Source organism: Candidatus Zixiibacteriota bacterium (assembly GCA_019038695.1).
GTDB lineage: Bacteria > Zixibacteria > MSB-5A5 > GN15 > FEB-12 > B120-G9.
The window spans coordinates 1-40,845 of record JAHOYZ010000040.1 but is presented as its reverse complement, the minus strand read 5'-3'; the positions used below and the strand labels follow the sequence as shown (position 1 = coordinate 40,845).

Here is a 40,845-nt window from a genome sequence, read left to right as displayed (position 1 = left end):
TCGACAATACAACACGTAACAATGTGAGGAATGTCAAAAACGGGGTTTATCAACAAGCCCCTTGCTATGGGATTTGTGAACTTGTATACTGACTTCAATGACACAACTTCGACATTACGATAATCTGGGCACGGCCAGATTCGTTACTTTCAGTACCTACCGGCGACAGCCAACTCTGATTGATTGCCGGACCGTAACAGTTGTACTGAACTATCTCGATGCTGCCCGTTCGAAACACGGTTTCAGACTATTGGGTTATGTAGTCATGCCGGAACATATCCACCTGGTTTTGCATCCACCAGATGGTATGAAACTGGGTTTTGTGATTCGTGAAATCAAATCACGTTCAGCGAGGGACGTTTATAGCCATGAACCGAACGCACCGAAGGGCGTACGTCGTGTATTCTGGCAATTCCGATGTTACGACCATAACTGTAGGAGTCCTGAATCTGTCGTAGAAAAGATTCGTTACTGTCATAACAATCCTGTCAAGCGAGGAATGGTGGCTTCTCCGGATGAATGGCAGTGGTCGAGTTGGGTTTGTTATCATGGTGCCAAAGATGTTCCTTTGGTGGTGGATGTTGAGGAATGGTATGCATCGGTCCTATCGAACTAGACCCACAGCAAGCTGTGGGGCACCAGCGCTTTATTTTTTCTAACCAATATTTTCCATATATAGCAATAAGTTACTGATTTTCCCCTCTGCGCGTGGTTAGATTATTAATAGGTGCGAAGGGTAGAAACGAGAGCATCAAAATCACGAAACCTGATTACAGATTTACAATAACCTCTCAGAAGTAGATGACTGTCAAATCAAGTATCGTTCAGTACAGCTTAGATTTCAACTCCGGTTATCCGAATTGTATGAAGTGTACAAGTGATTCATTCCTACCCGGCTTTCCACTATTATTGAGCCAGAGACCTCATTTTTCATTTTCCTGCCACTCAAGTAACCTGTTTATTGAGTAGCTTGCAATTTCACCCGGTTCTTTAATCAAATGGGCTATCAACTCTTTTTGTTCGGGTTGAGTTTTGTCGATTTGAACTTCATAGTAACCAGTAGTACTGAGAAAGACCGATCGTTTCAGACTACTATCAGAAGGATACGCCGGCGACGCAAAACTCACTTCAGCCCAATCCCCGATTGTAGGCATAATGAAATAGTCGTTATCGGAAAACCCAAGTTGGCCAGTAATATCAGCACCCGTCATATCGTTACCGGCGACAATCCTCTCAATTTGTGGTGTGATAATCGTATTATCATCATATTCAACAGAGATATAATCAATTGTCCAGAAACTCTTAGGTGGATGCATTTTCAAGTTTAAATTGTTTCCAGGAATATCACTGACATCAATTTCAATAACTCTATCTTCAGACACATACGGTCCTCCCCCAAATATCATGCCGCGTTGAATCACCTCTTCACCTTTTTCAAGATGAAGTTTAAGAAGATACATTTCTTCACGAAGATTGAAGTGAGCCAATTCAATAATTTCCGGTTCCCAATTGTTCACCGCTTCGTACCAACGATCAACACCGTCACCTCGCATCTGAAGCATTTCTCGAATCATGTTTGATCCCCAGATTGCCGTTCCCGCATTTACAATTATACGTGCGGAGGTCGCATTCTCAGGTTTTTCAAACTCGAATGTTAAATGGTGTCTGGTGTCATGATTTGCATTGAGTTCCTGTTCTATCAGTCTTGTCTGCCATGCTGACTGGTCGTTGTTTATCACAAACGGGAGGATATCACGGTTTTGCTCGTCATAAGCTCTGTAGGGTGACACCGGTTCTGAAACAAGATGTAATTGTCCCGAAGTATCCGGCACTACGATCTTATCAGGGTCATGATCGATAATAAATAACTTCATCTCATCGAGGTATTGTGTTTCCTCTACTTCGTTCTGCAATCTTAAGCGGTAAGTGCCATCGACTGGCTTAACGTAGTCAAGCCGAGACAGCTCTGAACGCTGTAGTCCTTTACATATAGCTCCACCCAGAGGTTCAGCATCAAAAACATATTTGCTGCCATCCCAGGAATAAACAAAAGGACATGATTCCTTCAAAGCTACGGCGATAAGACCAACAATCAGGATAATACCTGCCGCCACAGCGATCACTGCCACGAACGATCCAAGAGGATCCGCGCGTTCCACCCACACCTGAGAAACTGAATCGACTGGAATGAGAATTTTCTGATACGTTGTTGTCGTAGCTTTCTTCCCTTGATATAAGGTTTGTTCTGTTTTTTGGGGTACAAGGCCGCTGATTTGTTTACTTTCCTTGAGTAATATTCCTCCTCGATCGGTGAACTTGACAATTTCGCCGTTGGCAAGTGTAACAGCGATTATCCGTTCTGTTGCCGGATTAACATTTTCGACTCCTACCTTGGCTGTTTTTGTACAGGCAATCATCAGGTTAATGAGCGCCACCATCAGCAACGCTACGATAATCTTGTTCCACATCTTACCACTCCCACCGAAACACTTTCGGTTTTTTTATGCTATAGCAGCGAGAAACCACCATCAGCAATTACAGTTTGTCCATGCATCCATCCGGCGCGATCCGCAACCAGCAAACTTACTACATCAGCTATATCTTCTGGCTGCCCGAGACGTCCAGCCGGGGTACTCTCGACAACTTTTGCTATCAGCTCCTCGTAGCCCGGAAAATGTTTGATAGAGTCTGTTTCAATGAATCCTCCCGCGACACCGTTTATTCTGATTCCTCTTGGAGCCAGCTCCATTGCCAACTGTCTGATAACTGCTTCCAATGCCGCCTTCGAGACGCCGATAGCACCATAGTTCGGAACCGCTCGTTTACTTCCGAGACTCGAAACCGCAACTACGACCCCTTTTTTCATTAGTTCCATTGAATGCTGCACACAGAGGAGAAATGCCCGCGTGTTGATATCCATCGACATATCCCACTGATTGGGTTTAATTTTATGAAGCGGTTTGAACGCACCAAAAGCGGCGCAGTGTACTAGAATATCAAGACAATCGTACGATTCCCGGATACGACTGAAAAGCTCAACAATTTCCTGCGGATATGCAAGATTAGCGCGTACTGTAAGACAACGGCCACCAATACTATGAATTTTATCAGTGGTAACTTTTGCGGCATCATCATCCTGAACGTAGTTTATTATTATGTTATTAATTCCATCATGAACCAGCCTAAGAGCAATAGCTCTGCCTATCCCGCGAGAACCTCCGGTCAGGAGTGCTACCTTATCGTTGTCTGGCTGTTCACTCATTTTTTTCCCTTTGATCAAGAAGCAAACGTACATAATCGATAATGAATTGCACCGTAAACAGGTTGTCGAATTTTACTGCGGTGAGATTTTTACCAAGGTAGTCAGTCATTGCTCCCTGATCTATCTTAGAACCTATTGCTTGTTCAATACGGAATCGGATATCAACAATATCAATCGATTCCGCTTCCAAATCTGAAAATAACCGAGCTGATGGAACTATTATATCCTGAGGTGCCAGTAACGCTTCCCTGATTGAAGTAGTTACTATTTCAGCAACGTCTATTTGACTCATTTCCCGGGTCATTTTGATTCCCCTATTATGAAAGCCATACTGTAGGCAGTGGATACACTAACGCTTCCTGTCAACCTCATGATCCCAATCTGGCTTATGAACTTTTTTATTTTCCCAGATGTCTCGACAGTAACGTTATCCTTGCCGCTCACAACAATATCAGACCAGTCGAAACCAACGTCGAATGGCAACCCGATAGCTTTTACTGCTGCCTCTTTGGCGGCAAACATTGAAGCAAGAGAACCGATCTGCTCATCTGTCAGTTCTCCATCAGATTCATCAATCCCGGCGTCCCGAAGTTCGTTTTCAGAAAAAAAATTGTCTTTAAGCAGAAATATATTCTTGCAACAAATGGACCTTATCTTATCCAGGCTCACGATATCAATTCCAATTCCATAAACCATGATTCACTCAAGACAGATCGTCATATTTTCTTAACGCCAGGCAGGCGTTCTGTCCTCCAAAACCAAACGAGTTGCTCATAACGCAATTCAAATTCATCTCGCGTGCTCTATTTGGTACACAATCCAGATCACACTTCTCATCCGGTTCTTCGAAATTAATCGTGGGAGGAATCACGCTGTTTTCAATCGATAACACTGAAGCGGCGAACTCAATCGCGCCCGCCGCCGCGACCAGATGTCCCACCATCGATTTTACCGAACTTATAGCAAGTTTGTGGGCGTGATCTCCGAATACTTGTTTGATTGCGAACGTCTCGGTTCTGTCGTTCATTTTTGTTCCGGTCCCATGAGTGTTGATATAATCTATCTCTTCCGGTCTTATCCGGGCATCCTCAAGGCAATTATTCATTGCCGTAATTGATCCCCAGGCCTCATCTGGTTCGTCGGTAAGGCGATACGCGTCGTTCGTACTGCTGTAACCACAGAGTTCGGCAAGTATTCTTCCCCCTCGACGACGACAATGTTCGAACTCTTCCAAGATAAGAACCGCAGCTCCCTCTCCGATCATAAATCCATCCCGTCGCCGGTCAAAAGGACGGGCCGCTGTTTGCCATTCTTCGTTATTTTTTGAAAGCACCCCCAGCATACTAAACGCGACCAGACCATATGGATTGACCATTGAATCCGCTCCACCCGCAATCACAACATCGGCCACTCCAGATCGAATCTGTCGCATCGCCTGTCCTATTGACTGGGCGGATGATGTACAGGCAGTGGTAGTTGTGTGACAATTCCCCCTGGCATTTGCCATAATCGCGATCTGCGCCGTAGGAACATTTGAAAGACCACACAGAGGGGTCAGAGGATGAATATTCTCAAGTATGTTAATCCAAACCTTACTGTAATCAATTTCTCTGCTATTATCAGTCTTCATTGATAATAATAGAGTATCGAGTAACTTTCGGGAATGCCCGGCATCCCACAATCCAACTCCCCCGGCTCCCATCGAAGTACCCACTCTGTAGGGATCAAGGCTAGAAAAATCCAGACCGGAATGTTCGATCGCTTCCTGAGCAGCGATAACAGCCATTCTACCGGGCCGTGACAGAGTCTTCAAAGATTTTTGGTTCTTGACGTATTGACCAAGTTCACTATCCCCCATCGGTATTTGAGCCGCGAAACGAGTCGGAAGGCTGGATACTTCCGGGGAATCCAGTAGAGTCACGCAACGTTGACCCGATGAAATGCCATCCCAGAAACTTGTGATACCCACACCATATGGTGAAACCACACCTATACCGGTAACCATTACCCGACGATCAGGCATCGTAATCCTCCGCCCATTCAACTCCTTCAAGTTTCGCTCCCCTGAGGAAATTTTGGTACATTACTTTTGTCATCGATTTCATCGATGGTGGATAAAAATTATCAATTGGTTGTAATGAGAAAGTAAGACGGCCGTTAGTGACAACTTTTCCTGATACTCGGATTATTCCGTCTAGTTGGACAATCGCATCGTCAGTAGAGATCTGAGTCATCTCTACTTCCATCTGGTCACCGGGTCGGACAATATTTCTGAATTTTACGTTGTTGACCAGGACCAATATCGCTTTGCGAGTTAATTTGGAAGACAGCTCTAGTAAAATCGTTGCTGCCTGAGCCATAGACTCAATTTGCATCGCACCGGGCATAACCGGATTGCCGTAAAAATGGTCTGCATAAATGTCTTCAGATAAAGTGGCACATTTGACCGCAGTCACACTTCTGTCAGCAATGACCTGTAAAACCCGATCAATCATTAAATAGCGCATACATATACACCTGTAGAGTTGCAAGCTATGGCTATTAGATAATTCATAATCCAAACTGTTTTGTAAATTATCAACAAACATTTAGAAGACGCCGGTAATCATTGTTGTATTAGTTTTGTCGAGAGTGAGCCCATCGGAACAACCGTGAACCACCCCTTTCCGCCTTCACTGAGCCATTGCAAATGGTGGGGACCCTTCCCGCTATGGATCGCTTACACTCCGAAGGTCGGCTACACCAAGGAGTTACACAAGAAGACAGCCGGGGGGTCGTCAATTCCCCATTAAAAAAAAGAGCCGATGCCCCCTTTGAAAAAAACCTCCGGCTTTCATTGACTGGGACGCAAAACCAACCTATGTTGGACGAGGTTTTACTGGAAAAGGAATTGCGGTTTGCCGACTATCAACGAACGTAAACGACAGATATACGAAGAATCATCAATGGCCCTCGGACGGGTCTGTGTCAAGCTGGGTTTTAAACCCAACGTCATCACAATCGTTTCATTCTTCTGCGGCATAGTGTCCGGCATATTCTTCTGGCAAGGCGAATGGCTTTGGGGTGTATTCTGGATGATCGTCACCTCGTTTACCGACATGCTCGACGGAGCAACAGCCCGAGCTGGTAAGCTGTACACCGTTTTCGGTGGTATATTTGACCATGTTTTTGACCGCTATGGTGAGTTCTTTATCCTGGCCGGGATCACGATGTCAGGTCGGGTTCATCCTGGCTGGGGACTGTTCGCTTTGTTTGGGATGATCATCGCCTCGTATACTCGTGCCGCCGCTGAATCGATGGGCAAAATCGAAAACTGTGCGGTGGGAATAATGGGCCGAATGGAGAAGTTCATCCTTATCATAGCCGGTTCCATCTTGGAGTGGTACATTCCGATAGGTGCCTGGCCGAACGGCGGATGGTTGGAAGTGGCTCTAATTATTGTCGGCGTGACATCGCATATTACCGCTTTCCAGCGACTCATCTACACCAAGAAAGTCCTGGGAGATAAACGCGAATTATGAGGGACGAAGTCCCCTTTTCTTAAGTATGGACGTGAACTGCAGACCTGCGATCCTACCCATGTTAGAATCTGAAACTTGAGGCCATCATAAGTGATAACAGCTATCGGTAATCCCGTTTACGATTATATCAAGACCAAAAAAGTCAACCCGGATGGTCGTGTGCTTTCCGGATGCTCCACCAACGCTGTGTTAGCCCTCTCCAAGATGGACGAGCCAACTCGTCTGGTGGGAGCCGTTGGCGACGACTACAAAGAGCAGTTCATAGCCGATCTGGCCGTGCATGGCATCGAGCATAAAATCGTCCCCTCACCTGAGACGGGCGGGTTCTCACTGATCTACTACGACGACTTTGGCAACCGTACGCTCGATCTGCTGGGTCGGGCAGCCGATATTGGCGAGATCAATTCTACCTGGTATACGGATTCCAAAGCGGTATTGATTGGCCCGATTCTTGGTGAAGTTTCGTTTGACAATATCCGTACCATTCGTAAGACATTCGATGGACTGTTTTTCTGTGACCCACAGGGATTGATTCGCGGCGCGGATAAAGACGGTCGGATCTATCACGAAAAAGTTGATGGTATCAATGAAGCTCTTGGGCAGTTTGACATCGTTAAACCGAATGAACTTGAAGGCCAGATTCTCACCGGGCTTGATTGCCGCGACAACCCCTACGAAGCGGCGAAGATAATCCACGCCTGGGGACCGAAAATCGTCATCGTTACTCTGGCGGAATTAGGCTCGATCATTTACGACGGCAAGCAATTTTATGACATCCCCCCGTATAGTATTGATCTGCTCGATTCCACCGGTGCGGGCGATACATACATGGCTGGGTTCACGTTTGAATATCTCAAAACCGGCGGTGACATCCATCGGGCAGGATGCTATGCCTCGTGTACTTCATCGGTGATGATAGAAAACACCGGCCCTGATTTTTCCATGACGGAAGCGATGATCCGCAAGCGGCAGGAAAAATTGCTGGCGATAAAGGATTATAAAGTCGTTGTGAAATGCAACGGCAATGGTTGATTGAGACCCTTAACGTAGACTTGTCTCCTGGGTGTCCGTCATCCTGACCGGAGTCGAATGGTGATGATACAAATCCCACAGCAAGCTGTGAACCACCATGCCCCTGAGCCCGTGAGCGTTTGACTTCTCGTCAGATTTGGTATATATTCCCAACGTAAGTATCCAACGACGGAAATTTCAAAGTGCTAATGAGTCCGTTGTCTTTGAATCGGTGTGTATGATGAATGACAATAGCCGAACAAAAGGGATGTTGCGTTTAGCGATCTTCATGTTTGTAGCATATCCCCTGGTGATCTCCGGCTGCGGTGATTCAACACCCACTGCGCCGTCTGATTCCCTGCCGGATGCGATAGGTTGGCAGATTCAGAATCCGACCCCGACGTCGCATAGTCTGTTCAGCATCACTTTCGTTGACGCCAATACGGGCTGGGCGGTGGGAGGGAATGGAACCATACTGCACACTCGGGATGGTGGCGTCAGTTGGAGCCATCAGAGTAGTCCGGTCGATTTCACACTGTGGAAAGTATTCTTTGTTAATCACCAGGAGGGTTGGATTATCAGCAGGGGAATGTATGAGAATGTCATTTTGCATACCGCCAACGGTGGTGACAAATGGGAGATACAGTCCTCCATCGCGACCGCCCGGCAGAGCGACGCCCATTTTGTAGATTCGCGACACGGTTGGGTGGTAGGCTGGGATAGCACAATCTATCACACTTCCGATGGTGGTGATACGTGGGTAACACAACAAACACCTCCGCTCGGTTACATCCAGACCTACTTTGAGGGGGTCTTTTTCATCGATTCACTGCGCGGCTGGGTCGTTGGTCATAACGGCCTGATGTTGAAGACAACCGATGGTGGCGGCAACTGGATTTCGAAAGGCGGAGAGGGTGGTGGTAACTTCAAGGACATTATTTTTGTAAATGATACCCTGGGGTTTGTATACACACTGGATGGGATGATTTTGCGCACCATTAATGCCGGCTGGAATTGGAGCTTGCTGGAGAATGTCCGAGGCTGGATGCGCGGTATCTCCTTCTCGGATGAAATGAACGGATGGGTGGTGGGCGAGTACGGACGAATTTACCACACGCATGATGGCGGTGACACCTGGACTCTTCAGGACAGTCTGCACACTCGGTATCTGTTTGATGTTTACTTTCACAATAGTGATACCGGTTGGGCGGTGGGTGAGAGAGGGGCAATCCTGCGAACTCTAAATGGTGGCGAGGACTGGCTGCCTATGAACCAAATTACTCTTGTTGATCTCAAAGAGACCGATTTTGTTGACAATCGTCGCGGTTGGGCGGTTGGCAAGGATGGGGTTATTGTGCACACCGCCAATGCCGGCCAGACCTGGACGCATCAGTCCAGTGGGTTCACGGGTCGGTTGTGGGGCGTTGACTTCTTGAATCAAGACGTCGGTTACGCCGTGGGGGATACCGGAACCATACTGAAAACCACAGACGGGGGGTTGAATTGGTCCCGCCAGTTCACCGGCAGTCCGGCACAGTTGATTGCAGTAGATTTCGTGGACGAAGACACCGGCTGGACGGTTGGTAGTGCCGCCACTATCTTCCACACGACGGATGGAGGAGCTAACTGGATCGCTCAGGAAAGCGGTGTTATTGGTCGGGGGAACCTCTGGAGTGTTGACTTCCTTGACAGCCAGCGTGGATTTGCTGTCGGACGCGAGAACCTCTTGCTCCGGACGTATGATGGTGGCGAATCCTGGCAGCACCTTGAGGGTCTCGTTGAAATGACCTGGCTAATAGACGTGCAGATGGTTGATGATACCACCATATGGACGGTCGGCGCGTGGGTGTTATTTGTGTCAACTGACGGAGGAGAAACCTGGATTGGCATTCCCGGTTGGGAGGTTGGGAAGACCTATCACTATTTGATCTCAGTGAACTTCGTAGATCTAGACCACGGCTGGATTGTGGGGGAACATATGATGGAAAGCTCTGGTTCAATCATCTACACCGACGATGGTGGTCAAACCTGGACCGACCAGTCACTGCCTGTCTCAAACGGATGTTACTCCGTGAAGTTCATCGACCAGTATACCGGCTGGGTCGTCGGTGCAAATGGATTGATTGTTCACACCACAACCGGCGGCATCCCGTAAGTCACCTCTCAGAATCGCTTAAAATCCAGATTGGACTGTGCCGTGCCCGGCAGACGCCCCCGTCTGCCGCGGATTCAATTCACACCCGACCCGACGCTCCGTGCTCCGCAATGACCATCAATATCTTGTCTGCCGCTTCGGTCAGCATCTCATCGGTATGAACCGTCGAGACAAAGGACACTTCGTATCCCGATGGGGGTAAATAGACACCGGTTTCTAGTAATGGGCCATGAATGGCGTTGAATCGCTCGATACCGGTCGTATCTACTTTGTGCGCCGCATGGGGGAGTTCATCCTGGAAAACCAGCCAGAATATCGAACCGATTGAAGCGACGTGAACTTGTTTGTCGAGCAAAGACGACCGTAGATAAGAAACCAGCTTGTTTGTCCTCAGTTCGAGGTCCATATAGAGCTGTCCGTCGGCCAGTTTCTCAAGAGTGGCCAGACCGGCGGCCATCGCGACCGGATTGCCCGAAAGCGTTCCTGCCTGGTAAACCGGCCCCTCAGGTGACAGCATGTTCATTATGTCAGCCCGTCCGCCGAAAGCGCCCACCGGCATGCCTCCGCCGATGATCTTGCCAAACGTTGTCAAGTCGGGAGTTATTTCGTAGAGTGCTGCCGCGCCCCCCATTTCCAACCGGAAACCGGTGATAACTTCATCGAGGATTAATAACGCTCCATGCTTTTCGCAAAGCGACCGCAACTTCCGCATAAAGCTCGGTCGCTGTATAAGCAGGCCATTATTGGCCGGGACGCCTTCGATGATAGCTGCCGCTAACCTATCGCCGTTGACCGCAAAGAACTCTTCGAGTTTCTCTTGATTGTCCAACGGCAGGATAGCGGTTAGGGAGGTAAACGCCTCAGGCACTCCCGCCGATGAAGGCTCCCCGAAAGTAGCTAGGCCCGATCCGGCTTGAACCAACAGGTAATCGCTGTGGCCGTGATAGCATCCCTCGAATTTGAGGATCAAGTCTCTTCTCGTGAAGCCGCGAGCCAGACGAACAGCTGACATCACCGCCTCGGTGCCGGAGGACACGAACCGTATCTTCTCCACATGCTCAACATGATCCACTATGAATTGAGCCAACTTGTACTCGACCTCGGTCGGGGCGCCATAAGTCATACCACGTTCGGCCTGATTCATAACCGCTTTGACCACATCGGCGTCGGCATGACCAAGGATCAACGGTCCCCACGAACAACAGAAATCGAGATACCGGTTGTCGTCGACATCTATGAAATATGGTCCATGTGCCCGCTCGATAAAACGCGGGACACCGCCCACGGATTTGAAAGCCCGGACTGGTGAATTGACCCCACCCGGAATAACTTGTTGTGCCTTCTCTATCAACGAAGCCGATTTCTCGGTACGATCAGACATACTCGATTTTCTCCTCAGTCCTGGTTCGCTTTGTAGTCATTGCTGGTAAGGTCGGCATAGACCGCATTAACGACTTCATCAACACTTTTACCATCCGCCTCTGCTTTGTCCAGACCTTTCCACGACGACCCGTCTCGCTTACCCAGAACGGCCGCCAGATGGAATCGATCTGATTCAACTTCGGAATAAACTCCCAATGGCAACGAACAGCCGGCATCAAATAGCGCCAACAGACCACGCTCCAACGCCACTTCGATACGTGCGGATTCGGAGTCCAGCGTAGCAATCACCTCCTCGATCTCCGCATCAGACGACCGGTTTTGTATGGCCAGAATACCCTGACCCGGTGCGGGCAAGAACAATTGTGGGGCGAGCCATACTGCTTCCAGGTCAGACAAATCGAGATTCAGTCGTGTCACGCCTGCCGCAGCAACAATGATAGCATCATAGTCACCTTGACGCACCTTCTCAACGCGCGTGGGCACATTGCCCCTGAGGTCTTTGATTCTGAGGTCCGGGTTATAAAACGCGATCTGACTCTGTCGCCGAGCTGAACTGGTCCCTATCACGGCTCCCGCAGGCAAAGGCAAGACACCCGATTCCTGGCGCAAACCGGGTCGCATGATAAGAAATTCCCGCCGGTCTTCCCGAAAGCCAACCGCCCCCACTGTTAGTCCATCCGGCATCGTGGTTCTGAGGTCTTTGAGGGAATGCACGGCCAGATCAATGCGTCTCGTCAGCAGAGCCTCTTCAATCTCTTTAGTAAAGAAGCCCTCACCTTCCATTTGATCGAACGATCGATCCGTGATCCGGTCACCAGTTGTCTTGATGACCTCGATCTCGACCGCAAGGCCGGTTTTGTCTTCGAGTTGATCTCGAACGAAACGGGACTGGGTCAGGGCCAGTTTTGAGCCGCGTGTGCCGAGTTTCAGAGTTCGCACAATTACCATTTCTCCAATTGGTTCAGCAATTATAGAATAAATACGGTTTCGGGCGATCAAAAGCAACCATTCGCACAGGTTAGGCTGACCAACTGCGACAAAATCATCATGGACTGGAGACAAATACTACACCTACAGGCTCGAAAATGATAAGGAATTGGAGCTATTTGCCATGTTTTTTCGGGCAAAAGTCTTTGCGAGATAGCACTTGCCAAAAATTGCGATAGGTGTATATTGAGTGGCTCTGCGGTCCGATACTTAGATTGGACCGGGATAGGAAGAGAAATAGTATCGTTTTTTAAGGAAGTTGAAGTGAAAGCCAAAATTCACCCAAAAGTTTTCGATGTCGAGGTGACCTGCGCTTGTGGCGCCAGTTACCCTACCCGATCAACTCGGAAAAAGATCAATGTGGAGATATGTGCTTCCTGCCATCCGTTTTTCACCGGTAAACAGAAACTGGTGGACACGGCTGGTCGTGTTGAGCGTTTCCGCAGGAAATACGCGAAGTTCCAAAAGAAAGACAATTAGCAGCCGTTTATTGGCCGCTATCCTGTTTTGCGGTGCCTATGAATCAGAAGCATAGGGCCGCTTTTCAGTTTGGCCAAGATTCTGGCGTCGGCCTGTCTTCCAGGTCGGAACTATTGTAGCCTGATATTATGCCGGACCTGAACATCGGTGGACAAGCTGTAATCGAGGGGGTTATGATGCGGTCGAAGGACCGGATCGCTACCGCCGTGCGCAAACCCGACGGCGAGATTCTGATCAAAACCGACCCCTATCGTGCCATTTCCAAGCGCCATAAGATTCTGGGACTGCCTATTGTTCGCGGGGCGGTGTCGTTTGTGGAGATGATGATAATAGGCATCAAGACACTCAATTTCTCGGCCGATGTCGCCATGAAGGAACTGGAGAAAGCCGAAGCTGAGGCCAAAGGTAAAGAGCAGGACGACAAACCTCCTCGATCGAATAATCTTATGCTCGGTCTGACGGCCGTTTTTGCGGTCGGAGCCGGGGTTTTCATTTTCTTCTTTATTCCGCTGGCTATCTCACAGTTTATGGGAGTTGATCGCGAAGCAGTTGGTTTCAATCTGGTGGCTGGCGGAATACGATTGACTATGTTTTTGATATACGTTTGGGTGCTTTCTCTTTTTGGTGAGTTCCGACGTATCTTTGAATATCATGGGGCTGAACACAAGTCCATCTACTGCTACGAAATGGGAGACGAACTGATCCCAGAGCGGGCTAAAAGTCATACACGGTTTCATCCGCGTTGTGGAACTTCGTTTATTCTCATCGTGGCCCTGTTTGCCATTGCCACTTACGCCATTTCCGACACGCTCTACGCAATATGGATGGGGCACGCACCATCCCTTCTAGCGCGCTTTGGCATCCATTTTTCGTTGCTGCCGCTGGTAGCTGGTGGATCATACGAGTTGCTGAAACTGTCCGGCAAAACACGCGATAACAAGGTTACTAAGATTCTGATACGCCCAGGACTCTGGCTACAGAAGATTACGACCAAGGAACCATCGACGGAGCAACTCGAAATTGGTATTGCGGCTCTTAAGGCAGCGCTTGGAATGGAGCAGGACAATGTCACCACTTATTCCGACGATACTACTCTGGTTCATAGTGACCCCCATCAATAGCCTTGCCGCAGATACTAAATTGACTTACAATTGATCTGGAGTGAAAACCTCACGGATATTCTATGTTAGAATTGGTCGACAAATTAGAAGAGAAACTGGACGCTATCGATAAGCAGATGGTGGCTCCTGAGAACTTGACGGATCAGAAGAAAATGATCGAGTTCAATAGGGAGAGGCGTCGAATTGAGAATATCCTCGAGTCTGGCCGCCGGTATCGAACCGTCAAAACTGGTCTGACTGATGCCCAGGAAATCATCGCGGCTAACGAAGATGAAGAACTGGTTGCCCTGGCTCGGGAGGAACTGGAGCTGTACCAAGCTCAGATTGAAGACGTTGAAAAAGATTTCCGTCTCAGATTACTTCCTCGCGACCCCAACGACGACAAAGCCGCAATTGTTGAGATCAGGGCCGGCACGGGTGGCGATGAAGCTGGGATTTTCTCTGGTGATGTCTTTCGGATGTATCAACGATTCGCCGACAATCAGAGGTGGAAGCTGGAATTGCTCGGGTCACACCCCGCATCTTCCGGTGGTTTCAAAGAAATCACCTTCTCCTTGACGGGCGATGAAGCTTATGGCAAGATGAAATACGAATCCGGGGTTCATCGGGTACAGCGAGTTCCATCGACAGAGACCCAGGGGCGAATTCACACTTCCGCCATATCAGTGGCCGTTCTGCCGGAAGCCGAGGAAGTAGACATTGAGATCAAAGAAAACGAGATCAAGGTTGATGTCTATCGTTCTTCAGGACCGGGGGGACAGTCGGTCAATACCACCGACTCGGCCGTGCGTATCACGCACCTGCCGACCGGGTTGGTAGTGACGTGTCAGGATGAAAAATCGCAGCTAAAGAACAAGACAAAAGCAATGAAAGTGCTGAGAACTCGCCTTTATGATATCAAGATGGCCGAGCATGATGCGAAAATTGCAGCTGAGCGACGTTCAATGGTTTTGACTGGTGACCGCTCCGCCAAGATTCGTACCTATAATTTCCCGCAGGGACGAGTCACCGATCATCGTATCCGCCTGACTCTATACAAACTGGATCAAATCATGCAAGGAGCAATAGACGAACTGATTGATGCTCTGCGTCATCACGATCAGGAGAATCGTATGAAACTGCAACAACAGGACGGAGTTACGCCGTGAACATTGCACGATGGGCAGTCGCCCTGCTACTGACAGTGATGCTATTATATGTCGCGAGGACAACCTCTCGTGGGCGACCGGAGTTCCAAACGCACACAGAGAACGGTTACACCTTCGAGTACACTACGGTGCCCAAGATAACTGAGAAGACAACCGACCGGTTGACTTTAAAAATCACCGGTCCATTTGAGCCCGGGGTGAACCCTGTTATCAGGCAGGTCAGATTCAGACAGGATAGTGATACTCCCATCAGTAAGTACGGTTCAGTCCCTCTGTTGGTCGAGGACTCAGCGACGGGGCTTTATTCGACCCCGATTACTGCCGGCGACAAGGGTGGTAAAACACGGTACTATTTTGAGGTTCGCGACAACATCGGCGGTCGAAGAGCCGTCTTTTTGAATCCGGACAATGAGCCGTTTGTGTTGAAGTACATCGGCGAAGTTCCCACTGTGGTAGTGGCCCTGCATATCTTTTTCATGTTTGCCACCGTCTACTTTGTTGTTCTTGGCATGTTACATGGTCTCAATCTTGTTCGCGGAGGGGTTGATATCTATGCTTTCGGACGGGCCTTTTTTCTGGCTACCGTTTGCGCCTTTGTCGGGGGATATCCGTTTGGATTTATGATGAACGCCTACGCCTTTGGAGTAATCTGGGAAGGAGTGCCATTCGGTACCGACGCCACCGACAACAAAACACAGTTGCTGTTTGTTTATCTTGTTCTCGTTGCTCTGGCTTCTATCGGTTCCTGGAGTCGCGGCAAATTGGGGCGGGATATCTTCTCACCCAAAACACTTGGTTGGCTTGGCACAGGGAGTTTTTTCCTTCTTCTGGGAATCTATCTGATTCCGCATTCGATCCAATTCGCACCGTTACTCACAAAGATTGTCTGCTGGAGTTGGATTTCACTCGTGGCGGTTCTATACCTGCTGGGACTGTATCTTAGCCAGAGGGATGCAAAATCAAAGGGCAAGGCACGATCGAGGATTTCCGGGGCGTGAACCTGAGACTACCGCTCCTTATTGCAAAACTAAGTGATCGCCTGGTAAAAGCCGGCATTGATCAGGGTTTGGCTGAAGTAGAAATAATTCTCTGCTACTTGCTGAATGTCGATCGGCTCAAGTTATACCTCGACGGAGAAAAACTGCTAACTGAAGAACTTCTCGCTCGGCTCGAGGAGATCGTCGCCCGCCGGATGACTCGTTATCCTCTTCAATTCATCCTCGGTGAGGCCTGGTTTTATGGCCGTCGATTCGTTGTGTCGCCAGCAGTGATGGTGCCTACCCCTGAGACAGAGATGTTGTGTCAGGCGGCTATGGGTTTTGTCCGCAGCCGCAAATACGAACAACCGAAGATTCTTGATATGGGAGTTGGCTCTGGGGTGGTTTCTGTGACGCTGGCCAACGAACTGGAAAATTGCTCAATCGTGGCGGCTGATATCTCAAACGAAGCTCTGGAAATAGCCCAGCAAAACACAAAAGAGCTGGGCGGAACCGACCGGATAAAGTTTCTCCAGTCCGACTTCTTCTCCAGCATTGATTCCACTGAACGATTCGACCTGATTCTTTCGAATCCACCTTATATATCGGAGGAAGAGTACCGCGATCTCCCGCCCGAAGTACTGGCCGATCCTAAGGTATCTTTGGTCGCCGACGATGACGGCCTCAGTGCGATCGCACATATCATTGAAGCCGCTCCGGCCTATCTTGCTCGTGGGGGACGGATAATGATGGAAATCGGCTACAATCAGGCCGACCGCGTAAGCCGCCTGACCGAAACTGATGATCGCTTTCAATCGATTGCAATCCTGAAAGACCTCAATGATATCGACCGAGTAGTGATTCTTTCCTGTGACGAATGACCATGCCACGAGAGAAACTCGCTGATAAGATTGCTCGTACCCGCAAGATCATCCGGCTTTTGAGTATGCACTATCCGGATGCCGATTGTACTCTCAATTTTAAAACAGCTCACCAACTCATGGTGGCCACAATCCTATCCGCCCAATGTACCGATAAGCGCGTGAACCGGGTGACGCCCGGTCTGTTTCGGAAATATCGTTCGGTGACTGATTTCGCCGAAGTTGAGTTGATCGATCTGGCCGTCGATATTCGGTCAACAGGCTTTTTCAACAGCAAAGCGCGATTCATCAAGACCTCGGCTCAGCAGTTACTCGCCCGGCATGGCGGTAAAATGCCAGAGACGTTACCAGAACTGATAAAACTGACCGGAATCGGTCGAAAAACGGCCTCTGTTATTCTTGGGGCTGCATATGGCCTGGCGGAGGGAATTGTTGTAGATACGCATGTAGGCCGTATCAGCCGTAGATTGAAGTTAACAGTTCGAAAAGACCCTGTTGGGGTAGAATGCGATTTGATGAAGATCATTCCCGAGAAAGACTGGATCGTTTTTTCGCACCTGTTGATCTACCACGGCCGGGAGATATGTTTGGCTCGGAGCCCGGCCTGTGAAAGTTGTTTCCTGGGAGGGCTTTGTCCCTCTTCCACTACATGATTTTCTGGACTTTGTACCATCAGTCGCAGGGTGCCATGCTCTAATTTGTTTGGGCATGATTGATAGTCAGATTTGTAGGTCAGTCCACCGCGGCGGATTGCGGTCCTGACTTCTGCATCAGGAGGACAAGCCTCCTGACCTACTGGTGGTTTCGCCGCAATCGGCTGCCCCAAGCCGAGGTTTCTGCCGATTGCCGTTGCCCGGGATGCTCCCCCGGACTATATTCTGAAAACAAATTTGGGAGCCAATTATGTCCGACAGAGTAAAAGAGTTTAGAGAGGAACGAGAGCGGCTTAATGAAGTCCTTCTCTCGCGCAGCAATCTTAATATCAAGCGGTTCTTTTCGCTCGACACCGCCGTTTATCGAGATGGCGCCCTGGATGCCAGGACTAAGGAACTGCTCGGATTGGTGGCGTCGCTGGTTTTGAGATGCGATGATTGTGTGACCTACCATACTATTCGATCTCGTGAGGCGGGCATCACCGATGAAGAGTTCGATGAAGTGATGTCCGTTGGTTTGATAGCTGGAGGATCAATTACGATTCCTCACATCCGTCGGGCCGTTAAATTGTGGAAGGAGATGGAAGACTGATGCGATTGATCTCATGGTGCCTATTATTACAGTTGGTTCTGGTCGCAGGGATACAGGCTCAATCTGATCCCGGAGAGCAGATGGCCGCCGCTTTCGCGGAAAAATACCCTTTCTTTACAATGAAAGATACCGCTTTTTCGTTTGAGGGGGAGTTTGACCTTCCGGATGGTTACAGTTGGCCAGACTCAGCCAAATTGACTCCATACCAGTCCTGGATTTCCGGCTTTCCGCTTTGGCATCGGCACAAACCGGTGGGCGTTTGGAAAGGGGGCAAGGAGTTCGAGTCAAAGGATATCTCCCGCGTTGTGCACCTCCCGTGGAAAGGACCCACTTTTTCTGACGTTGGTTTCCCATTATATATTCTGGCGGAGTATCTGGTACACACCCACCGTGAAGTTGATTTGGCAATTGCGCTAAAAGGCGGCGATACTTTCGACTATCCCACATGGCTTCACAGCAAAGAGACTCTTTCCGGACTGGGGAAAGTCATGTTTCGTCCAAGTGAACCCAGAGATTCCAGCGCCAATGAGTATTACCGGTTTCTAAACATGCTCCAGAGACATTCTACCTATAAGAGTCTGGCGACCAATTGCGACTCTGTCGCAATCAAAGATGTCGCCCCTGGGGACATCTTCATAGGCTACAATGAGATAGGCGCGAAGGGAGCAGTCTATTTCGTTCTCAACATGATAACTAACGTGACCGGTGAGCGACTTTATTGTGTAGCAACTGGGTGCCCGGTGGCCTGTGATTTTCATATACCGCTAGTGAACCTCGATCGGGACGATCCCTGGATCACTGCCAGCCGAATGTTGGAATTGGTCGCGGACTATTCACACCATGGAAGCTTCCGCTGGCAAGGATTATAACCTCCTCAATAGGCCGCCGCCAGCGGTGATAGTCAAATGGAGAGAGAATATGAATTACTGGTGGCTTGTATCAGGAGGGATTGGGCTTGTTACGGCGTTTATTCACCTAACTAGAGGTCAGTTTGACGTCATCAAGCCATTTTTACATTGTGACTTAGCCGCGGTTCCAAAGGCAACGCTTCATGCTTGCTGGCACATGGTCACCGTTATTCTGTTCGCGTCGGCAATCGCATTGCTGTATTTGGGTGTGAATCCAATTGGCAAGGGTAGTAATGTACTTGCTCTGTTTATCGGTGGTCAGTTTGTAGCGTATGCCATCGTGTTTCTGGTTATCGCACTTGCTGGGAATTGGAGTAAAAAAACTAATCCGCCTAACGCAGTGGACCCTATTGCTTCCAATTGGAGTATTGTCCATTATTGGGAGCTTAGTGGCCTAACAACTCACCACACCCGACCATACTCACCAACGTTCGAAAGCAGCTGCGCTATGCTTTTTGTGATTTCTCTCACAGCGGAGTACGCTCTGCAAGATCGGCGTGGTGGGTGAGATAAAGACTGTTCTCTCCGGGTCGGATCTATTCATAACTTGCGTAGGCGTCATATCAGGCACGATTTCGTTTGACATAAGGTTGCACAGAACTTAGTTTAGCCCCGTCAGATAACTAAGAAACCTGTGTTGGGAGGTATACATACCTTGAATCGTAAAGGCTTATCCAGACTTCAAGCACTACTGGTGATAACTGCTGTTGCCGTTGCCGGGATGCTCATGTTTACCAGTTGTGATGATAGTGATGATGTTACAGGTACCGACGGAGTGTCATCCGCCTGGTCTATCAATGAATTGACGCTGGAGGGTAACCACTTCCGAGGCGTTTCCTTTGTCGATGAAGACAATGGCTGGCTGGCTGGGCTCGGCGGAATTATCCTTCGAACCGACGATGGAGGCGATTCCTGGCACATGCTGAACAGTGTAACGGAAGCTGATATCTGGGATGTGGATTTCATGGATACAGACACCGGATGGGCTGTCGGCGATAATGGCAAGATACTTCGAACCGGCGATGGCGGCCTGACCTGGAGTTCCGCCTCAGCCGAAATTACTGACAGAACGATTTTCGACTTAAAAGTCCTGTCTGGTCGCAAGCTATTAACAGTGGGCGGCGGATCAAAGGTGTTGTTCTCGCTTGATGGCGGGCGAACCTGGGATTCAATCAGTGTCGATGATGGCAGCGCCGATCTGTTCGGCCTGGACATCTCTGGTGATGCTGCGGTGGCGGTTGGCGACAGCGGCCGAATTATTGTCGGCTCGGATTATAACGATATCTTCAGTCGACTCGTTGCCGACTCGGTCAGTATCGACACAATCACATGGCTTAATGTGATAGATACAATTGTTATCGATACACTTGACCCGCCCGAACCGGAGACGACTTTTGTTGAAGACCCTAACGACTCTATCCCGGATTCAATTTATATCACTCTTGACACCCTTATGCACACTGTCGATACAGTGTGGGCCGAATGGAATGCTGTAACCAGTGGTGTTACGACAGCTATCAACTCGGTGGCTATGGTGAGTAACACAACCGGCCTGGCGGTTGGTGATGACGGAGTTGTCCTGGCTACTGCCGACGGTGGGGCTACATGGACCGATGCCTCAATCGTGGATGTCACTGAGGACCTGCTGAAAGTACGCTTTGATAATACCTCGACCGGCTGGATCGTCGGTGAAGGCGGAAAGATTTTGTACACCACGGACGGCGGTAATAATTGGACCAGTCAGACCAGCGAAGTCACTCATGATCTGTACGACATTACCAGTCGGACTACGAGCAATCTGATAGCAGCTGGTTCCCTGACCCTGATAAAGACATCCGATGGCGGTACGACCTGGCAGGCAAACCCGAGTGGGACCATTAGCACACCGTCGCTGATGGATATCACATTTGTAAATGACAGCTTGGGTTTTGCAGTTGGTTTTGGTGGTGCTATTTTGAGGACGACCGATGGCGGCGAGACCTGGGAATACCGGCGTCGAAATAAGGAATCCTTTGTCGATGAGTGGTTCACCGAGGTTCAGTTCTGGGATGAAAGCACCGGCTGGAGTATCGGATTTACTCCCACCCAGGGAGCGATCTGGAACACAGCCAATGGTGGAGAATCATGGATAAAGCAATCTACTGATGATGAAGAATGGACCAGCCGGGCCGAAGGTATGTTCTTCCTTAATCAGGATATTGGCTGGATCGTTGCTGTAGATAAGGTACTTAAGACCACCGATGGTGGCGCAACCTGGACTGACTTATCCTTGATATTGACCACCGATCTTTCCGGTATTGCCTTCGTTGACGAGTTGACTGGCTGGGTCGTGGGCACGGCTGGCACCATCCTGAAGACTGAAGACGGCGGAACGGAATGGACAAATCTGACCAACGAGGAACTGATCTCCAATCTACATGACGTCACCTTTGTCAACGATACCACCGGTTGGGTGGTAGGCAATTTGGGTACAATTTGGAGAACTATCGACGGTGGTAGTAACTGGGTCGTTGATTCTACCGCTAATACTACAGTTGGGTTGAATACTGTTTTCTTTGCCGATTCCGCCAACGGATGGATAGTTGGTTATGGTGGAACTATTCTGCATACCGTCAATGCCGGACTTACCTGGACTAAGCAACCCAGCCCGACCCCCGCCAACCTGAACAATATCTGCACCAGTGACTCAACGCTGAATAAGCTGTGGATTGTTGGTGAGGACGGTCTGATTATGTCGACGACAACCGGCGGGAATTAGTACCTGCACAGAATTATAGATTATTCAAAGCAGGCCCTTTTCGGGGCCTGCTTTTTTTTGGTTCGTCCGATAATTCAACGAAAGATGGAAAAGCTAACCGCCCACCCGATGTTATATACTCTGGATGGGCTACCAGTGTATTCGGGAGCAGACATTGCCGCCAGCTACCAGTTCGTCTTGACGTTGACAAACAGAGTCTGGCTCTGACGCCAGATGAAGAAGATCACTTCGCCGGGTTGTTCGGTTTCGACACCGGTCATAACCTGTTCAGCATCTTCGATGGATTCAATATCTGTGTCGCCAATACGCTGGATAATATCGCCGATCCTCAGACCACCCACATTGGCTGGGCCACCTCTTTTGAGTCCCGAAACAACCACTCCCGTAAATGTTTCAACCTCAAGGTTGTTGGTCATGTAGTCGGCAAAGACCATACTACGAACTTTGAACTCCAGACTTTCGCACTCGTACTCGTCAGCGTCGGCCGCCACCATCGGTGCAGCCTCAAGGGTAACTAGTAGTTTTAACGTGTCTGCCCCGGTCTCATTGCGACGGATCACCGTCATTTCGACAGCAACGCCGGGACCAAGTTCGGACATCAGGCGTTGGAATACCGGCAGTTTTTCCTCTTTGTCCACATCGACCTGTTGACCGTTGACCTCACTGATGATGTCTCCAACTTCCAGGCTGGATTTGTCGGCAGGAGAGCCGCTAATGATCTCATTGACAATAATACCGCCTGGCAGGTCCAATCCCCAGTATTCGCCAATATCCTTTGTCAGCGCCTGAAGTGAGATTCCAAGCCAGCCACGATCAATTTCACCCTGAATGGGCGGATCGGCGATCATCTTCTCCAACCGTTCGGCGGTTATGACCCCCAACAGCGGGATGCCAAATTGCCCGAATGACTCCAGCAAGCCACTCGCATCGGTGTTGGCCATTGAGGGATCCATCAACGCTCCCAACACGCCCACAGGTTCGGAGTCGGCATTGAACAGAACAGAAGTTATCTGCAACGAGTTGAAACCAACAGTCAGTGGGAAGCGTTCCGGGGATTCGACCAGGGTCGAAATCATACCGACATCTGCCGCCAGGGGTGGGGTGATGAACTCGGGCAGAAGCATATATAGCCCCAACCAGTCACCGGGCTTGAAATCGCGGTCGATCTTGAACTCAACCGGTGTAAACTTGTCACCCTTTGTATCAACCTGTAGAAACCCGATCCCGGTGAAGCGTTCCACACCGAGATACTCCGCCTCGTAGGTTTTTCCGTCCAGGGTGGATACCTCTATATACGTTGGGTCGGTCTTGACAGTAAATCCTGAGAACGCAGGCAGACCGGCATTGTTGGTCAGTGATGAACCATCGAAAATAACCATACCGTCCTGTGTAACAATCGTTCCCAGGTAGCGTTCGGACTGCTCGGCAGAATGAATCCCGAACGACACTTCTAGCTTAATGTCGATGATAACAGCAAATGATCGGACCTTCTGTTCGAGAAACTCAAAATCAAAATTCTGGGCCTGCGTAACGGGTACCATAACCAGCGCCAACACGAACACCAGCAGGAGTGGCATAGCCGGGGTCATACGCTTACTCATCGATCTGTTCCTTCATTGACGGGTTGATCTTTATTATGGCGTAGCGAATGCTACCATTACGGCGGACCGTCAGCAGTATCTTTCCCTCAGTAAGTTCTTCGAGCGACTGATAAACAGTGACAAAATCGGTCAGGCCCGCAACCATTGTCCCATTGACATCAGTCACTACATCCTCTCGTCTCAAACTTCCGGTCATTGCTGCCCCGCCTGGCTTGACGCCTGTCACAAGCACGCCCAGCGAGTCGTCAAGGTTATTGTCAATCTGCATCTGCCGGGTAATACCCTTCACGGTAAAACCCCATCCCTCAGCCTCGAAATCCTCACCCTGAAGATCACCCAACCGCTTGGTAGTGATCTTGAAACTGTACGTTTCATCTCCTCGCAATACCTTCAGGGAGAGCTCGGAGCCTGGTTTAAACTGGGCAATTCTATTATAGAAAGCCGGAAGTTCTTCGAGAAACCGCGCCGATACCGGCTCGTTGTCAATTTCCAGAATGACATCACCAGCCCCGAGAAAACTGACCTCCGCCGGCGATCCGGGATCGATTGAGGACACCAGAACACCGGCGTCGCGGTGCGTATTGAAGAACTCCTCCATTTTCTGCAACGCCTGGCAATGAATGCCGATCCAGCTTCGTACTACTTCACCATGATCTAATATCGAGGTCGTGACCTCACGGACGACATTGATAGGAATGGCAAATCCGAGATTGTTGGCGAACATAGTTGCACGAGAATTGATACCGATGACACGGCCGGAAAGATCTACCAACGGTCCCCCGGAGTTGCCGGGGTTGATAGCGGCATCGGTCTGAATCCACAAATTGTATCTTCCCGTTCGCTCACCGGTAGGAAGCCGGACATCGGCACTGAAATAGCGATCGCGAGTTGAAATCACGCCGAATGAAACCGAGCGAGAGAGTGACAACGGAGAACCCATAGCCAACACAAATTGCCCAACTTCAATCGAATCGGAGTTACCGAACTCGGCAACTCCGAGTGTCCCATCATAGTTTTCGAGGTCCAGTTTTATGACAGCTAGATCCGTCAGTGGGTCCCCGCCTACAAAAGACGCCGACACCTGCTCCTTATCTCCCAGGGTGCAGATTATCCGCTCGGCTTTACCAGCCACGTGATAGTTGGTAACCACGTATCCGTCCGTGTGAAAAATTACACCCGACCCGATCACCGCCTGCTTTTCCAATTGGCCGGTGCTATAGTTCTTGATCACCGGCTGAATATGAACCAGCGCGGGCAGGACACGATCTCTGGCACTGAGGATCTGTTCCTGAAGATTAGCGTCGGCAGTGCCAACCAGGCTGACTGCAATCAATACTGACAGGAGTAATATGCGTACAGAAGTCATCAAATCTCCCCGGAGTTGGAACTACTAATCGTCTAACAGTTGGCCGCACCATAGGTCCAGACCAACTCCTTAATCCACCGGTCCGATGGTTTTTTGAGTATAGTGCAGGGGTATACTCGCTACAAGATTAAAGATAGCGAGATATGTAGGGATCACCCGCTCTTACCTATAACTCCGGGTGACGCGCAGACAGGAATGTTGCCAGCAATTTGACGGAACTGTCACACCGAGTTGAAAGCCAGCCTACTGCCTATCGCTTCCAATACAAATCGATCGAGCCCAGACCAACCTCAACATCAAGAATCAGTCGAATTTCAGCGTCCTCAAAATCGGGGGATTCGTAAACATCGTCATCCACTTCATCGAGTCGGTCGTGGTGAAAGTCAATCGATGACAGCCAGTTAGCTCCCTCGGTGATTACCCGTACCGGCAGACCGCGAGGGAGAATGATGTCCATCGAACCCAGGCCGACCTCAATCGTAACTTTGGATTCGCCGGTGTACTTTCCTCTAAGGTCCAGATCAAAAGATCCTACACCTCCGGAAAAATCAAGTGTTTCGAAATTGGCGTTGCCGATCTGGCGCATCTCCAGTGATGCAGCACCCGCTTCGATTCTGATTTCTTCAAGTCGGATTGGGTTGGGACTGGAGAAATCGATCTCTGCCGAGGCCGCCCCGACTTCCAGCGAGAACTCTTCAAGTTGCAATCCGCCCAGGTCCATCTCAGCTTCGCAGGCACCAATATCCAGATCAAACCTCAACGGATAGTTCTGTGATATAGTCATATCCCATTTGTGGTCCTCGGTATCGATGTTTTTATTGTCCCGATGATTACTCTCCAGAATGAGATCACCAACATCGTTTCTGACCTCGTACTCGTGGTCAAAGTCGATATTCCGTGTGTCATAGGTGACTTCCATCTCGACTACGTTGTCAATATCGCCAGAGGTCAACCAAATTTCACCGGCGCCAAATTCGACACTAACGACGACCCGCTTCGCTCCCTCGGGGGGAACATCCAGCGTTTCGTGTTTGACCCGTCCAGCAAACAAGGTCATTGGCAGAAAAACAACAAACAGCAATGATAACGTTTTTGCTTTTGAGAACCACATAATCATCTCCTGTGGATACATGGGAGTAGCTTACTTCTGAACTCTATTACGCAAGGTGAGCTATTTAGATTCATCGGTTCGATCGGATTGATCGGTAGCCTCGGGTGGTTGCGAGGGATCGGGTGGGTGAACATGGGATACCGGGCGTATAGGTGGAGGAGCCGGGGCTGGTGTCTCCCCATCAGAGTGGCGGCGATCTCTTAACCCTTTGTAATCCCTGAAGCCGAAGCGAGTCAGGATAGCGGCGCCCAGACCCGAAAGAATTGGGAAGGCAGTGATCATAATAGCCACGACCAGGAAGAATACTCCAAATCCCTCGGCTACATCACCTTGCTGGCCCAGCAATACAGCCACAAGAATCCACAGCGACATATGCAGGAAGACACCCAGGACCGACTGGAACAGCATGCCTTTCTCGCCACCTAATAATCTGATAGCTGTGATGCGACCGATAGCGTTACCGAAAATCACCTCGCCAAGGATAAAAGCGCCCAGATAGATGAAAGGGATGAAGGGCACAACTACCAAACCGATAATTGTAACGGCGGCCAGGGCGATGACAATGGGCAATAGTAGCAGGAACAAGAAGCCGAGCAGCGAAGTTTTGATCCTGCGCTTACCGATACACTCCTGCATCCGCCCGATCTGTCGAGGCATGAGTTCGACGAGTAGGAAACAGAAAAACATCAATAGTACGGTAAATACGATGACTACAACCAAGCCATCACCAGAGAAAGCTGGAGTGAAATCCTCCAGTTCCAGCGGTGATTCGGACTCGATTATTTCGCCAAGGACAGTCCCGCCAGGTTTTTTCACAACACTGGTGGCTTCCACGCTGCCATCCACATGGCCGGATTCGGTAATGAGTACCCGCCCCCTGATGGATTTGACACTTCCTTTGACCCATCCCCGAATCGTCACTCGGCCATAGGCAATGATGTCCCCCTCGACAAACTCGTCATAGCCAATTAGCACGGTCTTTTCCAACGTGCCAATCCACCGCTGTTCTGTGCAGCGATCCATGACATCCATTTCATTACTTGTGCGCCAGCCAGATGTCGGTTTCTGAGTGCCGGAGCCAAGACCCTCGACGAAGGCATCTACTTCAAAGTCGTAATACCATTCGAGTCCGTCGGTTCCTATGGCGATCACACCCTCCGGTGTGAGAATAATTTCATTAAACATGGGGTCGGAAGGAAAATCAGAGCCAGCCGAGTCGTCAACCTCGGAAATTGAGAGGTGGTCTGCAGAATCTATTGCAACCGGATCACTTCGATCGGGCTCTGGAGGAGCGGCCGAAATACTGGACAACAGCCAGAAACATATGAAGGCCACCAGGGCTGGTTTAATCGTAGCGCGCATGAAACGTCCTATGTATCAGCGGTCGAAACTAGTATAGAGCTACATGTACATCACCAGTAGATGACGAGATGTTTATGCTCGGTCCGCCCCGACCGAACTCACCTACCACCTGATAATTAGAAACCGACTCAATCGAGATCGGCACATCCGTCTTGATATCTCCGGCGTCGGACTCAATATGCAGCTTACCGGACGACATCTCAGGAATTGTGAAACGGATGTTTCCGCTGGAGGAATGGACGAAGAAGTCGCGAGGGCTGTCCAGTTCTGTGCGAACGTAAACATCCCCTGTCAGACTCGTCACATCCAGTGCCCCTCGAACCTGATTGATTTCAATCTTGCTGGTTGCCGTTTTCACACGAATATCACCTTCAATCCATTGCAGACTTACAGTGCCGGACGGCTGGCGAACAGTGACCGGGCCAAAAAGGAACTCGCCTTTTGTGGTTCCTTCCTGGTTTTCAATATCTATTTCCCCCTCTATCGAGGAGAGAGTAATATCGGTGGCTACACCATTGATAGCAATATCAATCGAAGTAGGCACAGCAATAGTATAATCTACTGCGCCATAGGTATCGGAACCAGCTCCCAGAAGTTTCTGCCAAAAGTTCCGACCACGACCATGAAACCGAAGGTAGTTTGTCTGGATGATAATATCCGACCCAATTTGACGAACCTTGATCTCAATATGATCGGCCACATCCTGGGCTTCATCGCTGCTTCCGGCCCGAATCCGCTTAACGGCATCGATAACGACTCGATCATCCTCGCTACTGGTGATTACAATATTACCTCGTGGGACAGTGAGATCGAGTGTCGCTCGCTGGTCAAGATCAATTATCCTCTGATAGTCAAAGGTATAATCGTCACCGAAGGCCGGAGTTCCAGTCAGCAGTACCGTGGTTAGGAAACCAAAAGCTATGATAAAACGCCATGGCATACAGGCATACTCCTTGTCACAGTTCCATCCGGTGCCCTAAATACCTCTGAGCTTTTTCTTGAGAAGCTCACGGGCCCGAAAAATCCGCGCTTTTACCGTACCCAGCGGTATACCTAATAAATCGGCTATTTCTTCGTACGATTTATCATCCTGATGGCGGTAAACTATAACTTCTCGATATTTATCGGGTAGCGACTCAATTGCATCCCCGATACCTATACGCTGCTCTTTGCGTACCAGATCTCTCTCCGGATGGTACGAATAGTCAGGAATCTCGAACTCTCTGCCGTCAGATTGCCCGTTAATCGGCCTGTCCAGCGACAGTGCCTTAATACGTTTCTTGCGAAGGAAATCAATGGAGCAGTTGGCCGCAATCCTGTAAAGCCAGGTAGAGAAACGATATTCCGACCGATATGTGGCCAACGACGAGAAGGCCTTCATAAACGTCTCCTGCACCAGATCATTGGCCGTCTCCTTATCCCGAACAATCTTCAGGATTATGTGGAAAATGGCCATCCGGTGCCGATTTGTCAGGTCACTGTAGGCTGCTTGATTGCCTTTCAGGGCCTGCTGAATGGAAGCTGCATCTTTATCTGGTAACACAACCTTATCAATGCCATACGATCAGGGGGGTTTGCAGTTTCAACATAGCGTCAAAGAATATAACAGATGGGACCGAGTTCCAAGGAAAAAAGTGCCGCAAGCTGATTGGACTAGTTGTTTCAATCACGTATAAGTTCAGTCTGAAACAGACATGTTGGGAATTGCCTGTTGTCAGAAATTATACATTGTGCTTCCAAAATGTTCAATTCCGGGATGAAAATGTGTACTGCCGATGCACAGGTGTCGTTACTAAGAGGAAGGAGAAGATGTGTGCTAAACATGCTGTACGACTGGCCAAAATACTACGAAGTAGCGTTTTCGTTTCGCGATATTCCTCACGAAGCGAGGTTCATACGCGACTGCATCAGACGCTTCTCGGCCATCCCCGTCCGCCGTGTACTGGAGATTGGTTGTGGACCGGCACCCCACGCAGGTGAACTTCAATCACTTGGTTATCAATACACTGGACTCGACATCAACCGTAAGATGCTCGCCCATGCAGAGAACAAATGGCGACATCTGAATCCTCGTCCGGTGTTACTCGAATCCGATATGACCTCCTTTGAAGGCGTCGACCGCGCTGATTTTGCCTATATCCTGCTGGGGTCGCTATATTTGCACTCAATAGATGAGATGAACTCTCACTTTGACTCGGTTGCCAAAGCCCTCAACCCGGGCGGCCTCTATTTCCTGGACGGGTGCATCCAGTTCTCCGACCCACTCGGTAACAATCGTGACAATGCCTACACCATTGAGAAAGACGGCATCACAGTGTCTTCCGAGTTCGCTATTGAACTATTAGACGCCGATCGTCAGATGTACGAGGAGGTCTGGACAGTTAACGTCGATGACCACGGCCATAAGAAGAAGTTTGAGATGGTAGAGCGTAATAAATCAATCGAGCCGACCGAGTTTGTCGGTTTCATCAGCCAACGACCGGATTTCGAACTGGTCGGCTGGTGGCAGGATTGGAATTTCGATCGCCCGATCCTCCGGGCTTCCAATGTCACTCGGCCTATCGCCCTGGTACGCCGCGTAGCATCAAATGACCGCTGATCCAGCTGCGCCTGCGTGTTTGCTTCTCTCCCAACCCGAGTCCCGCTGATTCTATTAGCCCGTAACCCCTGACAACATGTCGATTCACACAATAAAACCGCCCCTGCAGAAGCAGGGGCGGTTGTTATTGCTTAGTAAGATTTCTCTGTCACATGATTACCACGGACAATCCGCAGGGGCTGGGCCTCCGCGGAATAGGTAGTCGACAAGGTAAACCAGGTCCGAAATATCGATATCACCCCCCGGTCCGGATATACCGTTAATATTCCCCTCATCCATACATGGTAGCTCTGGCCCCCCGGTAAAGAGGTAGGCAACCAGGTATGTCAGATCATCAATCTGTACCAGGTCTGCCGGGTCGCCATTGACATTACCGCGTATGCCTTCGCAGCAGCCGTCACACGCATCACCCAGTCCGTCACCGTCTGTATCGATTTGATCCGGGTTATGCACGGTAGGGCAATTATCGCAGACATTGCCGACACTATCTTCATCCTGATCATTCTGGTCGGTATTGATGCTGTCCGGACAGTTGTCACAGACATCACCGACGGTATCATTGTCCACATCGGACTGGTCAGGGTTGTCGTCGCCTGGGCAGTTATCACAGGCGTCGCCGTGCTCGTCGCCATCAGAGTTAGTCTGGTCCATATTGGCAGCGTTGACGCAATTGTCGCAGACATCGCCTATATCATCGCTATCGTCATCCGCCTGATCGTCGTTGTATACTGTTGGGCAGTTGTCAATATCACTGCAATAACCGTCGCCATCGATGTCGTTATCCGGATCCAGAGGACACGGATCACACTCATCTCCGATACCGTCATCATCGCTATCGAGTTGATTCGTGTTGGGGTCATCCGGACAATTATCGCAGAGATCGCCAACACCGTCGGTGTCAACGTCTGACTGATCCTGGTTCCAGACTTCCGGACAGTTATCACAGACATCACCGACAGTATCGCCATCGCCATCCGCCTGATTAGTATTGGGATCAGTTGGGCAGTTATCGCAAACATCACCCACATCGTCGGAGTCGGCATCAGCTTGATCGACATTGGGATCGGTCGGACAGTTGTCACAAACATCGCCCACGGTGTCGTCGTCGCCATCCGCCTGATTGGTGTTGAGATCAGTAGGGCAGTTGTCGCAGACATCACCGACAGTATCGCTATCGGTGTCAGCCTGATTTGTATTGGGATCAGTGGGGCAATTGTCGCAAACATCACCCACATCGTCGGAGTCGGCATCAGTTTGATCGACATTAGGATCGGCCGGACAGTTGTCACAGACATCGCCCACTGTGTCACTGTCGCCGTCAGCCTGATCGGTGTTCGGATCAACAGGGCAATTGTCGCATACGTCTCCGACGTCATCGCTGTCACCATCTGCCTGATCATCGTTATGCACGGCAGGGCAGTTATCTACGTCACCACAGACTCCATCGCCATCAATATCGTTATCCGGATCCAGAGGGCACGGGTCGCAAACATCACCGATACCATCGTCGTCGGCATCAGCTTGATCGCTGTTTGGATCGTCGGGACAATTGTCGCAGACATCACCGACAGTATCGGTATCAGTATCAGTCTGATCGACATTGGAATCATCGGGACAATTGTCACAGACATCACCGACCGTATCACTATCGCCGTCAGCCTGATTGGTATTGGGATCAGTGGGACAGTTATCGCAAACATCACCCACATCGTCGGAGTCGGCATCATTCTGATCGACATTGGGATCGGTCGGGCAGTTGTCGCAGACATCACCGACCGTATCGCTGTCACCGTCCGCTTGATTGGTATTCGGATCGGTGGGGCAATTATCGCAGACATCACCGACCGTATCGCCGTCGCCATCGGCCTGATCGGTGTTGACGTCAGTCGGACAGTTGTCGCACAAATCGCCTACCGTATCACTGTCGCCGTCCGCTTGATTGGTGTTGGGATCAGTGGGGCAGTTATCACAGACGTCGCCCACACTATCGGTGTCGCCGTCAGCCTGATCGGTATTCGGTTCGGCTGGGCAATTATCGCAGGCATCACCGATCGTGTCAGAGTCTCCATCGGCTTGAGTTGGATTATGCACTGCAGGACAATTGTCAACATCGGCACAATGACCATCGCCGTCCGCATCGTTATTGGGGTCGTTGGGACAAGGGTCGCAGACATCACCAATACCGTCGCTGTCAGCATCTTCCTGATACTGATTCGGATCATCAGGACAGTTGTCACAAACATCGCCTACTGAATCGCTGTCACCATCAGCCTGATCAGTGTTGGGGTCATCTGGACAATTGTCACAGACATCACCTACTGAATCGCTGTCACCATCAGCCTGATCAGTGTTGGGGTCATCCGGACAATTGTCGCAGACATCACCGACTGTATCGCTGTCACCGTCGGTCTGATCGGTGTTGGGGTCATTCAGACAGTTATCGCACAGATCACCTACTGTATCGCTGTCACCATCTGCTTGATTGGTGTTGGGATCGGTGGGGCAGTTGTCGCAGACATCACCGACCGTATCGCTATCGCCGTCAGCCTGATCGGTATTCGGATCAGCGGGGCAGTTATCGCAGACGTTGCCGATATTGTCGCTGTCGCTGTCTTCCTGGCCGGGATTGCTGTCGTCGGGACAGTTATCGCAGACATCGCCAAGGTTATCACCATCCGCGTCAGCCTGATCAGTGTTGGAGTCTTCGGGACAATTATCGCAAACATCTCCGACATCATCACTGTCAACGTCGGCCTGGTCTGGATTATTATCATCGGGACAATTATCACATACATCACCGTGACCATCGCTATCGACATCGACTTGTGATGGATTATAGACTTCGGGACAATTATCAGCAGCACAATATTGACCGGGTATGTTTGGGTCGCCAAAGCCGTCCCCATCTGGATCAACGCAAAATTCACAATCATCACCAATGTACAGCACACCGCCCCACACGGGTCGGAACATCACCGATGATCCTCCGGCATCGGACCCAGTGAACATGAAATCGGTTGCGGAACTGTAGTAGGAACTGTCCATCATGATCAGGTCATCCACGGACCAGCTTGACAGCGTGAAGTAGTAACTGGCCCACAGGCGTCGGCCAGTGCCGTCACCAGGAATACCGGGATTCATGAAGGCCTGTCCACCGATCAAGTACCGTTTATTGGCATTGGTGACATTGATGTCGCTGTTTTCATAGAAGAACGGTCCAATGCCAAAACCATCGTTGATGAGCGGTTGTCCAACGGCGCTGTCCATCTGGAGGTTAGGATTATCCCAGATAAACCCAGCTGTTGCACCTGTTAGTTTGTAATCATTGTAAACATAGACATCGACTTGAACCTGCATTTGCCCCGTGCCAGCTTCGGGACACAGCGTAGCGACCAGCGCTAGCGTATCCGGAGTACCGGGGTCATTTGGATGCTGCGCCGCTACCGATGAAACGGTCGAAACGAGCAGGAGTAGAGCCAGTAAGACCAATCTGTGGTTCATAAGATCCACCTCCATGTGTGGTTGGTGAGGATTTCCCAGAGCGGGACTATTCTCGATGGTTCATTAGCATTCAACACTTCCCCGCGGCATCGGGAAGAGAGAGGTATGGCATCGCTCAAGTACTCAATTATCATATGGCTATAAACTGTAGAATACACGGATCAGGTGTGCTCCGCGCAATTCTGAGTCGCACAAGTATGTCAATGTAACGGTATGTTACTTTTCTAAGTGTAATGATACGCCATGATCGGATGCGTGTCAAGCTTATATCGCGACTGATCTCTGATTGCGATTTCCGAAAATGTACACGACCTCTCACTTTCTCAAGGATCTGTTCACGGCATATGCATACAGCAATCATTACCTGAAGCAGTACGGTAAGGACTTTTCCAGCGAGAAGTACGAGGATAACAGCATACTTGCAGGCATTGATGTGGAGTCCATTAAAAAATAGCGACCAGTCAGTTACCGATGGAAAAACGGGGCAGACAGAATCAATGACGGCCGCCTGGCAAAAGCTGAGGTCAAGCAGGCGTTGTTTGTTCTCCGGCAGGAGTGCGCTGCTCCTGCCTTGCAAATCTTAGCTGAAGAAGACTGAGGGTTGTGCCTACGCTTCTTCGGAAGTATCCTCGGTCGGTTCGTCGGCAGAATCCGTATCCTTGCCCTTGTCGGACGTGAGACTGTCCTTCATCTTGCCGAGCTTCTTTGCGATTCCGGGGATGGCATCAATAATCGTATCCCATTTCCCTTTACCGACTGGAATCAATTTAACGCCGTCATCATCCATGATTATAAACGCCGCCGGCTCGATTTTTGCCCCGCCGCCACCGCCACCACCAAACCCGGCACGTGCCTTGTCATCTTCTCCCTGACCGCCACCGGCTCCAAAACCGACAGAAATCTTGACTATGGGAATGACCGTCTTGTCTCCAACCGTAACCGGCTGTCCGATTACCGTTTCCGATTTGGCTATCTCGCGTAGTTCACCGACCACACCCTTAAGAATCTCAACAACATTATTGGACATCATGTCCTCCCTTCCTTGTTCCTATCGCCAACTTATAGATTTCTCTTAATGGCAGACGCCAGGCCAGTACAATCATCCGCCAGAACAGCTTGTAAAGCGGCAGTGCCACCGTTACCGCAGCCGAACCCGAAAACGAAGGACCATCCCAGATCGGAACAAACCGAACTCGTCCTACCACCCCCGGAACCGCCGCCAGAGCTGCCTGGTAGTAGCCATACGCCATACCGGTATCACTCGGCGAATCAAACCCTGCCCGTACTTCCCCTTCCAGTTCTTCAATCACCAACGAAGACAATGTCTGTCTCATAAATGATCCAGCCTCCTGCACGATAACAGGTACAAGGTACCGCAGTTGCGCCCACGACCACTGGCGTCGAGGTTTGGGAACCTTTGTGGTTTTCGCTTTTTTCTTCGATATATCTTCCTTGCGATCACTATCCAGCGGAAAACGTTTTAGAGTGATTCCGAGCAGTCTGAAGACTCCGGTCTTGTTGGAAAAGTCAAACTCAGGGCCGGAACGACCTAGCCCTACAAAGAAAGATTTGCGCTCACTGCCCCACTGCAAACGTAATCGTAATCGCAGCAATAACACGGCTACCGCGACCAACAACATAACAAGTATGATCAATCCTACGATTGTGCTCATAGCATCCTTGCCTAGTTCCCCTCGGGAAACAGTCGCCGATGAATCCGGCTCTGCTCTATTCTATATACGTCTGACGGGTCAGGTCCGTTGCACCACCGGAGTCTGACCTCAGAGCACCTTCTCTTTCCGCTCGACATCAAATATGTCCCACAGTAGAGATGGAGGAATCGAACCTTCCGCCAGCAGTCGGTCGTGGAACGACTTGAGAGAGAAGGTATCACCTTCTTTTTTCTCAACCGCACGGCGAAGATTCATTATCTCCTGCTTGCCCATCAAGTATGCCATCTGAATGGTAGGTGCATGGCAATACCGCCGCACCTCCTTGGCAATGTACTCGCGTCCCGAATCGGTTGTCACATTCAATTCTGTCGTCATCCATGCCACTGCTTCGTCATAGGTAAACTGTCCCGTATGGAGCTTGACATCGACTACAATCCGGGCTGCCCTGAATTGGATGCCACCGAGCGTACCCAACCAACGGGATGGGTCTTCTTCGCCATATAGTCCGGCGTGGTAAACCATCTCCTCGCAATAGAGTGCCCAACCCTCGATCAACATCATGTTGTACTGCCATTTGCGTACCGGATCGACATGACGACCGGCCAATTGCATTTGCAGGTGATGGCCCGGATACGCCTCATGGACAACAGAACCTTTGAAACCCCGACGGTGCGTATAGCGAAAACGGGCTTCCAGTTGTCTCCGGCTCAAGTCCTCCGGGATCGGGCGCACATAGAAGTAACCATGCTGAATACTGTCAAATGGTGCGGCCGGCTGATAGGCAATCCCGCTGATCATGGTCCGCAGGAAAGACGGCGTCTCGATAACCGTAACCGGTGCGATGTCATCAGGTATCGACATCAGGTCGTTTAGCTCCAGGAAGGTCCTAACCTGCGCTGTCTCCCAATTGTAGTACTCCAGAATGTCGTCGCGGGCAAACGTAGCAGGAACAAAAACGGAATCCTGTCCGTTCTGATGGTGAGTTTCAACATATTGTTCGTATTCACGATAAGCGGTCTGGCTCTCATTCAGAAGTTGCTCCCCCAAAACCAATAGCGAATCAGAATCAAACTGAAGAAAATATTCATGGCCCAACTTGTAGTCGAAATTGTCTTTCCCAATCGCGAAAGCCGTCTCCGGTCCCGGAATCACATCCGAGAGCCATGAAGAATAGTCGTTCATAGCCTCTCGTGCCGCTGTGGACACTTTGAGAATTTGGTCGGCCCGCTCTGGAAATTTGTTCATCAGTTCGCCGGAAACCTGCTGAAAAAACTCCATAGCGGTTTCGGTTGTCTCCATTGCGGCCTCGATGAATACCCTGGGCGGATTCTTGATATTCTTACGAGCTGTTGCCAGATGCGCCGGAACAGCTTTCATGCGGCCAATGATTGGCACCACTCGTTCCGACAATGGATCATGGTTTGACAGCAGCAGAAAATAGACGCCATCAACGGCTTCCTGAATGTACAACTGCGGGGATTTCTTGTGCCACTTAATCGCCTTGAGATCCAGCAAGGCTACATCAACAGTGGCCTTCGTCAATTTCTTATTGAGTTGCTGGTAAGAATTCAATTTTGAAGGTTTGAACTTGTACAGCTTCTTCTCAATCCCCGTGAGTCTTTTAATCATACTCTTGACTGACTTGGAAGAATAATCCGTCAAACGATTGTCGTAGGCATGAATCCCCATCTCGGTTGATCGCACCGGATAAAATGACTGTACCGTCTCGAGCGCTTCAAGACACAATTGCTCAAAAGTCTGTTTCTTGCCTGCGTAGCTGTCTCCGGCTGTTACCAGAACACAACTCAGAATAATCAGAACGCCAATAATCCTTGTGGCCATGTAATCTCCTTATATTGTTAGACCGTCAATGTAATTATTATCGGCGACCGGGGCAAGTTCTGTTGCTTGGGATGGTCTTCGTCTCTTACTCGCGGTAGAAAACACCGATCAGTTCAATGTGCATCGTATGAGGAAACATATCAACCGGTCGCACTTCGGGCAGGCGATAGCCCGCTTCCAGCAACGTAGCAGCATCACGCGCAAAAGTGGCCGGGTTGCACGAGATGTATAGGACTTTTGAAGGTTCCAGACGAATCATCCGGCGTAGCGCTTTTGGGTTCATCCCTGCCCGTGGAGGATCAATTATGACAATATCAAAGGGAGTATCACCGACCTCACCCGAACTGAGAAAATCTTTGACATCACCTTCGAAAAACTTAATGTTGGAAATCCGGTTCTCGATCGCATTCTCGCGAGCGGCCGCGACCGCATCCGCGACTATCTCAACGCCGATTACTTCCTGCACGTGCTCCGCGATCAGAATGCCAATCGAGCCAGTGCCGCAGTAAAGATCAAGCACCCGGTCACCTTTATCCGGTAGCAACAGATCGAAGGCGGCCCGGTAGAGCGTCTCGGTTTGGACTGAGTTGGTCTGGAAAAACGAATTGGCACGAATGCGAAGACGACAACCCAGTATTTCTTCCTCGATGAACCCCATTCCAAACAGTACTCGCTCCCGTTCACCCTGAGCGACATTTGCCTTCCGGCTATTTTCATTGTGAATCAATGTAGCCACCTGCGGAAAAGCTGCACTCAGTTCTTTGATCAACTCCATCCGATGTGGAATGTTTCCGGAGTTGGTGACGAGATTAACCATGATCTTGCCCGTCCGTCGCGCTTCCCGGATTACCAGAAAACGCAGGAATCCGGTATGGTCCATCACGTTATAGACTGGGATGTTGTGCTGTTTAACGAAGTTTCTGATAAAATGAACGAGCTTGTCGGCCGTGTTTGTTTGAAGCAAACACTCCTCTAGATCAAATATCTCATCAAACCTGCCACGGTGGTGCAGCCCAAGATTGAAATTGCCGTTGCCGGTGTCATGAAATGAAAACTCCATCTTGTTACGGTAGTGGAAAAGTTCGGCTGAACCGACAACCTCGTGAAGACGAACATCAAGCGTCTTGCCGATCCGTTCCAGACAGTCAGCCACCTGTTTGTGCTTGAACTTCAGTTGATGTTCATAGCTCAAGTCCTGCCAGGTACATCCACCGCAAACATCAAAATGCTGACACTGAGCAGAAATTCGCAACTTGGACTTGGTAACGATCTCCTTAATTGTAGCCTCGTCATAACTTTGTTTTCGACGGGTGATCTCGGCCAGAACTTTGTCGCCGGGAATCCCACCCTTGAGGAAAACCACTTTGCCGTCGAGATGGGCAACTGCTTTACCGTTGAAAGCCAGATCCTCAATCTCCAGTTCAACCAGTTTCTCATCCATCGTCAGTCACCTTTAACCAAACTCATAGCCCAGAACCCCATGACCAGCAGGATTACAAAAGCTATGGCCAGATAGTTGAAGTACCGATCTATCAAGGTCTTGATTCGGTCACCGTAGCGACGATAGAGTATACCAATAATCCCGGCGACAACGAAGAACCGCAATGAACGACTGACCACCGAGGCCAGAATAAACAGTGGCAACGACATTTCAAAAAAACCGGCTGTTATCGTGAAAACCTTGTAAGGAATCGGAGTGAAACCAGCAATCGCCACCGCCCAGACACCGACTTTCATTCCGCCCAGTTCCTTTTCGTTAAACCAATACTGTGCCTGGCTCAACAGTTCCTGAGGATCAGAGCCGGACATTGAGGCGGTTAGTGCGAGGAGTTTTTCGCCGATCAGATCAAAAGCTGTCATTCCAATAAAATAGCCCACGACACCCCCAACAATCGATCCTGCCGAACAAACCAACGCGAATTTCACCCACTTGCGGTGAGCACCCATGCACAAAGCTATAAGGAGCGCATCGGGTGGAATGGGAAAAAACGATGCCTCGGCCAAAGACAACGAGAACAATGCCGTGAGGCCATGTCTTGATTCTCCCCAACCAAGAACCCAGTCATACAGCGATCGCGTCCACCGTAACGGCGCAGTCAGTACTCTAACCATTGGTGTCTGTCATCCTGTCTAAGACTCCATTCCATCAGCGGGTGTGTTAAGTCGTTCCAGCATCATCCTTGTCAGTCGGATATTATCCTGTTTCAGAACTGTAATCTTCATATCTGCAAGAGTAATCACTTCGCGTTGTTCCGGCAACCTTCCCAGGTGATCAATAATCAATCCGGCAAGGGTATCGGATTCGGCTTCAGGCAGGTGGCAATCCATGAGTTCGTTGATCGCACCCGGCCAGACCGAACCATCGGCATAAGCAACCGTTTCCGAATGTTTGACCAACGGGTCATCACGGTCGTCATCCTCATCTCGGATCTCCCCGACCAGTTCCTCCATTATGTCTTCCAGCGTAACGATCCCGGCCGTACCTCCAAACTCATCGAGGACAATCGCAAACTCCTTTTTCTTGCGCTGGAATTCTCGCAGGAGTCGTGGCAACGGCATTGAATCGGGCACAAAGATCGGCTTCCGAATGATGTCATTCAGAACGATTAGTTTTGGGTTCATCTTCTGATGAATGATGTCGCGGGTATACAGTACTCCGACAATGTTATCGATACTGTTTTCGTACACCGGGTATTTGCTGTGACCGCTGGATATTATCTTGGTGATGATATCATCAGGGGGAGTCGTCACTGTCAGGGCAATCACATCGGGCCGTGGCGTCATGGCCCGACGTACCGTGGAGTCGGCGAAGTCAAACACGGACTTGATAAGTTGTTCCTCGGTATCATCGAACACCCCCTTCTTCCGTCCCTCCAGAATCATCAGATTGATCTCATCTTCGGTCACTACACCGCCCGTCCGGCCCGACTTAATGCCCAGTAATCTTAGAATAATGTGGGCCGCTCCACTGAGAGAAATCGAAACAAACCCGATGAGCGTGGTAAAAACCGTGATTGGAGAGGACATCAGACAGGCATAGCGCTCGGGGTTGGACAACGCGATATACTTGGGAACCAATTCCCCCAGTATGACGGCAAAGACTGTGATTAATACAGCTACAATACCAACCGCTACCGGCTGCGCGGCGTCGGCTATCAGCTCCACAGGAATGCCGCTCAGGGCTGCCTGCAGAGGCTCGACCAGCGTGGCTCCGCCGAATACGCCGGCCATCGTACCTACCAGCGTGATGCCAACCTGAATCGTGGCCAGAAAGCGGTCGGGGCTGCGACGCAACTTCTCGGCTCGCGAGGCGCCTTTCCTACCTTCGGATATCTGCTGTTTCAGCCGGCTGGGGCGTGAAGCAATGATTGAGAATTCGGAGAGCGAGAAAAACCCGTTGGCCAGAATCAATACCAGAATAGCAAGAAGTTGCAGTAAAAGATCTGTTTCCATCCTAACGGAGCATCCCTCCGGGCAAAGGACAAGACTGCCCCACAGATTGCCCTTTAGAGCGATTGTTAATAATACGTTCCGTTTGTATGGGGTGCCCTACAGCTTGCTGCGGGTTCCATCCGGGCTGGCGAGAGAGACTTAACAGCAAATTACTCATAGTACGTTTGCTGAGCCATTTTGTGGAGCTTTTCCACTCGCTTCTCGACCGGTGGATGAGTTGAAAACAAAGATGAAATCCCCCGACCGGAAAGAGGCTGAACAATCATCAGATGTGCGGTGGCCTTTTTCTGATCCGGATTCATTCGGATTGGAGCCGAACTGATTTTCTTAAGTGCTGATGCTAGGTCATGATGACGACCGGTAAGCCGCGCCCCGGTGGCATCCGCTTTGTACTCACGGCGACGAGAGATTGCTGCCTGAATTAGCATCGCCGCCAGCGGTGCGACAATCGCTGCGGCCAATAGTCCAATCAGGGGGGGGGGGGGGGGGGGGGGGGGGGG

Annotated in this window: 37 protein-coding genes; 15 read left to right on the top strand and 22 right to left on the bottom strand. The window is 50.1% G+C overall.

Annotated features, from left to right (window positions below):
- Positions 1–97 precede the first annotated feature (97 nt).
- On the top strand, positions 98–616 hold the full coding sequence (locus tag KOO62_12165; protein ID MBU8934744.1) for a transposase: 519 nt from the start codon (positions 98–100) through the stop codon (positions 614–616).
- Between the two features lie 307 nt (positions 617–923).
- Here the strand turns inward: KOO62_12165 and KOO62_12160 are convergent, their stop codons facing one another.
- Genes KOO62_12160 through KOO62_12135 form a run of 6 tightly spaced genes read right to left on the bottom strand, consistent with a single transcriptional unit; the run spans position 924 to position 5,757 of the window.
- Positions 924–2,468, bottom strand: coding sequence for a hypothetical protein (locus KOO62_12160; protein ID MBU8934743.1), 1,545 nt, complete (start codon positions 2,466–2,468; stop codon positions 924–926).
- A 38-nt stretch (positions 2,469–2,506) separates the two neighbouring features.
- Positions 2,507–3,262 (bottom strand): SDR family oxidoreductase, encoded by a 756-nt coding sequence (locus KOO62_12155; protein MBU8934742.1) that lies wholly within the window; start codon positions 3,260–3,262, stop codon positions 2,507–2,509.
- Positions 3,255–3,566 (bottom strand): hypothetical protein, encoded by a 312-nt coding sequence (locus tag KOO62_12150; GenBank protein MBU8934741.1) that lies wholly within the window; start codon positions 3,564–3,566, stop codon positions 3,255–3,257. The genes KOO62_12155 and KOO62_12150 overlap by 8 nt, the downstream gene beginning before the upstream one ends.
- Entirely contained in the window at positions 3,563–3,958 is a 396-nt protein-coding gene (locus KOO62_12145; protein MBU8934740.1) for a 4'-phosphopantetheinyl transferase superfamily protein, read from the bottom strand. Before KOO62_12145 ends, KOO62_12150 begins: the two co-directional genes overlap by 4 nt.
- 7 nt (positions 3,959–3,965) lie before the next feature.
- The gene (locus KOO62_12140) at positions 3,966–5,285 is read right to left on the bottom strand and encodes a beta-ketoacyl-[acyl-carrier-protein] synthase family protein (protein MBU8934739.1); all 1,320 of its coding nucleotides are present in this window, start codon (positions 5,283–5,285) and stop codon (positions 3,966–3,968) included.
- Positions 5,278–5,757 (bottom strand): beta-hydroxyacyl-ACP dehydratase, encoded by a 480-nt coding sequence (locus tag KOO62_12135; protein ID MBU8934738.1) that lies wholly within the window; start codon positions 5,755–5,757, stop codon positions 5,278–5,280. Before KOO62_12135 ends, KOO62_12140 begins: the two co-directional genes overlap by 8 nt.
- A 402-nt stretch (positions 5,758–6,159) precedes the next feature.
- On the opposite strand from KOO62_12135, the gene KOO62_12130 reads away from it, so the two are divergent.
- From KOO62_12130 to KOO62_12120, 3 genes are all read left to right on the top strand, one after another.
- Positions 6,160–6,783, top strand: coding sequence for a CDP-alcohol phosphatidyltransferase family protein (locus KOO62_12130; GenBank protein MBU8934737.1), 624 nt, complete (start codon positions 6,160–6,162; stop codon positions 6,781–6,783).
- Between the two features lie 90 nt (positions 6,784–6,873).
- Complete coding sequence (locus KOO62_12125) at positions 6,874–7,815, top strand: ribokinase (protein ID MBU8934736.1); 942 nt, start codon at positions 6,874–6,876, stop codon at positions 7,813–7,815.
- 247 nt (positions 7,816–8,062) lie between these two features.
- Positions 8,063–9,949: a hypothetical protein gene (locus tag KOO62_12120; GenBank protein MBU8934735.1), complete on the top strand. Its 1,887-nt coding sequence runs from the start codon at positions 8,063–8,065 to the stop codon at positions 9,947–9,949.
- Positions 9,950–10,028: 79 nt separating this feature from the next.
- On the opposite strand, the gene hemL is transcribed toward KOO62_12120, so the two are convergent.
- Together hemL and hemC are read right to left on the bottom strand one after the other, a co-directional pair.
- Positions 10,029–11,330: a glutamate-1-semialdehyde 2,1-aminomutase gene (hemL, locus tag KOO62_12115; GenBank protein MBU8934734.1), complete on the bottom strand. Its 1,302-nt coding sequence runs from the start codon at positions 11,328–11,330 to the stop codon at positions 10,029–10,031.
- Positions 11,331–11,344: 14 nt separating this feature from the next.
- A complete protein-coding gene (hemC, locus tag KOO62_12110) occupies positions 11,345–12,271 on the bottom strand; it encodes a hydroxymethylbilane synthase (protein ID MBU8934733.1) in 927 nt (308 codons plus the stop codon).
- Positions 12,272–12,583: 312 nt separating this feature from the next.
- Here hemC and rpmE point away from each other — a divergent pair, with 312 nt between their 5' ends.
- The 10 genes from rpmE (at position 12,584) to KOO62_12060 (ending at position 21,837) form a co-directional block, all read left to right on the top strand.
- Positions 12,584–12,799: a 50S ribosomal protein L31 gene (gene rpmE, locus KOO62_12105; GenBank protein ID MBU8934732.1), complete on the top strand. Its 216-nt coding sequence runs from the start codon at positions 12,584–12,586 to the stop codon at positions 12,797–12,799.
- Positions 12,800–12,927: 128 nt separating this feature from the next.
- Complete coding sequence (locus KOO62_12100) at positions 12,928–13,920, top strand: DUF1385 domain-containing protein (protein ID MBU8934731.1); 993 nt, start codon at positions 12,928–12,930, stop codon at positions 13,918–13,920.
- 62 nt (positions 13,921–13,982) lie between these two features.
- Positions 13,983–15,068, top strand: coding sequence for a peptide chain release factor 1 (gene prfA, locus KOO62_12095; GenBank protein ID MBU8934730.1), 1,086 nt, complete (start codon positions 13,983–13,985; stop codon positions 15,066–15,068).
- Positions 15,065–16,066, top strand: coding sequence for a hypothetical protein (locus tag KOO62_12090; protein ID MBU8934729.1), 1,002 nt, complete (start codon positions 15,065–15,067; stop codon positions 16,064–16,066). Before prfA ends, KOO62_12090 begins: the two co-directional genes overlap by 4 nt.
- Positions 16,063–16,926, top strand: a complete 864-nt coding sequence (prmC, locus tag KOO62_12085; GenBank protein MBU8934728.1) for a peptide chain release factor N(5)-glutamine methyltransferase — start codon at positions 16,063–16,065, stop codon at positions 16,924–16,926. The genes KOO62_12090 and prmC overlap by 4 nt, the downstream gene beginning before the upstream one ends.
- Positions 16,927–16,928: 2 nt before the next feature.
- Entirely contained in the window at positions 16,929–17,579 is a 651-nt protein-coding gene (nth, locus tag KOO62_12080) for an endonuclease III (protein ID MBU8934727.1), read from the top strand.
- A 250-nt stretch (positions 17,580–17,829) separates the two neighbouring features.
- The gene (locus KOO62_12075; protein MBU8934726.1) at positions 17,830–18,171 is read left to right on the top strand and encodes a carboxymuconolactone decarboxylase family protein; all 342 of its coding nucleotides are present in this window, start codon (positions 17,830–17,832) and stop codon (positions 18,169–18,171) included.
- Entirely contained in the window at positions 18,171–19,040 is an 870-nt protein-coding gene (locus KOO62_12070) for a hypothetical protein (protein ID MBU8934725.1), read from the top strand. Before KOO62_12075 ends, KOO62_12070 begins: the two co-directional genes overlap by 1 nt.
- A 49-nt stretch (positions 19,041–19,089) precedes the next feature.
- Entirely contained in the window at positions 19,090–19,587 is a 498-nt protein-coding gene (locus KOO62_12065) for a hypothetical protein (protein ID MBU8934724.1), read from the top strand.
- 147 nt (positions 19,588–19,734) lie between these two features.
- The gene (locus tag KOO62_12060; protein MBU8934723.1) at positions 19,735–21,837 is read left to right on the top strand and encodes a hypothetical protein; all 2,103 of its coding nucleotides are present in this window, start codon (positions 19,735–19,737) and stop codon (positions 21,835–21,837) included.
- Positions 21,838–22,001: 164 nt separating this feature from the next.
- On the opposite strand, the gene KOO62_12055 is transcribed toward KOO62_12060, so the two are convergent.
- The 6 genes from KOO62_12055 to KOO62_12030 all read right to left on the bottom strand — a co-directional run bounded on the left by KOO62_12055 (position 22,002) and on the right by KOO62_12030 (position 28,733).
- Complete coding sequence (locus KOO62_12055; GenBank protein ID MBU8934722.1) at positions 22,002–23,438, bottom strand: PDZ domain-containing protein; 1,437 nt, start codon at positions 23,436–23,438, stop codon at positions 22,002–22,004.
- Positions 23,431–24,804 carry a trypsin-like peptidase domain-containing protein gene (locus KOO62_12050; protein ID MBU8934721.1) on the bottom strand — a complete coding sequence of 458 codons (1,374 nt, stop codon included), beginning with the start codon at positions 24,802–24,804 and terminating at the stop codon, positions 23,431–23,433. Before KOO62_12050 ends, KOO62_12055 begins: the two co-directional genes overlap by 8 nt.
- 250 nt (positions 24,805–25,054) lie before the next feature.
- Positions 25,055–25,915 (bottom strand): hypothetical protein, encoded by an 861-nt coding sequence (locus KOO62_12045; GenBank protein ID MBU8934720.1) that lies wholly within the window; start codon positions 25,913–25,915, stop codon positions 25,055–25,057.
- Positions 25,916–25,975: 60 nt separating this feature from the next.
- Complete coding sequence (locus tag KOO62_12040; protein MBU8934719.1) at positions 25,976–27,277, bottom strand: polymer-forming cytoskeletal protein; 1,302 nt, start codon at positions 27,275–27,277, stop codon at positions 25,976–25,978.
- A 28-nt stretch (positions 27,278–27,305) separates the two neighbouring features.
- Positions 27,306–28,217 (bottom strand): DUF4097 family beta strand repeat protein, encoded by a 912-nt coding sequence (locus KOO62_12035; protein ID MBU8934718.1) that lies wholly within the window; start codon positions 28,215–28,217, stop codon positions 27,306–27,308.
- 36 nt (positions 28,218–28,253) lie between these two features.
- Entirely contained in the window at positions 28,254–28,733 is a 480-nt protein-coding gene (locus KOO62_12030) for a sigma-70 family RNA polymerase sigma factor (GenBank protein ID MBU8934717.1), read from the bottom strand.
- A gap of 357 nt (positions 28,734–29,090) precedes the next feature.
- On the opposite strand from KOO62_12030, the gene KOO62_12025 reads away from it, so the two are divergent.
- Positions 29,091–29,876: a class I SAM-dependent methyltransferase gene (locus KOO62_12025; protein MBU8934716.1), complete on the top strand. Its 786-nt coding sequence runs from the start codon at positions 29,091–29,093 to the stop codon at positions 29,874–29,876.
- A gap of 156 nt (positions 29,877–30,032) precedes the next feature.
- On the opposite strand, the gene KOO62_12020 is transcribed toward KOO62_12025, so the two are convergent.
- The 8 genes from KOO62_12020 to KOO62_11985 all read right to left on the bottom strand — a co-directional run.
- Positions 30,033–33,377, bottom strand: a complete 3,345-nt coding sequence (locus KOO62_12020; GenBank protein ID MBU8934715.1) for a thrombospondin type 3 repeat-containing protein — start codon at positions 33,375–33,377, stop codon at positions 30,033–30,035.
- 607 nt (positions 33,378–33,984) lie between these two features.
- A complete protein-coding gene (locus KOO62_12015; GenBank protein MBU8934714.1) occupies positions 33,985–34,407 on the bottom strand; it encodes a sporulation protein in 423 nt (140 codons plus the stop codon).
- A complete protein-coding gene (locus KOO62_12010) occupies positions 34,394–35,050 on the bottom strand; it encodes a hypothetical protein (GenBank protein MBU8934713.1) in 657 nt (218 codons plus the stop codon). Before KOO62_12010 ends, KOO62_12015 begins: the two co-directional genes overlap by 14 nt.
- 108 nt (positions 35,051–35,158) lie before the next feature.
- Positions 35,159–36,892 carry a DUF885 domain-containing protein gene (locus tag KOO62_12005; GenBank protein ID MBU8934712.1) on the bottom strand — a complete coding sequence of 578 codons (1,734 nt, stop codon included), beginning with the start codon at positions 36,890–36,892 and terminating at the stop codon, positions 35,159–35,161.
- 85 nt (positions 36,893–36,977) lie between these two features.
- Positions 36,978–38,333, bottom strand: a complete 1,356-nt coding sequence (gene rlmD / locus KOO62_12000; protein MBU8934711.1) for a 23S rRNA (uracil(1939)-C(5))-methyltransferase RlmD — start codon at positions 38,331–38,333, stop codon at positions 36,978–36,980.
- Between the two features lie 2 nt (positions 38,334–38,335).
- Positions 38,336–39,004 carry a DedA family protein gene (locus KOO62_11995; GenBank protein MBU8934710.1) on the bottom strand — a complete coding sequence of 223 codons (669 nt, stop codon included), beginning with the start codon at positions 39,002–39,004 and terminating at the stop codon, positions 38,336–38,338.
- A gap of 18 nt (positions 39,005–39,022) precedes the next feature.
- On the bottom strand, positions 39,023–40,345 hold the full coding sequence (locus tag KOO62_11990; protein ID MBU8934709.1) for a hemolysin family protein: 1,323 nt from the start codon (positions 40,343–40,345) through the stop codon (positions 39,023–39,025).
- 149 nt (positions 40,346–40,494) lie between these two features.
- Positions 40,495–40,845: M48 family metalloprotease (locus KOO62_11985; GenBank protein MBU8934708.1), on the bottom strand; the 351-nt coding region annotated here is incomplete at its 5' end.

Excerpts from the sequence above, each read along its gene's own strand:
- KOO62_12140 (MBU8934739.1), bottom strand. The coding sequence starts at position 5,285 with ATGCCTGATCGTCGGGTAATGGTTACCGGTATAGGTGTGGTTTCACCA.
- hemL (MBU8934734.1), bottom strand. The coding sequence starts at position 11,330 with ATGTCTGATCGTACCGAGAAATCGGCTTCGTTGATAGAGAAGGCACAA.
- KOO62_12065 (MBU8934724.1), top strand. The coding sequence starts at position 19,090 with ATGAATTACTGGTGGCTTGTATCAGGAGGGATTGGGCTTGTTACGGCG.
- KOO62_11990 (MBU8934709.1), bottom strand. The coding sequence starts at position 40,345 with ATGGAAACAGATCTTTTACTGCAACTTCTTGCTATTCTGGTATTGATT.
- KOO62_12135 (MBU8934738.1), bottom strand. The coding sequence starts at position 5,757 with ATGATTGATCGGGTTTTACAGGTCATTGCTGACAGAAGTGTGACTGCG.
- KOO62_11995 (MBU8934710.1), bottom strand. The coding sequence starts at position 39,004 with ATGGTTAGAGTACTGACTGCGCCGTTACGGTGGACGCGATCGCTGTAT.
- KOO62_12050 (MBU8934721.1), bottom strand. The coding sequence starts at position 24,804 with ATGACTTCTGTACGCATATTACTCCTGTCAGTATTGATTGCAGTCAGC.
- KOO62_12120 (MBU8934735.1), top strand. The coding sequence starts at position 8,063 with ATGTTGCGTTTAGCGATCTTCATGTTTGTAGCATATCCCCTGGTGATC.
- KOO62_12020 (MBU8934715.1), bottom strand. The coding sequence starts at position 33,377 with ATGAACCACAGATTGGTCTTACTGGCTCTACTCCTGCTCGTTTCGACC.
- rlmD (MBU8934711.1), bottom strand. The coding sequence starts at position 38,333 with ATGGATGAGAAACTGGTTGAACTGGAGATTGAGGATCTGGCTTTCAAC.
- KOO62_12150 (MBU8934741.1), bottom strand. The coding sequence starts at position 3,566 with ATGACCCGGGAAATGAGTCAAATAGACGTTGCTGAAATAGTAACTACT.
- KOO62_12035 (MBU8934718.1), bottom strand. The coding sequence starts at position 28,217 with ATGCCATGGCGTTTTATCATAGCTTTTGGTTTCCTAACCACGGTACTG.
- KOO62_12070 (MBU8934725.1), top strand. The coding sequence starts at position 18,171 with ATGCGATTGATCTCATGGTGCCTATTATTACAGTTGGTTCTGGTCGCA.
- prfA (MBU8934730.1), top strand. The coding sequence starts at position 13,983 with ATGTTAGAATTGGTCGACAAATTAGAAGAGAAACTGGACGCTATCGAT.
- KOO62_12155 (MBU8934742.1), bottom strand. The coding sequence starts at position 3,262 with ATGAGTGAACAGCCAGACAACGATAAGGTAGCACTCCTGACCGGAGGT.
- KOO62_12010 (MBU8934713.1), bottom strand. The coding sequence starts at position 35,050 with ATGAGCACAATCGTAGGATTGATCATACTTGTTATGTTGTTGGTCGCG.
- KOO62_12045 (MBU8934720.1), bottom strand. The coding sequence starts at position 25,915 with ATGTGGTTCTCAAAAGCAAAAACGTTATCATTGCTGTTTGTTGTTTTT.
- KOO62_12055 (MBU8934722.1), bottom strand. The coding sequence starts at position 23,438 with ATGAGTAAGCGTATGACCCCGGCTATGCCACTCCTGCTGGTGTTCGTG.
- KOO62_12075 (MBU8934726.1), top strand. The coding sequence starts at position 17,830 with ATGTCCGACAGAGTAAAAGAGTTTAGAGAGGAACGAGAGCGGCTTAAT.
- KOO62_12040 (MBU8934719.1), bottom strand. The coding sequence starts at position 27,277 with ATGCGCGCTACGATTAAACCAGCCCTGGTGGCCTTCATATGTTTCTGG.
- KOO62_12145 (MBU8934740.1), bottom strand. The coding sequence starts at position 3,958 with ATGGTTTATGGAATTGGAATTGATATCGTGAGCCTGGATAAGATAAGG.
- KOO62_12005 (MBU8934712.1), bottom strand. The coding sequence starts at position 36,892 with ATGGCCACAAGGATTATTGGCGTTCTGATTATTCTGAGTTGTGTTCTG.
- KOO62_12015 (MBU8934714.1), bottom strand. The coding sequence starts at position 34,407 with ATGATGTCCAATAATGTTGTTGAGATTCTTAAGGGTGTGGTCGGTGAA.
- KOO62_12030 (MBU8934717.1), bottom strand. The coding sequence starts at position 28,733 with ATGGCCATTTTCCACATAATCCTGAAGATTGTTCGGGATAAGGAGACG.
- KOO62_12160 (MBU8934743.1), bottom strand. The coding sequence starts at position 2,468 with ATGTGGAACAAGATTATCGTAGCGTTGCTGATGGTGGCGCTCATTAAC.
- KOO62_12100 (MBU8934731.1), top strand. The coding sequence starts at position 12,928 with ATGCCGGACCTGAACATCGGTGGACAAGCTGTAATCGAGGGGGTTATG.
- nth (MBU8934727.1), top strand. The coding sequence starts at position 16,929 with ATGCCACGAGAGAAACTCGCTGATAAGATTGCTCGTACCCGCAAGATC.
- KOO62_12165 (MBU8934744.1), top strand. The coding sequence starts at position 98 with ATGACACAACTTCGACATTACGATAATCTGGGCACGGCCAGATTCGTT.